The organism is Peribacillus sp. NPDC060253, from assembly GCF_042727425.1.
GTDB lineage: Bacteria > Bacillota > Bacilli > Bacillales > DSM-1321 > Peribacillus.
Genome location: NZ_JBHXAS010000003.1, coordinates 1 through 57,671 on the forward strand (window position 1 = coordinate 1; position 57,671 = coordinate 57,671).

The following is a 57,671-nucleotide window of genomic DNA, read 5'->3' on the forward strand; positions in this document are numbered from 1 at the left end:
TCCTTGTCTTGATTCAAAGGAAAGGCAAAAGGACAAAGCCATGGCCTTGTCCTTTTGCAAATAATTTAGTATTTTTTTAATATAATGAAAAACCGTTGGAGATTTCCCTATTATTCTACATAAACCAACATGAATTCATTTAGTGAAATCACTTGGATAAATTAGGATCCTACCATTTCATATCCTTGTCAACCTTATAAATGAATGCAAAAACCTCCGCTACAGCTCCATACAATTCTTCCGGAATCGTTTGATTAATATCCAATTGACCTAGCAGTGCAGCAAGCGATTCGTCCTTTTGGACCGGTATATCCAGTTTCATGGCCTTTTCCAGAATATTTTCAGACGTTTTTCCTTTCCCCTTGGCCAAGATTACGGGAGCATTGGATGTCTTTTGATCATACTTTAAGGCAATCGCTTCTTTTCGTTTGTCATTTTTCATATTCGAATATCCACTCCACTATATGAACCCGTTTCTGAAAATGGAATGGATTTCAACACTTTGTTCCCATCTTTTTCATTCTTCGGATTAACAAATGAAACCCCGGACAATCTGTAATCCATTTTTTCCAGATTCTCTCCCAACAGGTCAAGATAATGATCAGCCATCTCTTTAATCGCTGCACCATGCTCATTAATGACCGTCACTTTTATGATTCGATTTTGAACTTGCATATCGATGACCGTCTCTTTTATTCGTTCCAATTCTAAATAGAACAGGACCCGACAGTAATCCGGGTCTATTTTACCTTCTTTTGTTTTTCTTCCGCTCCATTGTAAAGTAAGATCCGTTTGGGAAGTCCCCAGATTGAGAGGTAGTGTTAGGAGCAAATTCTGAACCGGCCCATTTTCCTGTGAAAGGATCTGTTGAGCTGTAATCCGATTTAGAATGTGTTCTGCTATCTCCTTTACCGATGCAGGAGTTTGCTCATTCAGCAGTTTAAGAAGCAGAGGTTTAAGTGTTTCCAAATCTTTCGAGATATCCGTCGAATCAACTCCAGACTGATTAAGGATTGCATGTTCCAGCTGCAGGCCAAGTATCTTGGTCCACTCTTTAAGTTGATGTGCAGCTGATGCCCCATTTGTGAAATCGATCGTTTGAAACTCAGTTTCCAATACATATGCAAGGACCAGTTTCTCATTATTCTTAACGGACAAGGCCTCTGGATGCCGTTTAAGCGATTGAATGAGCAGTTCAGCCACCTTACCCTTCGCCTCAGCAACCTGCTCTGTATCCGTATTCAAATACCCTAGAATCTCATTCACTTCCTTATTGCTTTCCAGTCCTTTGCTTCTGGCACTTGCTTCGGTAAACGGACTCTCTATTAAACGAACGGCAAGAGGTGATATTTTTTCAGCAGATATGTTTTTTAGCTGATTCGGTTTGATATCGGTTGGCATTTTTGCCCCTTCATGTTCAAGACCATTCAATAAGCGATTTACATTCATTTCGACCTTTTCAACTTTTCCCCATGCTCCATTTTTTCCTTCTGAAAGTAAATGCAAACCTTGGTGTAATTTATCGATCACTGAATCCTCAGGAAATCCGGACCTTGCCTCCGCTCCATCAATTAAATTCTCAAAAAAGACAGCTTCAGTCGTTCCCTTCGGTATGAAACCCGTCTGTTGAAGCAGAGAAAATGCCCCTGATTTCATTTCGGGTGTTGAATCGGAGTCCAGCCAAGCGGTCACAAGTTTTTGCAAACCGTTTTGTTGAAGTTGGTTCTGTTTAGCAACATGTAATGAGTCCAATACGCTTATAAGCTTGTCGGCCGTATTCGTTTTCGTACTCCCATCCTGCAACTGTTGATGGAGGTCACTGAGCAATTTATGGAATGGTTCGCCTTTGGTCTGTTCAAATAATGCTTCAAATACATTTTTTACAAAAGGCAATTGCTGAACGAACATTGTTTTTATGATAGGCAGCCCAGATTCTGCCGTATCAACAGCTTTTAGCCATTGCAAAGCCGACTGAAAAGTTTCCTTTGTAATCGGGAGACGATTCTTAAGGAGGTATTCGGCAAGCTTAGCTGCTGCCGGTTCGGGCGTCATGCCGAGATGAGCGATCAATTGTGCAGCCATTCCCTTCACACTGGTATAGTTCACATTCGGAGACTCGAACGTTTTTAACACGACCTTCCCCTCATTTGGGTGCTGGACTTGAAACCAATACCTTTCACCTGCCCGAAGCGGGATATCGAGAGTGGCAATCATTTTTTGTTGGCCAATCTGAACTTCTGCCGCCTGGTTAGGAAAAACCTTATTCACCTTCCCAAAAAGGATTTGTCCGCTTTTCAAACTCACAGTTCCATGCATTTCAATGGGTGAAAGTACGGGGTGACCGCTCGTTATGGTTAGCATCACTCATCCTCCCTTATTCTTTCGTTCGTGCAGCGATTTCCTTAACTGGTGCAAAACTTCTTCTATGCCAAGGTGTAAGACCATGCTTGTCAAGTGCTTCTATATGTTGGCTTGTCCCGTATCCCATGTGCTTTTCGAACCCGTATTCCGGATATTTCACCCCATAATCCTTCATCATCCTGTCACGAGTCACTTTCGCTATAATGGAGGCCGCAGAAATGGAAATGCTTCTTGCGTCCCCCTTTATGAGCGAAAGCTGCGGCATGGGCACATCAAGTTCCATCGCATCAATCAGCAAATGATCCGGAAGTTCTGACAGATCGTTCACAGCCGCTATCATTGCCTTTTTCGTAGCCTGATATATATTAATGTCATCGATTACTTCGCTATGTACAATACCCACCCCGATGGATATGGCTTCCTTACAGATCCTCTCATAAAACTGTTCCCTTTTTAACTCTGGAATCTTTTTAGAATCATTCAGTCCTGGCAAATAGAAAGTTTCCGGCAAGATGACTGCACTCGTCACAACTGGTCCTGCCAGCGGTCCTCTCCCTACTTCATCGATACCAGCAAGAATGGAATACCCCTGTTTTCGCAGTTGCCGTTCAAACTCCGTCATCTCAATGAAAGTATTCTTTACTTGTTGCTCTTTATCATAGGCTCTTTGCCATTTGCTTACTAAATCGGCTACGCCCTTCCGCCCGTCCTCCCGGCATTCTAGTAAAAATAAATCATCAGGCTCTTTTATTGTCATTAACTTTGAAGAGATTTCTTTTATGCTCATTGCAGTTTTCATCATTTATCACCCATCATATTAATTATCGGCAGTCTTGCTTCTTTTCTACAGTTCAAACAAAAATACGGAGCGGAAAAGAGACATCAAAAAGGAAAAACATTTTTGATATCCAACTCCAGCTCCGTATCAATCCACTCACTGATTGTCTTCAAATAATCAGGTCAGTGTGCTCTTACATAAAGTTATTCGGGTAAATGATCCTCTTCATAGTCCTTAGGTATCTCAAACGTTAGCGGACCCATCTTTTCTGAACGGATTTCACGTACGACCAACTCTGCGGTTTTATCGTAATCAATGAACCCTCCAGATGCTAAACAGCCCCTGAACTTACCGACCCTATCGAAAAGTTCGAGCGTTTCTTGAGGAATTGTATCCAGGTTATAACGCGACTTCAATCTATCCGGATATTCTTTTTCCAAGAAGCGAAGTCCATATAAGGATACTTCGTGCAAATTTAAAATCGTATCCTTGATCGCTCCCGTCAATGCAAGCTTCAAGCCTACTTCCTGATCTTCGAATTTAGGCCAGAGAATTCCCGGCGTGTCAAGCAGCTCCAATTCCTTACCAACTTTTATCCATTGCTGCGCTTTCGTGACACCAGGGGTATTGCCTGTTTTAGCAATGTTCTTTTTAGCAAGCCGATTGATCAATGTTGATTTCCCTACGTTGGGAATACCGACTATCATGGCACGGATCGCTCGCGGCTTGATTCCTCTTGATTCCATCCGGTCATACTTCTCTTTTAAAAGTTTTTTTGAAGCCGCTGTGATCTGATTTAAACCGTTCCCTGCCTGAGAGTTAATCGCAATTGCCGTTTTCCCCTGTGATTTATAATACTCAAGCCACATATTCGTTTTTACCGGATCAGCCATATCTGCTTTATTCAAAAGGATGACCCTCGGTTTATGCTGTATGATTTCATCGATCATCGGATTTCGTGAAGATGCCGGAAGCCTGGCATCCACAAGTTCAAAGATGATGTCGATCAGTTTTAATTTCTCTGTTACTTCCCGTCTCGCTTTGGCCATATGGCCAGGGAACCACTGTATTGTCAATGGAATCCACCTTCCTACTATTCCGCCAATCGAAAGTCTTCAATTGGCCAATAAACTAATTTAGTTTTTCCTAACACTTTATCGTAAGGAACGACACCAACGCCAATATGGCGGCTGTCCTTACTAAAACGGCGATTATCCCCTAAGACAAATAGGTGGCCTTCGGGTACCGTTTCTTGTTCAATGACATCACTTAATGTAAAAGGCTCCGTCAATGCACCGCCATCAATCAATTGCTTTTTATATTTATCCAAGTATGGCTCAGCATATGCTTTCCCATTCACGTAAAGAGTATCATCTTTATATTCCACTTTCTCACCTGGCAATCCGATGACCCGCTTTATGTAATCCTTGCCTTCAGGAGCTTCAAAAACGATAATGTCGAATCTTTTCGGTTCACCAATGGAATAGGAGATTTTATTAACGATCATGCGGTCCGTATCCTTTAATGTCGGCATCATGGAATTACCGTCCACAACAATAGGAGCCAGGAGGAAATAACGAATCAATGTCGCAGCTATAACCGCGATTATGACCGCCTTTGTCCATTCCCACAATTCATTTTTCTTTTTCGCCATCCTTACCCACCCTTTTAGAAGCATATCAACAATTATTTTAACATGTTGCGGGCGCTATAGCGAGCAGGATTCTATATGGTTTTCACCCTATGGGTGCATTCATGGTTTATTCAAGTGCAAAAAGGGAGCCTGATAAACAAGCTCCCTTTTTTGCATGATACTGTTTGGTTATTCACCTTATGTGGATCATGGTAAATCCGCATGTAGATATTCGAAGAATTAACGACGAATTTCTTTAATACGAGCTTTTTTACCACGAAGTTCGCGTAGGTAATAAAGTTTCGCACGACGTACTTTACCGTGACGGATAACTTCTAGTTTCGCAATTTTTGGTGTGTGAACAGGGAAAGCACGTTCTACTCCAACGCCGTAAGAGATCTTACGTACTGTGAAAGTTTCACTAACTCCGCCGCCACGACGTTTGATTACAACGCCTTCAAACAACTGGATACGTTCGCGAGTTCCTTCAATAACCTTTACGTGTACACGTACTGTGTCACCAGGTCTGAATGATGGAAGATCTGAGCGAAGTTGTTCTTTTGTGATTTCGTTAATAAGATTTTGCATCGATTTCAACTCCTCCTGGACGCTCTTGCAAATACTAATTGTTTGCAGCGGAACATCGTTATAAGACTGAGCATTTTGCCCAAGTCACAAGGTATATCCTATCATACTATAAACGCCGATGCAATAGACATCAGTCTTCTTTTTTAATCTCGGACAATAATTTTTTTTCAATATCCGATAGTTCATAACTCTCAAGCAAATCAGGACGTCGCATCAACGTTCTGCGCAGGGATTCCTTCATCCGCCATTCATCGATTTTTTTATGATTCCCGGATATCAGCGGATCGGGAACTTTCATTCCCCGGAAATCTGCAGGTCTAGTATAATGGGGATGTTCTAACAAACCAGAAGAATAGGAATCAAGAATCGGGGAGTCAACATTTCCTAGAACGCCAGGAAGCAAGCGGACAACACTGTCAATAATGACCATTGCTCCCAATTCCCCGCCTGTAAGCACAAAGTCACCAATCGAAATTTCATCCGTTACGACATGCTGCCGGATGCGTTCATCATACCCTTCATAATGTCCGCAAATGAAAACAAGATGCTCTTCCTTTGCAAACTCTTCTGCTTTTTTCTGCGTATAACGCTCTCCCTGAGGACAAAGAAGGACTACCCTTGGGGTTTGCTCTGCTTGCCCTTTAAGAGCTTCTACAGCATCAAAAATCGGTTGAGCTTTCAACACCATTCCGGCACCGCCGCCATATGGATAATCGTCCACCGTCGAATGCTTATTATCTGCATAATCTCGAAAATTGGTCACCTTATAGCTGACAGCCTGCTTTTCTGCAGCCTTTTTTAAGATTGACGAGCCAAATACCCCTTCGAACATTTCTGGAAAAAGCGAAAGTACATCGATTTTCATCAATCTAAAAGTCCCTCCATAGGTGTTATGATGACCTTTTTAGCGGAAATATCGACTTCTTTTACAATTTGATCAATATATGGAATCAAAATATCCTTACTGCCAGCTTTCTTAATGACCCAAACATCATTTGCACCCGGTGTCAGAACCTCAATGATTTCCCCAACTTCCATACCTTCATCCGTAAATACCGAACAGCCGATGATTTCATGGAAGTAGAACTCACCTTCATCCAATTTACCAAGCTGTGCTCCTTTGATTTTCAGGACCCCATTTCTAAAAGCCTCGACCTGCCCGACATTATAATAGTTCTCGAACGTCAATAGATTAAAGTTTTTATGGGTACGATGCGACCTGATGATAAGCGGCAAAGGCATTTTCTCCGTATCCCTAAACAAATAAAGGGTATTTCCCACTTTGTACCGTTTTTCCGGAAAGTCTGTTGAAGAAATAACACGGACTTCTCCTAAAAGACCATGGGTGTTGACAATTTTACCTACATTAAACCATTTTTCCATTCTTTCACCTCTAACGAATTTCCGAGACGATTCCATCTTTAATGACAATTGTTTTCGTTGCCATAATTTCGTCCCAATCTGCCCCGATTTCCACATCAATGATACTTTGAACTTCCCGTTCCTTCAATTCACTTCCGGTGGGAAGGATCTCCAACTGCTCCATTTGAAATTCAAGCAGTTTAATCTTTTCTTGCCTCTGGTTTATTTCTTTTTCGAAATGAGCACGGAGACTGGCAGGCTGGAGATTTCTTGTTTTTTCAAGTTTTTTCAGTTCAAAACGGAGCTGTTCACTCTCTTTTTGAAGCTGAAGGCGTTTTGACTTGTACTTCTCGAGGAGCTGATTCTTGCTGGATTCCGTTAATACTTGGTTAACGATTACATTTTGGAGAATTTTCATTCCAGCACCTCCTATTATCTATGATTTCTTATTTCCTTCAAAAAATATGTATGATAGGGTAATCTTTTTGAAAAATGAGGGTCATTCTCTTAAGTATAACGTAAATCGGTAAAAGATGCGTCTTAAAAAGGCGTAAAGTTTAAACTCCAGGTCATATTGGATTAGGATCAGAGGAAGAATTTCACTTTCTTGAAGTGCAAAAAAAAGGAGGGGTATTAGCCCTCCTTATTCGGAAATCTCCAAATAGATTTTCTTCTGCTGTGAAGATCCTGCTGCATATACCACAGTCCGAATCGCCTTAGCAACACGCCCTTGCTTACCGATGACCTTGCCCATGTCCTCTTTATGAACGGAGAGGATATAAACAACTCGGTCGGACTCTTCCTTAGAGGTCACGATGACCTCTTCCGGATAATCCACAAGTGCTGAAACAATCGTTTCAATTAGTGCTTTCATCAACTACCGTCGATTACTTGCTGTTTTTTGCAACATGGAATTTTTCCATGATGCCTTGTGTTGAGAATAAGTTACGAACTGTATCAGATGGTTTAGCTCCATCTTGTAACCATTTAAGAGCAAGCTCTTCGTTGATTTCAACTTTAGCTGGTTGAGTCACCGGGTTATAAGTTCCTACCACTTCAATGTAACGTCCGTCACGTGGTGAACGAGAATCTGCAACTACAATACGATAGAAAGGAGATTTTTTAGCTCCCATACGTTTTAAGCGAATTTTTACTGCCATTTTAAATAAGCACCTCCGAATAGTTTCACACAAGATAGTATAATATCAAATGTCTTGTATGTTTGTAAAGGTTTTTTTCTTAACAGGGGGAAAAAGTGTTGAAATACATGGTTTCACCCTGCATTTCCGCCTCATTTCGACCTGAAATAAACCTTACATGAACGGGAATTTGAATCCCTTTTTCTTCCCTTTTTGCATGTTTGTAACCTGTTTCATCATCTTTTTCATTTCTTCGAATTGCTTAAGTAAACGGTTCACTTCTTGAATCGATCTGCCGCTTCCTTTGGCGATCCGTTTTTTGCGGGATGCATTCATGGTTTCTGGATGTTCCTTTTCCTGCGTTGTCATCGAACGGATGATAGCTTCAACATGACCGATCTGTTTCTCATCGATTTGAAGGTTATCCATCCCTTTCATTTTGTTCGCACCGGGAATCATTTTCAGAATATCATCAAGCGGCCCCATATTTCGCACCTGTCCAAGTTGCTCAAGGAAATCATCAAAGGTAAAAGTCGCTGTCCGCATCTTTTTCTCTAATTCTTTCGCTTTTTCTTCATCGACATTAGCCTGTGCTTTTTCGATAAGGGTCAATACATCACCCATACCAAGAATCCTTGACGCCATCCGTTCTGGATGGAAGGCTTCAAGTGCATCCAATTTTTCTCCCATACCGACGAATTTAATCGGCGTGTTGGTGACTGAGCGTATCGAAAGTGCCGCACCACCACGTGTATCCCCATCAAGTTTCGTTAATACGACCCCAGTCAGGCCAAGCTGCTCATTAAAGCTTTGGGCTACATTGACCGCATCTTGACCTGTCATCGCATCGACAACCAGGAAGATTTCATCCGGTTTTGTCAATTCTTTGATATCCTTGAGTTCGCCCATCAAGTTTTCATCAACATGAAGGCGTCCTGCGGTATCAATCAACACATAATCATGATGTTCTTCCTTTGCCTTTTCAATCGCCTGTTTGGCAATTTCAACAGGACTGACCTGGTCACCCAAGGAAAAAACAGGCATGCTTAATTGTTTGCCAAGTGTTTCAAGCTGCTTAATCGCCGCCGGACGGTAAATATCAGCCGCAACGAGCAATGGCTTGCGGTTGTATTTTTTTCTAAGAAGATTGGCGAGCTTTCCGGTGGTCGTCGTTTTACCTGCCCCTTGAAGTCCTACCATCATAATGACAGTCGGTGGTTTCGAGGCAACGGCAATCTTGCTCTGTTCGCCGCCCATCAGCTCCGTCAATTCTTCCTTAACTACTTTAATTACCTGTTGACCGGGGGTTAAGCTTTTCAGCACTTCCTGACCTACCGAACGTTCACTAACACGCTTTACAAATTCCTTCACGACTTTAAAGTTAACGTCCGCTTCAAGCAGGGCCAATCGAACTTCACGCATCATTTCTTTAACGTCAGCTTCGTTGACCTTCCCTTTTCCACGGATCTTTTGCATCGTGCTCTGCAGTCGGTCGGCCAATCCTTCAAATGCCATATTGCCGCCTCCTAATCCAACTTCTCAAGCGTCGTGATTGCGTCAAGCAGCTTCTCTTTCGAAAAGGAATCCTTTTCTATGAGTCCCTTCATATTCGCAATCCATTGGTTACGCTCTTGAAATTTTTGAAATAACAATAGCTTTGCTTCGTATTCCTCAAGCATCGCTTCTGTTCTTTTTATATTATCATAGACTGCCTGCCTACTCACTTCGTATTCATCGGCAATCTCCCCAAGAGAGTAATCATCCAGATAGTAGAGGGACATGTAGCTCTGCTGCTTCTCTGTTAACAACGATTGGTAAAAGTCATACAAATAGTTAATCCGCGTTGTCTTTTCAAGCATATTAGCAAGCCTCCCTGCTGTTAAGTGAAAACCCTTTACAAGTTTATATTGTATAGCCTAGTTTATTTGATGTCAAGTTAAACTCCTTACCACATCTTTATAAAACATATTTTTTTCTATTTCCCGCTTCAAGGAGGCGTTTCAACCGCTCATCCTCCTATGTTGCGGTATCTTAACGGATGGCGATTCAACATCATTCTTCTGTCCCAATTCGGTACCCCGCATGTCTTGTGTGCCGCTATTTACACAGATATATCGTTTCTTGATGGTTTTGGTGTACGACTCCTTTTTTAAGGATTCCAGCCAATTGTGTCTTAATCCCATGCAGTCAAATTGCCGGGTTGTGGAATCCTATATAAAAGCAGGAAGGCAGGTAAAGAGCCATTGGCTTTTGTTTTGTTTTTTGTCTGCCATGGTATGTAAATGTAAATCATTGAATGCCTGAGCTTCTTCTTCCCGCTCCATGACACATTCCTTTGATCTGATGATTAATTAGGTCTTTTGCGCCCTTATTCTTCGGAAAAGGGCGAAGTGAATCATAAACAAAAAAACCAGAAGAGAAAAACCTCTTCCGGCTTATAAAATGATCAATTAGAGCTGTTCTTTATCAATGATATCAGCAAAGAGGCCGTATACATATTTCTCAGCATCGAATTCCTGAAGATCGTCCATTTTTTCACCAAGTCCTACAAATTTCACGGGAATGGCCAGCTCATTGCGAATTGCCAAAACAATTCCACCTTTTGCCGTGCCATCAAGTTTTGTTAAAACAATACCAGACACATTGGTCGCTTCCTTGAATGTCTTGGCTTGAATAAGGGCATTTTGTCCGGTTGTTGCATCAAGAGCAAGCAACACTTCATGTGGTGCACCAGGTATTTCACGTTCAATTACACGTTTCACCTTTTCCAGTTCCTTCATTAAATTCACTTTATTTTGTAAACGGCCCGCTGTATCACAAATCAAGATATCCGCTTTACGTGCCTTAGCTGCCTGAATGGCATCAAACATGACCGCGGCAGGATCAGAACCTTCTCCTTGCTTGATTACACTGACACCAACACGTTCTCCCCATACCTCGAGCTGTTCAATTGCTCCTGCACGGAATGTATCACCTGCTGCTAATACAACCGACTTACCTTCAGCCTTAAATTTATGAGCAAGTTTACCAATTGTCGTTGTTTTACCTACCCCATTCACTCCGACAAACAGAATGACAGTTAAACCATCTTCTTGTATGTTAAGGCTTGATGTCTCTTTAGCATCACCTTGATAGATTTCGACAAGTTTTTCGGAAATGACGGATTGCACTTCTCTCGTATCAGAGATATTGCGAAGTTTGACTTCCATTTTTAATTGGTCGATCAATTCCATCACGGTATCAAAGCCAACGTCAGCCTGAATCAGTATTTCTTCAAGTTCTTCAAAGAAGTCCTCATCCACTTTCCGGTAACGGGCAACAAGTTCATTAACCCTTCCAGTAAAGGAATTCCTCGTCTTTGTCAAACCTTGCTTAAATTTTTCCCCTATGGTTACTTCCACTTCTACATCTTTTACCTTTTCTTCCTGGGTCGTAAATTTCTCTTTTAGCTTTTTGAAAAAACTCATTGTCCCACTTCCTCTAATTCATGAATTTAAACTTCCATAAAGTCTTCTGATTCTTCCATTCGGACGGAAACAAGTTTGGAGACGCCTGACTCCTGCATTGTAATGCCATATAGGACATCAGCCTCTTCCATCGTACCTTTACGGTGAGTAATCACGATAAACTGCGTTTCCTTGCTGAACTTCTTTAAAAATTGGCTGAACCGGACGACATTCGCCTCATCAAGTGCAGCCTCTACTTCATCAAGGATGCAAAAAGGCACAGGCCGCACTTTTAAAATGGAGAATAAAAGGGCAATCGCGGTCAATGCCCGTTCTCCCCCGGATAAGAGACTTAAATTCTGCAGTTTTTTCCCAGGAGGCTGTGCAATGATATCCACCCCTGTATTAAGTAAATCATCAGGATTCGTCAGTTTCAGCTCCGCTCTGCCTCCACCAAATAAAGCTTTGAAGACCTGTTCGAATTCTTCACGGATCGAATAGAAGGTATCCGCAAAGCGCCGCTTCATTTCATCATCCATTTCATCGATCACTTGGAATAATGTATCTTTCGCCTGTTGAAGGTCTTCCTTTTGACTTAGAAGGAAGTCATAACGTTCAGATACACGTGCGTATTCATCAATTGCACCTATATTTACCGTCCCTAATTCCTCGATGGCAAGCTTGATGAGCTTCACCCTTTTTTGTGCTTCTTCTACAGGCATCATCATTGGATACTGCTCCTTAGCTCCTTCAAATGATAGCGTGTATTCTTCTCGCAAGTGGTCGAGACGGTTTTCCAGTTCGACATCCAATCGAGTTACTTTCACTTCTTCATCCTTAATCACTTCAACAATGCCTTTATATAGCCGATTTTCTTCTTTTAAAGCCAGTTCTAGTGTTTCAACTTGTGTTTGAAGCTCGTTTTTTTCCTGTTTCTTTATGGCAATTCCTTCAATTGCTTCATTCTTATCGAGCAACTTCTGCTGAGCCATATCTTCAAGCGTCTCTTCCCCGCTTGAACTGTCTGTCATTTCATTAGTCAGTAGCCCCAAATCATCTTTATTCTCACGGAGCCTGCTTTTTTCCTTTGAAAGATCCGTTTCTATACGTTCCATCTTTTCTTTTTGGTTTTGTAGCTGCCCACGTTTTGAGGCCAGCGTTACCCTCAGTTCATTCGCTTCTTCAGCAAGGCTCTCTTTTGAGGATTGTTGGGATTGCTTTTGTTCCGTCATGTCGGAAATCAACTGGTCAAGCCCCTCAATTTCCGTTTTACATGATTCCAAAAGTTCTTCCAACTCTTTAAGTCTTGCCGTCTTTTGCTGTTGTTCTTCTAAATATGAATTTTTATCCAAATCATAAAGATGCAGCCTATCATTCACATTTCTTTCCTGGAGTTCCACTTCGCGAAGTTCACCCTTCAGGGTTTGTTCTTGCAATCGAAGGCTCTCCCCTGTTTTTCTCGTTTGTTCAAGCGTTTGCTCTTGAACACCGACATCCACTTTAAGCTGTTTGACCTGTTTTTCCAGCTGGTTCGTTTTCGCTTCCATGTCTTTAAGTTTTTGATTGAGTTCTTCCAATTCCGTTTTCCTCGAAAGCAGGGAGGTCGTTTTTTGCTTTAACGCTCCTCCAGTCATTGAACCACCCGGATTGACGATATCCCCTTCAAGTGTTACGAAACGAAAGCGGTGCTGCATCATTTTCGCCAGGTCATTTGCACCCTTTAAATCTGTGGTAATTATGACGGTTCCGAGCAGGTTTTCCGCAATCGCTGCATGTTTATCATCATATTGGATCAAGGATGAGCCGGTCCCGACAAAAGCGGAATGGCTTTTGAGCATCGATAATTGGCTCGCTGAAATCTCTCTTGCCTTAATGACTGATAAAGGCAAGAACGTCGCACGCCCATACCTATTTTTCTTCAAGAAGGAAATGGCTTCTCGAGCATGCTCTTCGCGTTCCACAACCACATGCTGCATCGCTCCGCCCAGAGCCGTTTCGATGGCCGTTTCATATTCCTTTGGAACCTTTATCAATTCTGCAACTGCCCCCTCAATGCCTCGAAGGGTTTCTTTCGCTTTTAAAACTTCTTTAACACCTTGAAAAAAGCCTGCATAATCCTCTTCCATTTCTTCAAGAAGTTCTTTACGTGATTTTGCCTGTTGAAGGAATTGATAGGCCTTATATAGGGTGGTTTCTTGTTTTTGATACGTATCTTTTGCCGCATTCAGTTTGTTCTGCTGATTTCTGAAAAAAGAAACATGCTCTTCCAGCTGCTTGGTCACATTGTCCATCTGAGCAGAGTATTCCATTTTTTTTGCGGTGATATCCATTCTTTCCGTTAGGAACTTTTCATTTTCCATATCGAGTTTAGCATTTTTATGCTCCTGCTGTGTAAGCTGCTGAAGCAGGTATTGTTTTTCGTTCTTTGCCGTTGCCTGCTTGTTCAACCACTCGATATAATCACTCTTTTTCACTTCTATCATGGCTTCGATATCGCTATTGAATAGGCCTAGGCTTTTTTGTTTTTCATGTAATACTTCCTGCAGCCCTTTTACTTCCGAGTGCAGCGCATTCAGGATTTCAGTTTCTTTTTCCTTTTGTAGAGACAAACGCTCGACCGCCGCCTCACCTTCCACAATCGCTTTTTCAAGCTGCGACTTGTTTTGGGCAGCATTTTTTTTCCGTTCTTTCAGTACTTCTTTACGACCTTCAAGCTTTTCAAGTTCTTCACTGGCATTCAGGAGAATTTCCTGCAGTCCATTGATTGAAGTCTCAAGTGTGACAAGATTATCCCGAAGCTTTTTGAGATGCGCTTCCTTCTCATGAAGCTTTCCTGCCATTTGCTGTTCCATTTCTTTATGTTTTTCAAGTTCCTGGGACAGATTTTCCCATTTTTCATAAAGTTCTTCGATCTCAAAAACGGTCAAAGCAACTTCTATTTGTTCAAGCTCTTCTTTCTTTTCCAAAAATTCCTTGGCGAGGGAAGACTGAATTTTTAACGGTTCCACCTGTCCCTCCAATTCATGGAGGATATCATGGACACGGTTTAAGTTATCCTGTGTTTCCGTCAGCTTTGATTCCGCTTTTCGTTTTCTTGTTTTATATTTTAAGACACCGGCTGCTTCTTCAAAGATCACACGTCTTTCTTCTGCCTTACTGCTTAGGATTTCTTCCACTTTCCCTTGGCTGATGATGGAAAACGCTTCACGTCCAAGACCAGAGTCCATGAACAGGTCTATGATGTCTTTCAGACGGCAACCTTGATTATTAATGAAAAATTCACTTTCTCCCGATCGATATACCCGTCTAGTCACACTAACTTCATGAAAATCTATCGGCAGGGAATTCGTTTCGTTGTCAAGGGTCAATGATACTTCTGCAAAATTCAACGCTTTCCTCGTGTCACTTCCCGAAAAGATGATATCTTCCATTTTTGATCCTCGCAGCGATTTCGCAGACTGCTCACCAAGTACCCATCGGACTGCATCGGTCACATTACTTTTACCGCTTCCGTTTGGTCCAACCACTGCCGTGACACCAGGTACAAAATCAATCGAAATTTTTTCTGCGAAAGATTTAAATCCTACAACGTCCAAGCGTTTGAGGAACATGACCTTTCCTCCTCTACTGTTCAACTATCTTGTTGATTTTTTTCTTTTAAAACGATTAATGCATGCTCGGCAGCATGCTGCTCCGCTTCTTTTTTCGATTTTCCTATACCAGAGCCCAGTTCTTCCCCATTCAATGAGACAGTCGAAACAAACTCTCGATTATGGGCTGGCCCTTTTTCCTGCAAGATTTTATATTGGAGAACACCGATAGCATCACGCTGAATCAGCTCTTGAAGCTGGCTCTTATAATCCATCACATGAGAAAAAGCACCCTCGTCTATCTTAGGAAATACAATATTCTTCAAAAACTGCACAACTGGCTCTAATCCTTGGTCAAGGTACAAAGCCCCAATATAGGCTTCAAATACATCGGCAAGCATGGCAGGCCGTTCTCTTCCGCCTGTCATTTCTTCCCCTTTTCCAAGTAATACGTATTCTCCGTAAGAAAGGCTATTGGCAAAAGCAACTAGTGAAGGCTCGCACACAATGGCGGCCCTTAGTTTAGTAAGTTCACCTTCGCTCATCATCGGATATTTTTGATACAAGTATTTAGAGATGGTCAGTTCAAGTACAGCGTCTCCCAAGAATTCAAGCCTTTCGTTATCTTCATAAGGCTTACGGCGATGCTCATTCACATAAGATGAATGTGTAAAAGCTTGTTTCAATAAATTTTCATCCTGAAAATGAAAACCCAGACTTTCTTGCAATTGTTTAAATTTATTTTCCTTGATTGATGGTTTACGATTATTTCCGTTCCTACGCATCACAAAAAACCCTCCACAACGGTTCAAAAAGCATATTTTTCCAAAATATAAAAAGAAACCTGGCAGGAATTCCTGTCAAGCTTTCCTATGTACCATCATACATTATTATCCGTTTAAAGAAAACTAACCGGCAAAAGACTGACAGCCAACGGAGCTTACCAGGGCGCATACTCATACCCTTATTTCTGCCGCTGCTTCAAACTTCTTCAAGTATAAGAGAAAGCCCCGTTTTAAAAACGGAGCTTTTAGTCAAATGACAAATTCATTACATAGTGCTTTGTATGTAATTCACAGCATCACCTACTGTGGCGATTTTTTCAGCGTCATCGTCCGAAATTTCCATATCAAACTCGTCTTCGAATTCCATGACTAGTTCGACTACATCTAGGGAATCGGCACCAAGATCTTCTTTGAAAGAAGCTTCAAGTTTCACTTCTGACTCTTCTACATTCAAACGATCTACAACGATTTTTGTAACTCTTTCTAATACATCTGCCAATTTGTTCACCTCCCCTCAAAACATTATAAATTAATTTTGAAAAAAATCAAAGAAAACTTACATAACCATGCCGCCATCTACATGAAGAGTTTGTCCAGTCATATATTTGCTAGCCTCTGAAGCTAGGAAAGAAGCCACTGCAGCGATATCCTCTGGGTCTCCGAATCGTGCCAGTGGAATTTGGTCCAGCATCGCTTTTTGGACATCTTCAGGTAATTCTCCAGTCATATCTGTCGAGATAAACCCAGGAGCAATCGCATTGACTGTTATCCCTCTTGAAGCAAGTTCCTTAGCGGTGGTTTTAGTCAGGCCGATCACACCAGCTTTGGCAGCTACATAATTAGCCTGCCCTGCATTTCCGCTGACGCCGACAATCGATGCCATATTGATGATCCTGCCGCTGCGTTGCTTCATCATTTGTCTTGTGACCGCTTTTGTGCAAAGGAACACGCCTTTAAGATTCGTATTGATCACCGAATCCCATTCGTCTTCTTTCATCCGCATCAATAGGTTATCACGTGTGATACCAGCATTATTAACCAGGATATCCACTCTGCCAAACTGTTCGACGACCTCTTTGATCATGCTTGTCACCGATTCACTATTTGCAACATCGCATTGGACGGCAAATGCTTTACGGCCCAAAGCCCTGATTTCATCCACCACTTCATTTGCTTTCGCCTCACTGCCGGAATAGTTGATGGCAACGTCTGCTCCCTGACGGGCAAATTCTAGAGCAACTTCCCTGCCAATACCTCGTGACGCTCCCGTTACAAGTGCTTTTTTGCCTTCGAGGATCATGCTTGTTCCCCCTTCAATGTTTCAATTGTTTTAGTTAGAGTATCTATATCAGATACCGAGTGAATTTGAACGGAACGATCAATTTTCTTGATCAGCCCACCCAATACTTTCCCGGGACCTACCTCGATGAACGTATCCACGCCCAATTCGAGCAGATTTTTCACACTATCCTCCCAAAGTACTGGGGAATACAACTGTTCGATTAATTTTTCTTTAATTTCAGCTGGAGCAGTTATCGGCTTGGCCGTTACATTTGATATGACAGGAATTTCTGCCTGTTTGAAGCTCACTTCATCAAGGACACCCTGTAACTTTTCTGCAGCTGGCTTCATCAATTCCGAATGGAACGGTCCACTCACTTCAAGAGGAAGTGCTCGTTTTGCCCCATTCTCCTTGGCTTTTTCACTTGCAAGTTTAACCCCTTCTGATGTGCCTGAAATGACGATTTGTCCTGGACAATTTATATTGGCTAGTTGAACGGATTCACCTGTTGCCGTTACCTCAGCTGTCACTTCAGAAAGAGCGTCACGATCCATTCCTAGTATCGCTGCCATTGAGCCTTGACCATTCGGCACGGCAGCTTCCATGAACTCACCACGCTTGCGCACAGTATACACGGCATCTTCAAAAGAAATTGCACCAGATGCCACTAAAGCCGTATATTCACCTAAACTATGCCCTGCAGTATAATCGGGTTTGATTCCGGCTTCTTCCAACGCTCTGACCATTGCATAACTGGTTGTCAATAACGCTGGTTGTGCATTATAGGTTACCGTTAATTCTTGTTGTGTGCCATTAAAGATAAGTTCGGAAAGTGGAAAATCAAGTTTTTCATCCGCAGTGCGAAAAATTTGCTGAGCACGCTCGCTTTGCTGAAACAAGCTATGGCCCATTCCTATTGACTGTGATCCTTGTCCTGGAAAGACAAAAGCAATTTTACCCATTTGTTACTCCCCTGCCTCTATGATTTATTATTGTTTTCTATCGTCTTTGCAATCACCGGTATGACATCATGGCCCACCATATCGCGAGTCTGGCGTATTGCATTATAGATTGCGTTATCATCTGAAGAACCATGCGCCTTAATGACAGGAGCTTTCAAACCGAATAGGCCTGCACCACCATACTCCGAATAATCCATGCGATTTTTAAGGCCCATTAATTCCGGTTTCACCATTGCTGCCGCCAACTTACTCTTCAAGTTGCTCATCAAGGCCGTTTTCACCATTTTAAAAACACCCATCGCTGTACCTTCAAGTGTCTTCAACACCATATTTCCCGTGAAACCATCCGTTACGACAACGTCTGCCGGCCCATTTAGGAGGTCCCTGGCCTCTACGTTACCTATAAAGGATATCTCCGATGATTGCTGCAGCAATGTAAAAGTATGCTTCGTCAGTTCATTACCTTTTTTCTCTTCTGTACCGATATTCAGAAGTCCTACACGGGGCTTTTCAATCCCACGCACTTTTTGGGCATAAACAGAACCCATTATGGCGAATTGAAGCAGATGCTCCGGTTTCGCATCGGAGTTCGCACCTACATCAAGTAGGACAAAACCTTTGCCATCGATTGTCGGAAGGGTTGGTGCCAATGCCGGACGTTCAATGCCGTCTATCCTTCCAACTACGAACAAGCCAGCAGCCATTAACGCACCCGTATTGCCGGAAGAAATGCATGCATCTGCTTCCCCGTCAGCCACTTGTTGTGCAGCCAATACCATTGAGGCACTTTTCTTGCGGCGAACCGCACGAACAGGCTCATCGGTACTTAATATTTTTTCATCTGTATGTACAACCTTTATTCGGTCATGTTTTGTTAAGTATTGGTTAATCTCGGTTTCATTGCCTACCAAGGTGATTACCACATCGGAAAAAGTCTCGACAGCTTTCATCGCTCCTAAAACCTGTGCCTTGGGAGCATTGTCGCCACCCATTGCATCTATTGTTATCTTCATGTTCTTTCATCCTTTACTAGAAAGTTAAGAGCGATACATATCGAACTCGCCTTTAAAAACCAGTTCATTGCCCACGTAGCTTCTGACTTCCACCACGGAACGATCGTTGGTGTGGTCCACGCTTTTAACTTTCGCTTTAGCTACCACTCTTTCATTTTCCTTCACAGAACGAGTAAATAAAATGGACGCTTTTGCAGTTAATGCCAGTTCATCATTCATGACCGCTACAGCCAATGAATTTGCTTGGGCAAAAAGATGATGTCCCCTTGCAATTCCATTCCGCTTAAAGACATGCTCTTTTTTTATATCCAAAATCGAAATTGCATTATCATCTAAATTAAGGTCAATTACTTCCCCGATGATTTCATCCAAAGGCAAAGCCCTGATTTCGTCACTGAATTTTTTTTCGGCCACGTTTTTAATACGCTCACGCAGCTCCGGTATCGATAATTCAAGACGGTCGAGCCTAATCGTCTGGACGCTCACCGAATATTTTTCAGCCAGCTCCTCATCCGTTACAAAAGGATTCTGTTTAATCGTTTCGATTAATAATTGCTGGCGTTCCTTCTTATTTATTCGCATTTGAAGGTCACCATCCGTAGTATTATGACTAGGTACTAATAGTAGTATATATATTTTAAAAACAGATTGCAAGATATTGTGCAATTTCTCGCAATCTGCTAATAGATTTTTTGGTTCAGTCCAGCTTTTCTCCCGTAAATACGCCCGTTTCCTCTAAATAGCTCCGTAACGGTGAATACTCTGGGGAATGCCAAAAGCTTTGGGAAGCTATCAATTTTGAAGCATCCATCCTTGCCACCTCCAACGTCCTGTAATCATGGACCATGTCGGCTACTTTAAACTCAGGAAGGCCGCTTTGTTTTTTGCCGAAGAAGTCACCAGGGCCTCGGAGTTCCAGATCTTTCTCCGAAAGGGCAAAGCCATCATTCGTCTCAGTCATGATTTTCATCCGTTCCTTGCCGACTTCCGTTTTTGGATCTGCCAAGAGAATGCAAAATGACTGGTCACTTCCCCGTCCAACTCTTCCCCGTAACTGATGCAACTGGGAAAGTCCAAATCGCTCCGCATCATAGATGACCATTACCGTTGCATTAGGAACATTCACTCCAACTTCCACAACCGTAGTAGAGACAAGGATTTGCGCTTCATTGGCACTAAACTGCTGCATGACTTCGTCTTTTTCATCCGCTGGCAGGCGCCCGTGCATGAGCCCCACTTTGTACCTGTTCGCAAAGTACTGCGTAAGCATAGCATGTACATCTAGAACATTTTGTAAAGAATCCAGTTTCTCGGACTCCTCAATCAGGGGACAGATGACGTAGGCCTGTCTCCCTTTTTTTAATTCCTTTTCGACAAAAGTTAATATCCTGTCAAGCATTTGGTGTTTCGCCCAATAGGTTTCTATCGCTTTACGCCCGGCAGGCATTTCGTCTATCGTGGAGACGTCCATTTCACCAAATACCGTTATTGCGAGCGTGCGCGGAATCGGTGTGGCCGTCATGAATAAAACATCCGGATTTGCACCTTTTTCACGAAGGATCCGACGCTGCTCCACTCCAAAACGATGTTGTTCATCCGTTATGACAAGACCGAGGTTCCGAAAATTCACTTCTTCCTGTATCAATGCATGCGTTCCTATCAAAAGGTCGAGCTCCCCGGATTCAAGCATTTGCAACAGTTCCTTGCGCTTTTTGCCTTTTACCGAACTGGTCAACAAGGCGACCTTTACTCCACTCGGTTCCAACATGCCCTTCAATGATTGCGTATGCTGCTCGGCCAAGATTTCCGTTGGCACCATAAGTGCGCCTTGAAAACCAGCTGTAATCGCCGCTTTCAGGCATATGGCGGCAACAACCGTTTTTCCTGATCCAACATCCCCTTGAAGGAGTCGATTCATCCGGTAAGGAGATTTCATATCAGTCAATATTTCCTCGACGACCCTATTTTGAGCGTTCGTCAAAGGGAAAGGTAGAGTTTCAACGAATGCTTCCACAAGCCCCTCATCAAATTTTTGACCTATTCCTTTTGACTGCTCTCGCTGTACTTTACGAAGCGCCTGCATTTTGAGTTGAAACAATAAAAATTCTTCATACACAAAACGGCGTCGAGCCTTCTTAATATCATTAGCCGATAGAGGGAAATGCATGGTACGAAGAGCATCATTACGTGGCATCAGTTTGTATGTCGCCAATAACTGCGGGGGCATATTTTCTTCTATCATGGTCCCATACTGAGAAAAAGCATTGGAGATAAAGCGGCGCAGCCCTTTAACCGTAATGCTGCCCTTCACTGAATACACAGGTTCGAACTCTTTCTCCCGGCTATGATTCCCAACGTGGCACTCCGAGCCTGTGATGGTTTGACGATGACGATCCCATTTTCCAGTTACTGTTACGTTTTCGCCTATCGCGAGCTTGGACTTTAGATATGGCTGGTTAAAAAAAATGACATTTATTAAATATCTCCCAGTCAATAATTTAATCGTAAGCCTGGATTTTTTCTTCCCAAAGTACCCTAACGTGGGCACCGTATGAATCTTTCCTTCTACGGTAACCCTCTCTTCATGCTCGACCGTTTCTAAATCTCTCAATCTGTAATCTTCATAGCGATAAGGAAGGTGTTCCAGGAGATCCTTGACGGTATGGATCTCCATTTCCTTCAAAGCTGAAGCCGTTTCATCCCCAATGCCTTTTACTGTTGTTATGGGGTCATGTAGACTGGATTTCACTTTTTATTCAGCGGTATGCCAAAGATTTTCGCTTCCAACTCCCGTCCAGTTGGTGTAGCCGCTAATCCTCCTTGTGCAGTTTCCCTAAGAGCAGATGGCATCGTTTGTCCGATTTTGTACATCGCATCAATCACTTCATCACATGGTATACGGCTTGTGATCCCCGCTAACGCCATATCAGCGGCAACCATAGCATTGGCTGCCCCCATGGCATTCCGCTTCACACAAGGGACTTCCACAAGCCCAGCAACAGGGTCACATACAAGACCAAGCATGTTCTTCAAAGTGATTGCCATTGCTTCTGCACTTTGCGCAGGTGTTCCTCCTGCCATTTCCACGATGGCTGCCGCTGCCATGCCTGAAGCCGAACCAACTTCCGCCTGACAGCCTCCCGCAGCACCTGAGATCGAGGCATTATTCGCTACGACAAAACCAAATGCTCCTGCTGTAAAGAGGAACTCAATCTTCTCTTCCCGGCTCGGTTTTAATTTATTTTGCAATGCAAAAAGGGTTCCAGGCACCACACCCGCTGATCCGGCAGTGGGTGTCGCACAAATGGTTCCCATCGCTGCGTTCACTTCGTTTGTTGCCACGGCTTTGCTGACCGCATCCAACAGCATTTCACCGGATAAGGAATTTCCGGATTTTATATAATTCTGAAGAAGGACTGCGTCCCCGCCCGTCAGGCCGGAAACGGACCTTACACCTTGAAGTCCCTTTTCAACAGCCTGCTCCATCACATCCAGGTTGACTCCCATCTGGTAAATGATTTGTTCGCGACTTTTTCCGGTAACTTCCATTTCCTGTTCTATCATCAGTGCTGATATTTTTTTCTGCTTTGAGTCAGCTAACTCTACTAATTCCGCTACATTACGAAACATGATATCTTCTCCTTCCTAAGTGGAAACGATTGCCCTTATCAATCAACAATCCTCGCTACTTGAGTAATGTTAGGGAGAGCTGTAATTTCATCAATGACTTGATTCTCCAAGTTTTGATCCACTTCAATGGTCATCAAGGCCATCTTCCCTTTCTCTTTACGGGAAACTTCCATCTGGCCAATATTGATTTGATGCTTGGCTAAAATGTTAGAAACATTGGCAATGGCACCAAATCGGTCATCATGAACGACGAGTATGGCTGGGTTGTGGCCGGACAGCCTCAATTTAAACCCATTCAGTTCGACAATTTCAATCTTTCCCCCGCCAATCGAAATTCCGACAAGTTCAAGTTCACCATCATCATCACCCACCGTTATTTTTGCTGTATTGGGATGTTCCGGGACAGCTTCCTCTTCCCTGAATGTAATTTTGATTTTCTTTTTGCGGGCTATTTCCAGTGATTCTTTAATTCTCTCGTCAAATGTATCAAAATCAAGCAAACCTCCTACAATGGCCACATCCGTTCCATGGCCTTTATAGGTTTTGGCAAACGAACCGTAAAAGGAAATGTGGGCCCATTTGGGTTCCCGGTCGAATAAATTCCTGGCAACCCTCCCTATTCTTGCAGCTCCTGCAGTATGGGAACTAGAGGGGCCGATCATAACAGGGCCAATTATATCGAATACACTTCTAAATTTCATGAGTTGCTCCTCCTTCTTTAGAACTGAACCCAAGGGAAACACTAGGAGATGGTTTAATAATAACGCCAAATATAACGTAATTCCAATCATGCTGTTTCTAATCTTTTATTTCAAAAAAAATAAAACTGCATAGCCTAATGACATATGCAGTTTATTGCCTTTTATTTTTTCAGAATCCTTCAAATCAAAGAGACGGATCAGTCTCCCTTATCTTCATGATGCTTCTCTTATTCAATTGAAAAAATGTAAGAATATAATGGTTGTTTTCCATTATGGACTTCCACTTCAACATCTTCGAAATTCTCATTACAAAACGCAACTAGACCTTGGACTTCTTCTGTAGGTGCATCTTCTCCATATAAGATGGTCAGGATTTCGGAATCTTCGTCAATCATCTCAGAAAGAAGATTTTTTGCCGCCTGCGTCATGTCTTTATCCTTCACTTTGATGGTTCCTTCAGCAATTCCCATGAAATCTCCGGTCTCAATTGAAAGGCCGTCAATGTTGGTATCCCGGACAGCATAAGTAATCTGGCCCGTTTTCACATGTGAAAGGGCTTCAATCATCACTTTTTTATTCTCGGCAGCATCCAGGGATGGGTTGAAAGCCAATAATGCAGCCATCCCCTGTGGTACTGTTTTCGATGGAATGACAATCACGTGATCACCAAGGACATCTGCAGCTTGATTGGCTGCCATAATGATATTTTTATTGTTAGGCAAGATGATGACATGTTCTGCATATGCCTCTTCGACTGCTTTTACAATGTCTTCGGTGCTAGGGTTCATCGTTTGTCCGCCTTCGATGACAGACTTAGCGCCGATGCTTTTGAATAGCTCACTGATGCCTGTACCCATTGCTACAGACACTACACCGAATTTATCTTTCGCTGCCGGTTTCGTTTGGAGCTGCGTATTCGTTTCACCTACAATCGCAGTATGCTGTTCGCGCATATTATCGATTTTGAGTTTGATCAAGCTACCGTATTGCTGTCCATAATTCAGACACGTTCCAGGCTGTTCTGAGTGAATATGTACTTTGACAACTTCATCATCTGAGATGACCAGCAACGAATCTCCGTATTCACTTAAATCATTACGGAATTTTTCTTCGTCAAACGGTTTATTGGCAAGTTTTTCACTTTCCAATCGGACCATGAATTCAGTGCAGTAGCCAAATACGATATCTTCCGTGTTCATATGTCCTTGTACATTCATGTGATGCTCGGCACTGACCAAGTCATCCATGCTTGGGCCATTCGCAGATCGTACTGGAAGGGCTTCACCTTTCAGCTCAGCAAGGAAGCCTTCATATACGAATACCAACCCTTGTCCGCCGCTATCAACTACTCCTACTTCTTTTAAAACGGGAAGAAGATCCGGTGTGCGTTTTAATGAAGCATTAGCCTCCGTGACGATTTCTTCCATTACCTGAATGAGGTCTTGGTGCTTGGCCGCTGATGAAACCGCTTGCTTGGCAGCATCTTTTGCAACCGTTAAAATCGTTCCTTCAACTGGTTTCATTACAGCTTTATAAGCTGTCTGAACTCCTGCTTCAAATGCTTCGGCGAATTCTTCACTATTGATTTCCGATTTATGTTCAATCGCTTTAGCAAAACCGCGGAAAAGTTGTGAAAGGATTACACCCGAATTACCGCGAGCGCCCATTAGCAGTCCTCTAGAAAGGGAGGTACCCACTTTTCCGATGTGTTCCTGGACGTTATTTTGCACTTCCTTCGCTCCGGAAGTCATCGATAAGTTCATATTCGTTCCAGTATCTCCATCTGGAACAGGGAAAACATTCAATGCATCAACCATTTGGGCATTAGCCGCTAAATGATTGGCACCTTGAATGATCATTTCTGCAAAGCGCTTTCCGTTTAAACTTGTAATTGACACAAAACTTTCCTCCTATACTTAAGGGTTCGTCACACGAACTCCCTGCACAAAAATGTTAACGGATTCAACCGATAATCCTACAGTTTTGTCCAGAGTGTATTTCACCTTTGATTGCACGTTATGTGCAACTTCCGAGATTTTTGTTCCATAACTTACGATAATATACATATCGATATGAACTTCTTCCTCTTCTTGACGGACTATTACACCCTTAGTAAAGTTTTCTTTTCTTAAAATTTCGGCTATGCCGTCTTTAAATTGTTTTTTGGAAGCCATTCCTATAATTCCGTAGCAATCCACAGCTGCGCCGCCTGCTACAGTAGCGATAACATCATTAGATATATCAATTTGTCCATATTTCGTTTGTAATTCGATAGACATTTTCTTTTCCCTCCCAAAAAATCAATCAACTAAAGACATTTTACTATAATGTCTATGGTTTTAAAAGTAAATGTCGTACGGTACTTAATATAATTCAATTTTAAAGTATGTATGTCAAGGTTTTTTTCTTGAAAGTAATTAACTGAAGTATTGCATTCTCCCGGTAGGTATGATAAATTATTAAAGTATTTTACAAAGACTTAAGACGACTGCGAAAACTTAAGCTTGTTGTAGTTAGGAGGGAATTTAACATGGCACGTAAATGTGTAATCACTGGAAGAAGAACTCGTTCTGGTAACAGCCGCTCTCACGCAATGAACGCTAGCAAGCGTACATGGGGCGCTAACCTTCAAAAAGTACGTATTTTAGTTGACGGTAAACCTAAACGTGTATACGTTTCTGCAAGAGCTCTTAAATCGGGCAAAGTAGAACGCGTATAATGTTACGGCATCCTCTAAGGATGCCTTTTTACTTGAAATGGCTGGCATTTTTAATGGGGATGGTTAATAATTTCATTGATCAGGTCTCTAGTTGCATCAAGAAAAGAAGTCATCACCCATTAATGGATGGCCACCCCTTTCATTATCCCCCAGAAATCCCGAAAAATAACACCTCCCTGAATTTGAGAGGTGTCATGGTGATAAGTATCAGCCTTTTTTAAACGCTCCGAGCATAGCCCTTACCAAACTGCCCAGAACTTTTGGCAATTTAATCGTATAAAATTTCATCATGCTCCTCCTCTTTGCATCCCACAAATTAAGATGAAGTGGAATTTTTCTATTACAACATAAGCTTTTAAGCGGATATAGGATGATCGTAATTATATCCGAATCTGCTCTAAGCATGAATTTTAATCACTGCTTCTTATCACCATTAATATGCCTTCCTCAAATGAAACATTCCCAGATTCGGAAATTAGTTCATTGCTGATACAGAGTGTCGAACCTATTTCAAGGCTTGCATCACTCAATGGGTATTTGAAGCCCGATAGTGTAATACCAGTGACTTTTGCCGTAACAGGGAGCAATGACAAGTACTTCTTATCTTTCAAAGCAGTGACCTGATATGAGCCTGCTGTCTTTACTGTGAATATATTTTGCTGATCGACTATGTATATATCAATATCGGCATGATTTGGGAGGACACTTTCTTTTTGGAGCAGCTGGATATTACCGAGAAAATGATCCATTCTCCCCCCTGTAGCGCCCAGAATATGAATTTCTCTTGGTTTTTGATTTATTGCCCATTTAAATGCGATTTCTAAATCCGTTTCATCCTTTTCGGAAGAATATAGATTGATGTGTTCGAGCCTTTGTTCAATTTTCCTGTATTCATCTTCCGAGACTGAATCAAAATCCCCAAAACCACACTTAGGTTCGATACCTTTTTCCAGCAAGGACCATACTCCCCTATCAACCCCAACCCAAAAATCAGTCATCTCTTTATATCTCGTCAAATCCGGCAACAAACATTCTGGACCTCCAGCCATTATACTAATAATCATGATCATCTTCCTTTTCTACGTATATTCATATCCGAGCTGCTTTTATAACATTGTTAAAAAAAGCCGATCACTATCATATGAATATGATAATGTCGACTTTATCTCACTTTCCCCGAATCTTTTGAATCGCTGCGTGGCGATCTTCTTGATTATATATTGCTGAACCGGCCACTAGAACTGTTGCCCCTTGTTCAATACAAAGTTTAGCCGTTTCTTCATTTACTCCACCATCAATCTCTATTTCCAGATTCTGATTATACATGTCTGCCATCGCCTTCACTTCAGCAATTTTTGGCAGTACGGATTTGATGAACTTTTGCCCGCCAAAACCTGGGTTAACTGTCATCAACAACACCATGTCAATTTCTTCGATTATAGGTTGGAGCAAGGAAGCTGGAGTGGCTGGGTTAAGCACAACGCCTGCCTTTACACCAAAAGATTTAATTAATTGTATCGTCCGATGCAAATGAGTGCATGCCTCTACATGTACAGTTATATAATCGGCTCCCGCTTTAGCAAACGCCTCGATATAAAGATCCGGTTTTTCAATCATTAAGTGAACATCAAGCGGAAGCTTTGTCACCGGTCTGATAGCATCGACAATGAGCGAGCCTATCGTAATGTTCGGCACGAAATGACCATCCATGACATCTACATGGATGAAATCCGCTCCGCCCCTTTCCACATCCAGAATCTCTTCTCCCAATTTTGCAAAGTTAGCTGATAAAATGGATGGCGCAATTTTAACCATTTCAATACCTCGGCTTTCTATCTCTAATTTCTTCTAGGAATTGCATATAATGCTCATATCGATAACGCGGAATTTCACCGGCATCAACCGCATCCTTTACGGCACACTTCGGTTCTTTATCATGCAAGCAAGCCCGGAATTTACAGTCTTCCCCATGCTTATGCATTTCCGGGAAGCAATAGGATAAACGTTCAGCTTCCATTTCCATGAATTCAAGTGAACTGAATCCCGGTGTATCCGCGACAAGTCCAGAACCAATGTGAATCAATTCAACGTGACGCGTTGTATGCTTTCCGCGTCCTAGATGTGATGAAATATCATCTGTCTTTAAAGCCAATTCAGGATTGATCGCATTCAGTAAAGATGATTTCCCAACTCCGGACTGACCGGCAAAAACACTCGTTTTTCCTTCTAAAAACGGAACTAGTTCTTCAATCCCTCCAGCGGTAACGGACGATGTCTCCAGTACCGTATATCCTAGTTTCTGATAGTCTTTGATATACTGAGACAATTTCTTTCGGTTTTCAGAAGTAACCAAGTCCAGTTTCGTCACGACAATAATGGGTTCGATTTCGTTATCTTCGATAAGCACGAGAAATCGATCAAGCAATGCTGTACTGAAATCAGGTTCAACTGCTGAAAAGACAAGGATGGCTTGGTCTACATTTGATATCTGCGGACGAATCAATTCATTCTTTCGCGGTTTTATTTCGGTTACGGTCCCGTCCGTTTTATTTTCCGCTTGGAAAACCACATAATCACCAACAAGTGGCGTAATCTTGTTTTTCCTGAATACTCCCCGTCCGCGGCATTGAAAGACCTCTTCTCCATCAAGGACATAATAAAATCCACTTAATGCTTTGATAATTTTTCCTTCGGGCATAACCACACTCCTAATTATTAAATTTAGTCGGGATAAGAGACGGCTTGATCAATGATGACCTGATTGTCCCGCATGACTTTATATCCGGCTTTCTTATCTGGGGAAACCGTTAATTCAATCGTTCGCTTGGCATCTTCCACAATAAAGAATGATTCTTTAGGCTCGGTCATGCTATTGTTGATATCCTCTATGAAAATTTGTACTTTTTGCGCTTTGCCTTGCTCAATCGGATCATACTCGATCTTGATTTCCTCCGTTACATTCTTAGGAGGGATCTCTTCTTTCCCTTTTGAAAGGACGACTTTCACCGTACTGCCTCTTTCCACCTTTGTAGCAGGTTCAGGTGACTGCGAGATGACAAGCCCCTCAGCGACGGAATCATCATAGACTTCTTCTTCCACATCGATCTTTATTCCACTTTCGTTGGAATAATCATTAAGCCCAGCTTCATTGAACCCTGTCAGGTCCTTTAAACTCAATAAATCTTCCCCTTTGCTCACCGTTAACTCAAGCTCCGTCTCGGATGGGACGATTTCAGCGGCACCCGAAGGCGTTTGATTTATGATTGTACCGGCTGCACTGTCATCATATTTTTCGGTCACGCTAATATTTTTGAAGCCCATTTTATCAAGGAGGGATTTAACATCAGAGTAATGTCTTCCTTCATAGCTGGATAATGATATCGTTTCTTTACCAATACTTTGATAAATATGGATTTCTGCACCTACCTTGACCGTCCTTCCTTCCTTAGGGTTGGTTTTGATCACCAGGCCCGATTCAACCTCTTCATCTTCAATCTCGATCGTATCTCCGATGACCAAATCCAATTCAAGCAATTCAGTAATGGCATCTTCCAACTCTTTCCCTTTAAGGTCAGGGATCGTCACTTCCTTCGAACCGAATAGGGAAGGTCCTACAGTGACAGATAAAACGGCAAGCAGCGCGAGAACCAAAAAGATGGTCACCAAAATGGCTGGCATTTTCTTTCGTTTTTTATCTTTTTGTTTAGACTTCGTTTTTTGTTTTTTCTGTTTCTTTTGTTTCTTCAGTTTCTTGTTCGTTTTAATGTCTTCTTCTGATTCACTTTCGCCATCGTCCGCATAGACTAGAGTGTTTTTTTCCGGCCCTCTTATGATTGTCTCATCAACACTTGAAAGCTGATCATCCGTAATGACCGGAATGGCTTTAGTTGCATCATGATCTTCAGGTATCGCAAACGGCAGCTCGTTTGAACGCTCAGGATTCAGCGACGTACGAATATCATCTTCCATTGAGTCTACGCTTTCATAGCGGTAATATGAATCTTTGGCTGTCGCTTTCAAGATAATATTTTCCACGCTCTGAGGTATTTCAGAGTTCCAGCGTTTTGGTGATGGAGTTTCCGATTGTAAATGTTTAAGTGCTATCGAAACGGCAGATTCACCCGAAAAAGGCAATCTCCCCGTCAGTAATTCAAACATGACGATGCCAAGTGAATAAATGTCCGATTTCTTATTGGCCATCCCGCCCCTAGCCTGTTCTGGAGACAAGTAATGAACGGAGCCTAAGACTGCATTCGTCTGAGTTATGTTTGTTGCACTTAAGGCCAATGCAATTCCAAAGTCCGTAATCTTGACGGTTCCTTCTTTATCAATCAAAATGTTCTGTGGCTTGATATCACGATGTATAATCCCATTGTGATGGGCATGCGAAATCGCTGCCGTGATTTGCTTCATGATATCCAACGCTTTTTCAACTGGTATGGGATAATACTTTTGTATGTATTGCTTAAGTGTAAAACCATCCACGTATTCCATTACAATATAGTAGATGGAATCTTCTTCACCAACATCATAAATACTTACGATATTGGGATGGGCCAAACTGGTTGCCGATTGCGCTTCCCGATTGAAGCGCTTGATGAACTCTTCGTCATTATTGAAATCCATGCGAAGGATTTTCAATGCAACATCCCTATCTAAAATCATATCCCTTGCAAGGTAAACATTCGCCATACCGCCGCCGCCGACCATTTTGATCAGTTTATAGCGGCCGTTGATTCTTCTACCAATCAACATTCAATTCACCTGCTTTCGCTTTCATCAGTAAATTGAACAAGCACAAGGGTGATATTATCTTCCCCACCGTAGTGATTGGCCTTATCTATTAATGAATTCGCCTTTTCTTCAAGAGGCTGTCCATTGGTAACGGTTTCTTCAAGTTCCTGTTCACTCACTTTATTCGTTAAACCGTCCGAACAAAGCAAAAGTAAATCACTTTCTTCGAAGATGACCGTCGTGATGTCCATCTCCACTTGCGTTTCAGTCCCCAAGGCTCGTAATAAAACATTTTTTCGTGGATGATTATCTGCATCTTCCTTCGTTATCTGCCCAGAACGAACCAATTCGTTAACAAGTGAATGATCTTCCGTGACCTGCTTAAAACCACTCTCATTATACAAATAACAACGGCTATCCCCGATGTTGGCAATCGTCGCAAACTTGTCAGTACAGATGGCTGCAACAATGGTGGTTCCCATGCCCTTACATTCTGTATTCGCTTCGGCATGTTCAAAAAGCAACTGATTGACCAAGAAGATTTGCTGTTTCAGCCAGTCCTCGGCATCATTTGCCGTTTCGATCCCACTGGATACCTCCCAGCCCTTTTTCAGAAGGTCAACCGTCATTGCACTTGCTACATCCCCGGCACGGTGGCCGCCCATGCCATCTGCAACGATGGCAAGGCGAACGCCTTCCGAGTTCTTAAAGATTCCGCCATTATCTTCATTATGCTGGCGGACTTTTCCACGGTCTGTTTTAAATATTGCCCTCATAGGGTCACCTCGTCTCTTCTTTGCGCTCCTTGGCCCGAAGCTGGCCGCAGGCTGCGTCAATATCACTGCCTTGTTCCCTTCGGATTGTTACATTAATGCCGCGCTTTTTCAATGTTTTTTCAAACTCAAAAATTTGGTCCCGAGGTGTACGAACATAGTTGCGCTCCGGTACATAGTTAACCGGAATTAAGTTGACATGACATTTTATCCCGCTTATTAAATCAGCTAATTCTTCGGCGTGTTCCACTGTATCATTTTCGCCACCGAATAGACCATATTCAAAACTTACACGGCGCCCTGTTTTTTCTGTATAGTATTTGATAGCCTCAATCAAGTCTGGTAGTTTGTAGGCTTTGTTGATCGGCATCAATTTACTTCTCAATTCCGTGTTCGGTGCATGCAGGGAAACAGCAAAGTTGATTTGCATGCTTTCTTCTGCAAATTTATAGATCTTAGGAATGATTCCACTTGTAGAAACGGTAATATGACGTGCTCCGATGTTCAAGCCTTTTTCATGGTTAATATTCTTCAAGAATGACATCATATTATCATAGTTATCGAATGGTTCACCGATACCCATGATAACCACAGAGCTAACACGTTCTTCCACTTCGTCAAGTGCCTGCTGTACTTTAACGACCTGAGCAACAATTTCCCCTGATTCTAGGTTTCGCTTTAAACCGCCAAGTGTAGATGCACAGAAGGTACAGCCAATTCTACAACCAACCTGTGTTGTCACACAAATGGAGTTTCCGTATTCATGGCGCATCAACACCGTTTCAATCGAATATCCATCTTGGAGTTCAAATAAAAACTTCATCGTTCCGTCATTGGACGTTTGTTGAATCAAAGTTTTCAATGTTGTGAATGTGAATTGGGATTCCAGCTTATCACGTAAAGATTTCGAAAGGTTGGACATATCTTCAAAACTAGAGACACGCTTTTTATAAAGCCAGTCATAAACTTGATCGGCCCTGAATGCCTTCTCGCCATTTTGAATGAGCCATTCCTTAATCTGATGTAGCTCTAATGAATAAATCGATGGTTTTTCTGGTGTTGTGTCTTTTCTTACTCTGGATGATTTAGTGATTTCTGCCATTACAGCACCTTCTTTCTGAAACTCGCAATAAAGAATCCGTCACTGCTAAAATATTGCGGAAAAACTTGCAACGTATGGCCCTCGATAAATGGCTGAACGCTTTTTGGCATTCTTGAGGACAAGGATGCATCGCTTTCAAAATCCGGATGGTTTTCCAAAAATGCTGCAGCAACTTTGTCATTTTCTTCTCTATCCACCGTACATGTACTATATACTAACCGTCCGCCTTGCTTTACAAGTGGGGCAGCAGCTTCCAATAATTGTTTTTGTATACTTGAGAGTTTCATTATATCATCTTTTGTTTTTGTGTACTTTACATCCGGCTTCCGGCGCATCACTCCCAATCCTGAGCATGGTGCATCGATCAAGACCCGGTCAAACCCTTCTTTATTAAAATGTTCCTGCACTTTTCTGCTATCAAGTGCCATTGTCTTAATATTGTTTCTCAGTTTTAGACGCTCTGCCTGCTCTTTGATGAGCTTTACCTTATGCTCATGAAGGTCAAGCGCATATACCTGTCCAGTGGTTAAGCCTTCTGCGATATGAGTCGTTTTCCCCCCAGGTGCAGCACAGCAATCGAGTACAGCATCATTTTCATTTGCACCCAACGCATGGGCAACAAGCATTGAACTTTCGTCCTGAATTGATAAATACCCCAATTTATAGCTTTCAGAATGTGCTAGATTACCTTTATAGCTGACGATGGCTTCGGGAACGACTTCACTCGCTTCAACGTCATATCCTTCTTCCGTTAATATGCTGATCAATTCACTGCGTGAAATCTTCTTTAAATTCACTCGTCCCGTCTGCAATGGTGCAGTAAGGTTGATTTCACACATTTCCCTGGTTTTTTCAAACCCAAATTGCTCTACCCAGCGGTTGACCAGCCAAGCTGGATGGCTTACTTCGATGGATAGCCGTTCAATATCGCCTTTGATATCATCAAGAGAAGGAACACCATTTCTTTGAATATTACGGAGCACGCCATTGACCATTGATGATGTACCCTTATGCCCACGCTTTTTAGAGATTTCGACAGCCTCGAAAATAATCGCATGATCTGGAACTTTATCTAAATAAACCATTTGATAAACGGAAAGCCTAAGTAAATTGATGACCCAGCTTTGCGTTTTTTTGGGTTGTTTAATATACGGATTCAAATAGTAATCCAAAGTCATCTTCCGCTGTATGGTCCCGTAGCTTATTTCTGTAAGCAAACCACTGTCCACAGCGGATAACTGGTGCTTTTTAATCAGGTTGTTTAATAGTAGGTTACTGTAGGATTGGTTTTTCTCTACAGATTCCAAAATATCGAGAGCGATTTCACGTACTCCCTTTTTAGTTTGCTTCATTTTGTTCTCCTAACTTCATGCCTGCTTTAATGAACGATCCGGCTCCACGCAAGTAATCTTTCGCCGGCATTTTTTTCTTCCCTGAAGGCTGCAGTTCAGTAACTAGTATCGCCGTCTCATTGCCAGTCGAAACAATGAAACCATCATTTCGTACATCAATAATCGTGCCCGGAACTGCCTGATTGCCATGTTCCAGTCTTTTCGCCTGCCAAATTTTTAAAATGGCCCCATTTAAGGTCGTATAGGCAACAGGCCAAGGATTCAAGCCACGTACATGGTTATAGATGTTTTCCCCTGTTTTCGACCAGTCGATTTTTTCCTCCGACCGTTTAATGTTAGGTGCGAAAGTCGCTTTATTCTCATCTTGCTTAATCGCGTGTAACTCTTCCTTTAAAAGTTTCGGCAGTGTCACAGCAAGTAAATCCGACCCTATCATGCTTAATTTATCATGTAATGTGCCGACGTTATCTTCTTCCTCTATGGTAACTTCCGCCTGAGTCAATATATCCCCGGCATCCAATTTCTCCGCCATATACATAATGGTAATTCCTGTCTTTTCTTTCCCCTGTAAAATCGAATAATGGATGGGCGCCCCTCCACGCAGTTCAGGGAGCAGGGAAGCATGTACGTTAATGCATCCGTATTTAGGGGCTTCCAGCAATTCATTCGGAAGGATTTGTCCGAAAGCTGCTGTCACCACTAAGTCAGGATTCAATGCAATGATCTTTTCAAGTTCTTCTTTTTCACGGATTTTTTCGGGCTGATAAACGGGAATCCCCTGCTTCTCGGCTTCGACCTTAACTGGCGGCGGCGTTAGTACCTTTTTTCGGCCAACTGGACGATCGGGCTGTGTGACGACAGCAATTACGTCATATCCTTCATCAATGATTCTTTTCAACACTGGAACTGAAAAGTCCGGTGTTCCCATAAATATAATTTTTGTCATTCTTCTTCAAACCTTTCTAACTCTTCTTCCGAAATATAGCGGGAAACCTTACTAGTGAATAAAACACCTTGCAAATGATCGATTTCGTGCAGAAGGGCCTTTGCGAGGAAATCCTCCGCTTCTATCTCGAAAAAAGTTCCTTTTCGGTCTTGTGCCCGAACCTTGACGCGGTATGGGCGCGATACCTCACCGTATAAACTCGGGAAGCTCAAGCAGCCTTCAACACCAGTCTGTTCGCCCTTCATTTCCAGCACTTCTGGATTAATCAGTTCGATTGCACCTGATCCTTCCTCTATTTCGACGACAGCAACTTGCTTTTTCACGCCAACCTGAGGTGCCGCAATACCAACACCATCCGCTTCTACCATCGTTTCGTACATGTTATTTAACAGCTTTGCCAATTTTTTATCAAAACTTGTTATTTTATCGCATTTTTGTTGTAAAATTTTATCAGGAAACAAGACAATCGGTAAAATAGCCAAAATTAAAGGTACCCTCCTAGATATGAAAAACAACACTTCATTATATAAAAACGCAAGCTTAAGAAAAGCTCGCGGCAATCATCCAACTCTTAAACAATTACATCATGATCTGTGGATTTAAATCTATAGAAATCTGCAGATGATTTTGAGCCGTTTCTTTTTGATAATGCTCTAAAAGTGTCCGTAAATGCTGAGTAAGCTCCGGCTCTCGTTTGTATTTTATCAGACATTGATAACGATATCTATTGTTGATTCGACTAATGGGCGAAGCAACCGGACCGAGAACGATAGAATCCCGATTCAATCGAGAACCTAAATAATTGGTAATTTTTTCAGTAACACTCACTGTTTTCATTAAATCTTCATGTGAAACGGTTATAAGGACAACATAATAATAGGGTGGGTAATGACTTTGCCTGCGGAGATGCATCTCCCGTTCATAGAAAGCATCATAATCCTGCAGGGCAGAAAGCTCGATGCTGTAGTGCTCAGGTGTATAGGTCTGGATGACTACTTCTCCCGGTAGTTGATGGCGTCCTGCCCTTCCGCTGACCTGTGTCAGGAGCTGGAAGGTCTTTTCCGAAGAACGAAAATCAGGTAAATGAAGCATCGTATCAGCTGAAAGGACTCCAACAAGAGTGATATTAGGAAAATCAAGGCCCTTTGCAATCATTTGGGTGCCTAGTAATATATCTGCCTTCCCTTCACCAAAGGCATTCAGCAACCGCTCATGCGAACCCTTTTTACTTGTTGTGTCGACATCCATCCTTATTACTCGTGCATCAGGGAGGATTTTCGCAAGCTCTTCCTCAACCTTTTGAGTGCCTGTACCAAAGAACCGTATATGTTCACTTTCACATTCTGGGCAAACGGAAGGCATCCCCTCTTCAAATCCACAATAATGGCATTTCATTATATCATTAAAGCGATGATAGGTGAGTGAAATGTCACAATTAGGGCAGTTGATGACCAATCCGCAGCTTCGGCACATTACAAAGGATGAATGCCCCCGTTTATTTAGCATCAGGACAGTTTGCTGACCCTTTTCAAGCCGGTCTTTCAGTTTGGTAAAGAGCAGCTCCGAAAACATGGAACGGTTTCCCGTTCTTAGTTCTTCCCTCATATCTACAATGTCCACAGCAGGCAATGCATTTTTATTCATCCTCTGACTAAGTGTCAGTAATTCATAGACGTTTTTCTTGGCTCGTGCAAAGGACTCTAGTGTAGGAGTGGCGCTACCAAGAATAACCGGACATTGATATGATTTTGCTCTTTCAATGGCAACATCCCTGGCATGATACCGAGGCGTTTCTTCTTGCTTATAACTGGATTCGTGCTCTTCATCAATGATGACCAGTCCTAGGTTTTCAAAAGGAGCAAACACGGCTGAACGGGCGCCCACCACCACTTTTACCTCTTTTCGGTGAATTTTCCGCCATTCATCATATTTTTCACCTACCGACAAACCACTATGCATGACTGCGACCTGCTCACCAAAGCGTTCCTTGAACCTCTTCACCGTTTGTGGAGTCAAGGAGATTTCAGGCACCAGCATGATGGCTTCCTTCCCTTTTTCAATGACAGAGGCAATGGCTTGCAAATACACTTCCGTCTTCCCGCTCCCGGTTACACCATATAAAAGGAAAACATCATGTTCATCATGATGTATTTTCTCTTGGATTGGTTTCAAGGCTGCTGCTTGCTCATCTGTTAATGTAAAGGGATTGGATTTTTCGAATACACGATTCTCATAAGGGTCACGGTATATTTCCTGATCCATTTCCGCCAATGCCCCTTTTGACACTAAGGATTTGACGGTACTGCTTGATGTGTTGGTCGATTCAAGTAATTCTTTTAAAGGAACGGGTTCTTGATGTTCAATAAAATATTGAAGTAGTTCTTGTTGTTTTTTTGCATGACCGGAAAGTGCTGACGCCATTTCTTTCAGTTCCGAAGTGGAAAGCAAAGATTTAATAACCCGTACCGTCTTCTTATTAAGACGGTTTTTCACATTATAGACTAGCTCTAGATTGCCATTTTGTATTTCTTTTTGAAAAAGGGAGGCATTCTCACCTTCAATAACTTCCTTCCAGGATAGTGAATCATTCTTTCCGAAAAGACTTTGCATGAATGGCGGGAGCTCGTTCCTTTTATCTTCAATGACATTGATCACTTTTTCATACTTCGCTTTCATCGCTGCCGGAAGCATGGCTTGTAGAGCTGATATTTTAAAACACATGGCCTCTTTGGTCAACCAGTCACCCAGCTGAAGCAATTCATCATTGAGGATGGGTTCCAAATCCATCGGTTCTTTTATAGAACGCAATTTTGCAAAATCGCTTGTAGCTTTTAAACCGGTGACGAATCCCTGCACCATTCTTGGACCAAATGGCACGATGACCCGCATTCCGGGTTTGATGACTTGTTTCCACTTTTCAGGTATGCGATAGTCAAATTCTCGATCCGTTTGTTTAGCAGGTACATCCACAATGACGGATGCAATATCCATAAGACATCATTCCTTTTGCATGCGAGATACTTCTGCCAAAATGCTTTTAGCTATATCCGCTTTACTCATTTTGGGAAGTTCGACTGCACTTCCATTCTTATCGTAAATGGTCACGATGTTCGTATCCGTTCCAAAGCCTGCCCCCGCTACGGTAACATTATTGGCAACGATCATATCTGCATTTTTTTTCACTAATTTCCCTCTTGCGTATTCTTCAACGTTGTTCGTTTCAGCCGCAAATCCCACTAAAAACTGATGGGTTTTATTCTCACCGAGTTCCATAAGAATATCCTTCGTCCGTTCAAATTCAATCACATTTTCCCCTGGCTGTTTTTTCATCTTTTGAACATGATAAAACTTCGGTTTATAGTCAGCCACTGCAGCCGTCATGATTACGACATCACTAGTCTCGAAATGATTGAAAACCGCATCATACATATCTGCGGCCGATTCCACAGGTATGACTTTAGCCTTGGAAGGCGGCGTCAAGTCCACAGGACCAGTAATCAATGTCACATCAGCACCCTGTTCTACTGCCTGCTCAGCCAGGGCATAGCCCATTTTCCCGCTGGAATGATTCGTCACGTAGCGCACCGGATCGATTGCTTCACGAGTCGGTCCTGCCGTTATCAAATATTTCTTCCCTTTAAGGGGCATGTGCTGTGAATTCAATTCACCGAAATAATGTTTGAGATGTTCTACGATCGTTTCCGGTTCCTCCAATCGCCCCTTCCCTACATATCCGCATGCCAAATATCCTTCACCAGGTTCAATGAATTGATATCCGAATGTACGAAGCGTCTCCATATTTTTCTGAACCGCTGGGTGGGCGTACATGTGCACGTTCATTGCCGGCGCTACCCAAACAGGTGCCTCCGTCGCCAGAAGTGTAGTTGTGATCATATCATCCGCGATTCCATTGGCCATCTTACCAATAACATTCGCAGTAGCTGGAGCCACAAGGTTGATATCCGCCCAGTCTGCCAAGTCGATGTGGGCAATGACCGAAGAATCCTTTTCATCAAATGTATCTGTGTACACATCATTTCTCGAAAGTGCTTGAAAGGTTAGCGGAGTCACGAACTGACGTGCCGATTCACTCATGATCACTTTTACATGCGCACCTTCCTGTGTTAATTTACTGGTCAGGGCAGCAGCCTTATATACAGCAATTCCGCCGGTGACACAAAGAAGTACTTTTTTATCGATAAGCATGCAAATTTCCCCTAACTATACATTCTATTTTTCTTAATTATGAAGGATAACAGAAGAAATTTCATTTGATATGCGCAATTACATATGGTTTCTTTATATATTCCATATCTTTGCTTCATGAATTGCCTTCCGTCAGCTTTACTTTGGAAAATCAAAACAAACAGGCCTGACACCTTGGCCGCAGGAAGGAAGCAACTTTCCAAATGTAACGCATCCTGTTTGCTTTAGGGTGTCAGACCCGATAGGTCAAGCTTATGTGTTCTCTTAGTTTTCTTCTTCGTAAGAATTATCGTAAGTCAATTTACCAGAATGAATTTCTTCTAGTGCACGGCCTACTGATTTATGAGAAACCGGTTTAGTCATCAGGCAGTTATCTTTAATTTGCATTTCCCTGGCACGTTTAGCTGCTACTGATACAAGTGAGTATTTAGAATCGATTTTTAATAATAGAGAATCAATTGATGGATATAACATAGTTTATTCCGCCTCCAACATTTTTTTATATAAAACAGCAACTCTTTCCCGACGGCAATGCTCGGCAATTACAATTGCATTAATTCTAGCACATGCGGCATCCACATGATCATTTTCAACAACATAATCATATAGATCCATAAGTTCTATCTCTTCCTTGGCCACTTTCATCCGGCCTTTTATAGCTTCCTCCGTCTCGGTGCCGCGTGTAACGATACGGCTCTCGAGTTCTGTCAGGCTTGGGGGAGCAAGGAAAATGAAAAGTCCTTCAGGGAATTTCTCCCGAACCTGTTTAGCTCCTTGAACTTCAATCTCCAGAAAAACATCTTTTCCGGAATCAATCGTCTCACGGACATAATCCACAGGTGTTCCATAATAATTACCGACGAACTCAGCATATTCAAGCAGTTTGCCTTCTTGGATCAGTGCTTCGAATTCCTCACGTTTTTTGAAGAAATAGTCCACTCCATCCACTTCACCATGGCGAGGCAGCCTTGTCGTCATCGAAATTGAATATTCAAATGCCGTTCCAGGCTGAGAAAAAATTGCCTTCCTTACTGTCCCTTTACCTACACCGGATGGACCGGACAAAACGATTAATAAACCTTTTTCTCTCATATTGTTTCAGTTACCCCTCTTCTACGCTGTCGTCTCTATCTTGAAGCCGTGCGGCAACCGTCTCCGGTTGAACGGCGGATAAGATGACATGGTCGCTGTCTGTAATTATAACGGCCCTGGTTCTTCTACCATATGTAGCATCTATTAAGGATCCGCGATCTCGGGCGTCTTGGATAATCCTTTTAATCGGAGCCGATTCAGGGCTCACGATGGATACGATCCGGTTTGCGGAAACGATATTCCCAAAACCAATATTAATGAGCTTAATTGACATTTTTGTCCCCCATTCATATCTATTGTCACCTTGTTACGTACATCATAAACCGACTACTCGATATTTTGAACCTGTTCTTTTAATTTTTCAAGCAGACTTTTCATTTCCACCACTTCTTTGGTAATGGCCGAATCATTAGCCTTTGATCCAATCGTATTAACTTCCCGATTCATTTCCTGGACTAGGAAGTCAAGTTTTCTACCAATTGGTTCACTATGGGTTAGCGTCCTTGAAAATTGCTGTATATGGCTTTCAAGTCTCGTCAGTTCTTCATTTATATCACATTTATCAGCAAAAATGGCCGCTTCAGTCACAATACGGCTTTCTTCAATCAATCCGTCTGCCAACTCAGCTAGTTTGACTTCCAACCGGGCTTTATATTTCTCGACGACAGAAGGTGCATAATTTTTGAGCCCAGCTACAATCTCACCAAACTTTTTAAGCTGATGGTTCATGTCCAGGACCAGTTCCTGACCTTCCTGAGTCCGCATTTTTTTCAGATTTTCCAAGGCCCCAGTGACAGCCTTCAATAACAGGGCTTCCAAATCGGCAGGAACCACCGGTACTTCTTCCGTGATGAAAATTGATTCAAGCTGCAGCATATCCTGTAATGTAATGGAACTTTCGAGATTGTATTTTCCCTTGACTTCATCCATCAAATTCACATACTGATTAGCTAGATCCCAATCGATCTTCACCTTTTTGGAAACCAGGCTCTCACCTTCCACTGTAATGAAGATTTCCACCCGTCCCCTTCTTATGTATTGATTCGCCTTTTTCTTCAGCTTTTCTTCCAAAACCAGAAGCTGGCGCGGCATTCGAATTGTATATTCACAAAAACGATGGTTCACCGTCTTAATTTCGGCTAGAACCTTGACCTGGTCGTTTTCAGCTTCGTCTCTTCCATAGCCCGTCATACTGGTAACCATGGTTCCACTTCCTATCAAACAAAATGTAGTAATTTGGCGTTTACATTCATTATATATCAGCTAACAGCTTAAACGCTTTAGCTTTCAAATAAAAGACTACAAAAATAAAAAGGCAATAGAGCAAAACTCTACCACCTTAAAGATTATAACATATTTCATTGCACTTTTCTTGCTAAAAAGGTACCAGCTAGTAAAAAAGTTGGGATGGACGCCATTCCTACTACTAATAGCCAATCCCTTCCTGATATCGGTACGGTATGAAAGATCGTTTGCATAGGTTGCACATACATGACTGCAAGCATCAATAAGAGAGAAGACAGTACCGCACCCACTAGATAGAGGTTACCGAATGGATTTCTCGAGAATATCGAACGTTCACTTCGGCAGTCGAAAACGTGTATTAGTTGAGCAAGAACAAGGGTAGCGAACGCGATTGTTTGTGCATAAGGAAGGTTATCCGGATTTGCACGGTATACCACATAAAATGCTATTAGTGTTGAAATTCCAATCAGAAAACCGCGTGAGATGATCTTCCACCCAAGGCCTCTGCCGAAAACACCTTCATTAGCATTTCTGGGATTTCTTTTCATCACATCCTCTTCTGCCGAATCCAATCCCAACGCCATCGCAGGAAGTCCGTCCGTAACAAGGTTCACGAATAAGATTTGGATTGGGATCAAAGGTAAGGGCAAGGCACATAGCATCGCAAAAAACATGACCAAAATCTCCCCAACATTGGAAGCAAGCAAGTATCGGATGAACTTCCTGATGTTTTCATAAATGTTCCTGCCTTCTTTAATGGCCGATTTAATGGTTGCAAAATTATCATCAACCAATATCAAGGAAGATGCCTCCTTAGCGACATCAGTCCCGGTGATACCCATGGAGATACCGATATCCGCTGATTTTATTGCAGGTGCATCATTGACACCGTCCCCTGTCATGGCAACGACATGTCCTTTATTTTGCAAGGCTTTTACGATTTTCAACTTATGTTCAGGGGAAACGCGGGCAAATACCGAAACACTTTCCACTAATTCCTCAAGTTCACCGACTTCCATGTCGGCCAATTGCCGTCCTTCAAGTACACGGTCTTTTCCTTTTAAAATACCAAGCTCTTTGGCTATTGCCTTTGCGGTTATTACATGATCGCCAGTAATCATGACTGTCTTGATTCCTGCATCCCGGCATTCCTTAACTGCCTGCTTAACTTCCGGTCGTGGAGGATCAATCATGCCCTGCAGTCCCATAAAGGTCAAATTGCGTTCTGCTTCTGTTTCATGAAGCAAAATCTGTCCTTTTGAAAGGGGTTTATAACCAACGGCAATCATTCGAAGTGCCTGTGAGGCAAGCTCATTCATGTCCTGTTGCACCCTTTCCTTACTATCGCGATTCAATATTTCCGACTTTCCTTCCCAAAGAATCGTATCGGACTGAGCGATCAATACGTCAGGGGCCCCTTTTACAATGACGAAATGGTTATCTTTATCATCCTTCACTATGACACTCATCATTTTGCGGCTCGAGTCGAATGGAAACTCCTTGACTATTGTAAACCTCTTTGATAGGTGTTCCCTCGTCAAACCTGCTTTCATTGCCGCGACCAACATCGCTCCTTCTGTTGGATCACCGTCTAATACATATTGTTTTCTATTCTCATTTAACTCAGCTTTGTTACAGAGCATTCCGAAGGTAATGATTTGAAGCAAGGCATTATGGTTTTTTGGAGCGACTGAAACTCCCCGTAAAGAAAACTCCCCTACAGGATTATACCCAGTCCCGCTGACATCCCAAGTTTTCCCCCCGCTCCAAACTTTCGTTACCGTCATTTTGTTTTGCGTCAGTGTACCAGTTTTATCTGAGCAAATAACCGTTGCACAACCAAGCGTTTCGACTGCAGGAAGCTTACGGACAATCGCTTTTTGTTTAATCATACGCTGAACGCCCAAAGACAAGGCTACAGTCACAATGGCTGGCAAACCTTCAGGAATCGCCGCAACAGCCAAAGATACCCCGGCTAAAAACATCGTATACAGATCATGCCCTTGAATGACGCCAGTCAGCACGACGATAACCGTTAATATCAAAGCCGTGACGATCAAAATTTTACCCAGCTGTTCCAACCGCCGTTGAAGTGGCGTTTCTTTTGTTTCTGCCGTTTGAAGCAGGTCGGCAATCTTGCCCATCGCCGTGTTCATTCCGGAAGCGATAACTATTCCGACCCCATTCCCTCTTGTAACCATCGTTCCCATAAAAGCCATATTTTCTTGATCACCGATACCATCGACCTTATTCATCACTGGATCGGAACATTTAACAGCCGGGAGTGACTCGCCGGTAAGTGCCGACTCTTCGATTTCAAGGCTTGAATGGTCGACAATCCGCAAATCGGCGCCAATTCGGTCACCGCTGGAAAACTTCAGGATATCCCCCACAACGACTTCTCTCGAAGGGATTTTCAGCCAGTGACCATCCCGAAGTACGTTGACTTGCGGTGCCGCCATTTCCTTTAGGGCATCCAGTGACTTTTCAGCCTTCCGTTCTTGAAAAAAACCGAGTAATCCATTCAAAAAAACAATCGCCATGATGGCAATCGCATCGATATATTCACCCAAAATCCCAGAGACCAAGGTCGCTGCAAGTAAAACTATAACCATGAAATCTTTGAATTGTGCGAAAAATAAAAGAATGGCTGACTGTTTTTCCCCTTCCTTCAATTCGTTATAACCATGCTTTCGCAGCCTGTCCTTTACTTCATCATCGTCCAAACCGTGTGTAACGTTTGTTTGAAGCGCTTTCTCCATTTCTTGATTATTCATTTCCTTGAACTCCATCAAGTATCACACATCCCTTTGAATAGAATGAAATAGGCCCCTGTATACATCTCAAAACAGGCGCTTCTTGGCTTGACTCATCCAACACCTGCCCGCTTACCGATACATAAAACAACCTGCTCTTCTTCCATGATTATTCAGACTCGTCCAAAATAATGCTATAATTAAACAGAATTGCGGAAAGAAGAAAGATCCAAAATTGAAATAGTGGACAAAAGTCATGAATGCATGATGAAATCGGCAAATTTTGCTCGTTATAACAGGAACTTTTTTAAAAAAACATCCATTCAATATATCTGAACTTGCCCACTCCAGCTTTTCACCTAGTTCCACTAAATTTGTGATTGCAGCATATATGGCTAGCCTCTTATATATTGATAAAAAAAGTAATGAGTATCTTAGAAAATCTTATGTAAAGGAAGTAAAAATAGAATGTCATTTGATGGATTATTTACGAAAGCGATGACGGAAGAAATCGCTGCTTTATTAAAAGGTGGACGAATCAATAAGGTACATCAGCCTTACAAAAATGAAGTAATATTGGTTGTTCGTGCTGGGGGTAAGAACCATAAACTCTTATTATCAGCCCATCCAAGTTATTCAAGGGTACAATTGACGGAAGAAAGTTATGAAAACCCAAAAGAGGCACCCATGTTCTGTATGCTTCTTAGGAAGCATCTCGAAGGCTACACAATAGAAGATATTTATCAGCATGAACTTGATCGGATGATCATTTTTGAGGTGAAGGGCCGCAACGAACTTGGTGATGTTTCTCAAAAGCAGTTAATCATTGAAATCATGGGCCGTCACAGCAACATTGTTTTAGTTGATAAGGAACGGAATATGATTTTGGACAGCATTAAGCATGTCTCTTATGCCGTGAACAGTTATCGTGCCATATTGCCAGGACAGGAATATAAGGTTCCTCCTGCGCAAGAAAAGGATAATCCCTTCCAGGCTACTGAGGACGATATCAGGAAGAATATTGACTTCAATGCAGGAAAACTTGATCGACAGCTCGTTGCCCACTTCTCGGGAATTTCACCTTTAGTTGCAAAGGAAGCCGTTTACCGGGCTGGATTGGCCAACAGCACAACCCTTCCTTCAGCTTTTTCAAGTCTGATCAAGGAAATCTCGGAACAAAAATATGCTGCAACCATCAAACAAGATGGCAATAAAGAAGTTTTTTATATGCTTTCACTCGAGCACCTGACAGGAAAACAGCGTACGTTTTCTTCATTAAGCGAGATGCTCGACAGATTTTACTTCGGAAAGGCAGAACGAGATCGAGTTAAGCAAAAAAGCCAGGATGTCGAACGTTTCATTTCTAATGAAATCGAAAAGAACTCAAAAAAAATCGGGAAGCTCGAACGGACGTTGAAAGATACGGAACGTGGGGAACAGTATCAGTTGTTCGGTGAGCTGCTTACAGCTAACCTATATCAAATGAAAAAAGGCATGAAGGCAATTGAAGTCGTCAATTATTATGATGAAGAACAAAGTACGGTCATCATCCCGCTTGACCCATTAAAAAATCCATCCGATAATGCACAAAAGTACTTCTCAAGATACCAAAAGTCCAAAAACGCTGTCGGAGTCGTCCAAGAACAAATCGAAAAAACAAAGTTGGAATTGAAATACTTCGAAGCTTTGCATCAGCAGCTCCAATCGGCATCACCTAGAGATATAGAGGAAATTCGCGAAGAACTTCAAGAAGAAGGATACATTCGGCAAAAAAAGAAAAAAGGCATGAAAAAACCTGCCAATGCAAAACCGCAGCTTGAAACCTATTATGCTACAGATGGTGATCTCATTTTTGTCGGGAAAAATAATAAACAAAATGATTACCTTACGAATAAGTTCGCACGCCGGGATGAAATTTGGCTTCATACCAAAGATATCCCTGGATCGCATGTGGTGATTCGAAATGAAACACCAAGTGAAGAAACGATAAAAGAGGCCGCCGTATTATCAGCTTTCTTCAGTAAAGCTAGACTATCAAGTTCAGTACCCGTTGACTTCACACAAGTTCGCCATGTGAAGAAACCGAATGGTTCAAAGCCTGGTTTCGTCATCTATGAACAGCAGCAAACCATATATATTACCCCAGACCCCGATATCGTCATTCGTTTAAAGGAAGCGGTAAAGGATTGATTCGTATATAAAAAAATAGAGGTGACGCAATCCCATATGATTGCGTCACCTCTATTTTTATGCTGAAATCCAAGCGGTATCTGCCGGATTCTCCCGCCACTTTTTAAGCTTTTCCAATTCATCTGCTGTGATATACCCTTTTTCATTAGCGACTTTGATCAAAGTCGAGTAGTCACTCAAGGAATGGTTTGTGATGCCTTCAGCTTCGAATTTCTCTTTTCCCTTTTCTAATTCGTACGTAAAGATCGAAACGACTCCAAGAACATCACAGCCAGCTTCTTTAAGCGCGTTAACAGCTGTAATTACGCTGCCACCGGTTGAAATCAAATCTTCTACAACCACCACTTTTTGTCCTGGAACAGCGCGGCCTTCGATTTGATTGCCCTTTCCGTGCTCCTTAGCTTTGGAGCGAACATAGCACATCGGTGCATTTAACTTTTCGCTCACCCAGGCTGCATGCGGAATGCCGGCAGTTGCTGTGCCTGCAATGAGTTCAGCCTCAGGGAAATGCTGTTCAATCAATCCTTTTAATCCTTCCGCAATTTCATTGCGAACCTCCGGATAAGAAAGGGTTAAGCGGTTGTCGCAATAAATGGGCGATTGAATACCCGATGCCCAAGTGAAGGGATCATTCGGCTGAAGGTACACTGCTTTTATTTCTAATAGATGTTCGGCTATCTTTTGATTTAACATGATATTCCCTCCCAAGCTGCTTTCATATCCAAATAGGACTTTAATGGATCTTTAGCCCCCGTTATCGCTCTCCCGACGACGATGGCATCCGCTCCAAAATCCCTTGCCTGTTTTGGCGTGGCAATTCTTTTTTGATCATGCGTAAGTCCACCTGCACTTCTTATTCCAGGCGTGACTGTTAAAAATTCTTGGCCGATGCGTTCATGTATGTTCTTTACCTCATGAGTGGAACAAACAACGCCATCCAATCCTGCCAATTGAGTAAGACTTGCATAATGGAGAACCGAATCCTCCAAAGATCCTGCAATGTTTTGCTCACTGTTCATTTGTTCCTGTGACGTGCTTGTCAGTTGGGTAACCCCTATGCATAACGGACGTTTTTTCCCTGCAGGCGTTCCCTTATCCAGGCCCTCTATAGCCGCCTCCATCATCCTTTGACCACCAGCTGCATGTACATTGACCATGTCCGCACCTAAAGTTGCTAAACCTGCCATGGCCATTTTGACCGTGTTCGGGATATCATGAAGCTTCAAGTCCAGAAACACATCATGGCCTCGTTCTTTTACGAAGGAAATAATGGATGGTCCATTTTGATAAAATAATTCCATGCCTACTTTTACAGCTAGTTTTTCCGAAGGAAACTGACTCAGGAACTGTTCTGTTTGAAGTAGGTCGGGAAAATCAAGGGCGATAATTAGTGACTGCTTCATTCTGCTTCCAGCTCCTTCCCGTACATTCTGAAATATGGTCAAATCCAAGCTCATCCAACAATTTCGGTAATTCCTCGATGATTGTCGGACATACAAAAGGATCGACGAAGTTGGCAGTTCCCACCGCAACAGCACTTGCACCTGCATAGAAAAATTCAATGACGTCTTCTGCTGTCGCGATTCCACCCATTCCGATTATGGGAATGGATACTTGCTGGCTTACTTCATAAATCATCCGGAGTGCGACCGGTTTTATTGCAGGACCCGATAGCCCACCCGTTCTGTTTGAAAGGATCGGCTTGCCGGTTTTTAAATCCAACCGCATGCCGACTAATGTGTTTATCATTGTCAATCCATCGGCCCCGCCTTCTTCAACTGCTTTGGCCATTTCGACAATATTACTGACATTCGGTGAAAGCTTCACATATACAGGTACCGAAGATACTTCCTTAACGGCTTTGGTTACCTCTTTGGCAACTTCCGGCACAGTACCGAAAGCAATGCCGCCTTCTTTTACATTAGGACAAGAGATATTCAATTCAAGTGCTTTTACGTTCGGCACCTTACTTATGTCACTGGCAACCTTTACATAGTCCGTTATTTGAGAACCGGCAACGTTAGCGATGATAGGAACATCATACCCACCTAGCCAAGCCAGTTCTTCACTGATTACCTTTTCTAACCCTGGATTCTGCAGGCCGATGGCATTCAGCATACCCGAAGAGGTTTCAGCAACACGCGGAGTCGGATTACCGAACCTCGGCTCAGGAGTTGTCGCTTTAATCATGATCGCCCCAAGAATATCCAAGTTGAAAAATTGACTGTATTCGCGGCCGAATCCAAAGCAGCCAGATGCTGGCATGACCGGATTTTTTAAGTGTAATCCTGGTAACTCAACTGAAAGTCTGCTCATAATATCACCTCTCCTGCCCGGAATACGGGTCCATCGCTGCATACCTTTTTGTAACTGAAACCAGTTGGATCATCTCCTGTATGACACACACAGGCAAAGCATGCACCGATGCCGCAACCCATCCTTTCTTCAAGGGAAAGGTAAAGCCTTTTCTCACCATAGCCTGCTTCCAACGCTTTTAACATCGGCGTCGGCCCACATGAAAAGATCGTTGCAAACTCCTGCTCCAGCTTGTCGATCACAGTCGTAACAAATCCTTTTGTCCCATATGACCCATCCACTGTGGCAATATGGGTATCACCTAATTCACTAAACTCTTTTTCATAAAAGATGGCTGATTTCGTCTGGAAGCCCAATACATGGATTACTCTTACGCCATTGGCAACCAACATCTGTGATAATTGATATAGGGGCGGGACACCAATCCCACCACCAACCAATAACGCCGTTTCTCCCTCTTTTGCTTCATGAACGGGAAATCCGTTACCAAGAGGGCCAAGGATATCGACCGCTTCAGCCTGCTTCCGCTGTGATAATAGCGTCGTTCCTTTCCCTTCAGCCCGGTATATCATCGTGAACTGTTTTTCACTGCTGTTATAAGAAGAAATTGAAATCGGGCGTCTTAACAATGGCTCTGCGCCTTCTGTTGTCTTGACCTGGACAAACTGGCCTGGTTGTTTCATCTCTGAAACCAGTTCACCTTGCAGCGTAAGCTCAAAGATGGATGGAGCCAGTTCTTTATGAGTTAACACCTTCATTCTTTCCTTCTTGATCATATATAGCTCACCTCACGACTTTTTTCCGTTTTCCCCATGGCTTCTGCCGAGAAGGTCATGGATTCTATCACCCTTAAAATGGCTTCTGCCGTATCGAGGGATGTTAGGCATGTCACGCCATTTTCAACCGATTCACGTCGGATTCTAAAACCATCACGCGCCGGCTGCTTTCCTTTGGTCAAAGTATTTATGACAAATTGCGCTTCCCCGTTTCGGATAACATCCAATAGGTTTCTGCCTTCTTCGCCAATTTTGCCGACAATCGCAGTCGGGATGCCGGATTGCTCCATTAGGGCAGCAGTTCCGCTGGTAGCTATCAGCTTGAAACCGGCATTATGGAAGCGTCTTGCTAAACCGAGTGCTTCTTGCTTATCTTTATCCGATATCGTCAATAAGACCGAGCCATGTCCCTTAATTTTGAAGCCGGAAGCGACGAGCCCTTTATATAAAGCCTTTTCAAGCGTGCTATCTTTCCCCATTACTTCACCAGTCGATTTCATTTCAGGTCCGAGTGAAATGTCCACACCTCTTAATTTCGCAAAAGAGAAGACTGGCACTTTCACATAAACCCCGGTTTGTTCTGCGACTAATCCGGATTGATAACCTTGGCTTTCAAGCGAATGGCCCAGGATGGCCTTCGTCGCTAAGTTAGCCATCGGCACATTCGTAATTTTACTTAAGAATGGAACCGTTCGGCTTGAACGTGGATTCACTTCAATAACATACACTTCTTCATTGCTTATGACATATTGAATATTCAGGAGACCAACTATATTCAAGCCTTTTGCCAATCTGGTCGTGTAGTCAATGATTACTTCTTTTTGTTTTTCCGTTAAATTTTGGGGCGGATAGACTGCAATTGAATCACCTGAATGGACGCCAGCCCGTTCAATATGCTCCATGATTCCTGGGATGACGACCGTTTCGCCATCGGAAATCCCGTCGACTTCAACTTCTTTCCCCGTCAAGTAACGGTCAATCAGAACCGGATGATCTGGATTTATTTTTACGGCATTTTTCATGTAATGCAGCAGTTCTTCTTGTTTATAGACGATTTCCATCGCTCTTCCTCCAAGAACATACGATGGCCTTACTAATACCGGGTAACCAATATCATCTGCAATGACGATTGCTTCATCAACCGATGTAGCGGTTTTACCCTTCGGCTGAGGAATGTCTAAATCCTTCAGGGCCTTTTCGAATTTATTGCGATTTTCCGCCCTATCCAGATCTTCTAGTGAAGTACCAAGGATTTTGACACCTCTTTCAACAAGTCCATCTGCAAGGTTTATCGCTGTCTGTCCGCCAAACTGGACGATGACCCCTTCCGGTTTTTCCAAATCGATGACATGCATGACATCTTCAAGTGTCAATGGTTCGAAATAAAGTTTGTCGGAGATACTGAAATCCGTCGAAACGGTTTCGGGATTGTTGTTGATGATGATCGCTTCATATCCGGCTTCTTTGATTGCCCAGACCGAATGTACGGTGGCATAATCAAACTCTACCCCTTGCCCTATCCGAATTGGGCCAGACCCCAGTACAATGACACTTTTCTTGTCAGTGACGATGGATTCATTTTCATCTTCGTATGTTCCATAAAAATATGGTGTTTCCGATTCGAATTCCGCCGCACATGTATCCACCATTTTATAAACAGGGATGATTCCTTGCTTTTTCCGATACTCATAAACGTCGATTTCGGGAACTTCCCATATTTCTGCAACTGTTTTGTCAGAAAAACCTAGTTCTTTAGCCTTTTGCAGAACTTCACAATTAAAGGAATGTTGTTTAAGCTCCTTTTCAAAGTCGATTATCTTTTTCAACTTATGCAAGAAGAATAAATCGATCTGGCTCCATTCGTGAATGGTTTCGATCGTTTTCCCCCTTCTTAATGCTTCACCGATATAGAACAACCGTTCATCTCCAGCTTTTCGGATCCGTTTCTCTATTTTTTCATCCTCAAACTCGTCATTCAATTCAAGATGGTATATACCCGCCTCAAGGGACCGCACAGCTTTTAAAATGGATTCTTCGAATGTACGGCCGATTGCCATGACCTCTCCGGTCGCTTTCATTTGTGTACCGAGCCTACGGTTCGCACTTTCGAATTTATCGAAAGGCCAGCGCGGGATTTTTGTAACGACATAGTCCAGTGCCGGTTCAAAGCTTGCATAGGTTTTGCCTGTAACGGGGTTCATCATTTCATCAAGCGTCAAACCAACCGCTATCTTGGCTGCAAGCTTTGCAATCGGATATCCAGTTGCCTTTGAAGCAAGTGCCGACGAACGGCTGACCCTTGGGTTCACTTCAATGACGTAATATTGATAGCTGTTTGGATCTAGTGCAAGCTGAACATTACATCCACCTTCAATTTTTAAGGCACGGATAATCTTCAAAGACGTATTTCTAAGCATTTGATACTCTCTGTCACTTAATGTTTGGCTTGGTGCCGCAACGATAGAATCTCCTGTATGGACGCCGACAGGGTCGAAGTTTTCCATATTACAAACCACAATTGCATTATCATTGGAATCACGCATCACTTCATATTCCACTTCTTTGAATCCGGCGATGCTCCTCTCAAGCAAACATTGGTGAACTGGACTGCTTTTCAGGCCACCTTCTACTATTTCAATCAGTTGCTCTTCGTTATCACAAATCCCACCGCCTGTTCCGCCAAGTGTGAAGGCAGGACGTACGATGACCGGATAGCCGATTCGTTCCACGAATGTATAAGCCTCTTCCAAGTTATGAATAATGTCACTGTCAGGAACTGGTTCACCAAGATCATTCATTAGGGTACGGAAAAGGTCACGGTCTTCCGCTTGTTGGATGGCGGAAAGTTTCGTCCCAAGAATCTGCACGTTGCATTCTTCGAGAATTCCTGACTCGGCCAATTCAACGGCCATGTTTAAGCCAGTCTGTCCGCCCAAGGTAGGTAACAGGGCATCTGGACGCTCTTTACGAATGATTTTGCTCACAAATTCCAAAGTGATCGGTTCGATATATACCGCATCAGCCATTTCACTGTCTGTCATGATTGTGGCAGGGTTAGAGTTAATCAGGATTACTCGATAGCCTTCTTCTTTTAAGGCGATACATGCTTGAGTTCCTGCGTAATCGAACTCGGCAGCCTGTCCGATTACGATCGGACCGGACCCAATTACTAGGATGCTTTTTATATCAGTGCGTTTTGGCATGTTTTTTCCCCCTTGGTAGTTGCAGTTTCGATCATTTGTAAAAATTCGTTGAATAAGTAGTTGGCGTCTTCCGGACCAGGTGATGCTTCCGGGTGATATTGTACGGTGAAAGCTGGGTATTCTTTATGGCTCAATCCCTCAATCGTACCGTCATTCAATGCTGTATGTGTCACAATAAGGTCAGTCTTTTCAATGGAAAGCTCTTCGACCGTATATCCATGATTTTGAGAAGTGATGGATACCTTCCCAGTACGAAGGTCTTTAACCGGATGATTTGAACCTCGATGGCCGAATTTTAATTTTTCCGTATCTCCACCGTTTGCAAGCGCGAATAATTGATGGCCTAAGCAGATGCCGAATAATGGCACTTTTGTTTGGACTGTACGGATCATTTCAAGCGTCTCAGGAACACTTTTCGGATCTCCAGGCCCGTTGGAAAGCATCACACCATCTGGATGGTATTGCATTACTTCCTCAGCCGTGACGTTATAAGGTACGACCACGACATCACAACCGCGCTTCGTCAACTCACGCAAAATCCCATGCTTCATGCCATAGTCAACAAGAACTACCCGCGGGCCTCTGCCCGGACTTGAATAAGGTGCTTTTGTTGAAACCTGTTTCACTTGATTAGTAGGAATCACCGTTGCTTTCAACTGGGAAACAACTTCTTCGGCATTTTTATTGATATTGCAGAGCGCTCCTTTAAGTGCACCTGATTTCCTGATGATTCTTGTAAGCTTCCTTGTATCGATTCCGCTTATTCCAGGTATGTCCTTCATTTTCAAATATTCATCAAGTGATGACTGGTTGCGCCAGTTGGAAGGAAGATCTGCTGTTTCCTTTACGACAAACCCAGATATCGCTGGATTGATGGATTCGAAGTCATCCCGGTTTATCCCGTAGTTTCCGATCAACGGATACGTTAGTGTAACGATTTGTCCGCAATAAGATGGATCGGATAGAATCTCCTGATATCCAGTCATCCCTGTGTTAAAAACGACTTCGCCGATTTTCTCTACATCCCCTCCGAATGCTTCCCCGAGGAAAACCGTTCCGTCTTCTAAAATAAGTTGTCTTTTCATCCTTGAACACGTCCTTTATCCCAAGCTGTTTTTCCTTCAGAAATCGTCATGACTGGCCAGCCATAGCATTTCTTTTCATTGAAAGGTGTATTTTTCCCTTTTGAAGCAAACTCTTCATTATCAATTTCTTTTTCCGTTTCCAAATCGATCAGCACGATATCTGCAATAGCGCCTTCCTTTAACTCTCCATATGGAAGGGAGAAACTTTCAGATGGTTTGATCGTCATGAAATCGACCAATTGCTTTAATGTTATGATGCCCTTTTTGACCAATTCGGTGTAAAGCAACGGGAAGGCCGTCTCCAATCCTACTATTCCAAAAGGAGCTAGCTGCATTCCCTGCGCTTTTTCCTCGTCCGTATGTGGTGCATGGTCCGTGGCTATAAAATCGATGGTCCCATCAAGCAGGCCTTCTATCAACGCGTCCCGATCTTCCCGTCCTCTTAATGGAGGGTTCATTTTATAATTCGAATCAAGACCCGGTATATCATCTTCACACAATAATAAGTGATGCGGTGTAACTTCGGCTGTGACCCGGATACCGGCACGTTTAGCATCCCTTACCGTCCTTACCGATTCCTTCGTGGATATGTGGCAAACATGATAATGGCAGTCCGCCGCTTCCGCTAAAAGGATATCCCGGGCAATATGTACAGCTTCGCATACTGACGGAATACCATTGATTCCCTGCTCTTTTGAGAATCTTCCTTCATGGACAGAGCCTTTATTGATTAAGCTATTATCTTCACAATGAGCAACTATCGCCATATCTTGCGCGGCTGCCCTTTTCATTGCTTCCAGCATCATCCCAGCTTCTTGAATCCCTACGCCATCGTCCGTAAAGGCGAAAGCACCCGTTTGTTTTAATGATGCAAAGTCGGTCAACTCTTTGCCTGCTTCCCTGATCGTGATGGATGCATAAGGTAGTACCCGGACATGAGCCGTTTCTTCAATTTTCCGGTTAAGCGCTTCAAGAGTTTCCACTGTATCAGGAACAGGCCTTGTATTAGGCATTGCGGCTACCGTAGTGAAACCGCCTCTCGCAGCTGCAAGCGTTCCACTTGCGATGGTTTCCTTATGCTCTCCGCCCGGCTCGCGCAAATGAACATGCAGGTCAACGAACCCTGATGTAACAAGTAACCCTTTTGCATCGACAACCTTACAATTTTCCGTTGGCAAGTTTTCGCCGATTTTCGTGATGATCTTTCCTTCTATTTCAATGTCCGCTTTTTTGAATGAGTTTTGATTATCTAGCAATACTCCATTTTTGATGACAGTTTTCATGGATAATTCCCCCTTCGGATTGTTCAAGCACATTTTTTAATACGGCCATTCTAATGAACACACCATTTTCCATTTGTTTAAAAATTCTTGAGCGGTTGCATTCGACTAAATCACTGTCAATTTCAACACCGCGGTTTATTGGAGCAGGATGCATGATGATTGCGTCCGGTTTCATAGTTTTTTCGCGCTGTTTGGTTAGCCCAAAACTTTCCAGATAATCTCGATTTGCCTGATCATATTTTTCATTATGTCTTTCATGCTGTATTCTGAGCAGCATGACCACATCAGATGTGGCTATCGCTTGATCGATGTTTTCATAACTTCCGAAGCTGTTCGTACTATCAAACCATTCAGGCGGACCTGAAAATACGACATTCGCTCCTAAACGAGTTAATGCTTCTGCATTCGATTTTGCAACCCGGCTATGCCTCACATCCCCGATTATCGAAATCTTCAGATCCTTGAAACCTTTAAACTCTTGTTTTATCGTCAATAAGTCCAGTAATGACTGAGTTGGATGATTCCCACAGCCATCCCCTGCATTGATTATTGGAATCGTGATCTTCTCTTTCAACTCGTCAAAATAATTATCCTGCTCATGACGGATGATCAAGGCATTGACACCTATTGCTTCAAGCGTTTTAACTGTGTCATATAAGGTTTCACCTTTTAACACGGATGATGTACCGGTATCAAAAGGAATGACCTCCAGTCCTAGTTTTCTTTCAGCCATTTCAAAGCTTGATTTTGTTCGTGTACTTGGTTCAAAGAACAGATTGGCAACAGTGGTAAGTTGTTTAGGATTCCAGCTTGATCCGTTTGCAAATCCCTCTGCCTCAAGTAGAATTCTTTCAATTTCAGTTATGGTCAATTCGTTCATGGTCAATAATTTTTTCATCGATCCTGCTCCTTTCACAACTGTGATGCGGGGCATAAAAAACACCCCGCCATTAAGGACAGGGTGTAGGTTATAAAGACTTGTGAGGACCGGGACCGGTTTTTACCTTTTTCCCGTTCTCCTCCATCTTTACAGCAACACCCTTTTAAGCCTCTCTGGACTTCTTTTAAAAGGTGATCTATTGTTTGATGCAGTTTTACTTATTTTTCAAAAATGTCTCCGGATATTTTTTCCCGGTCCGGTAAAATCAAGTTAAGCAGGATTCCTACTATGGCTGAAAGTGCCATTCCGGAAAGCGATACTGTATCCGATAGTTGGACGAAAGCTCCCCCAATCCCTAACACCAGGATCACTGAAGCTATCATCAGGTTCCTTTTTTTGTCAAAATCAACCTTATTATCAATCAGCATCCTTAATCCACTTGATGCGATAATACCGAAGAGTAAGATTGAAATGCCGCCCATCACCGCAGTAGGTATCGAGCTTATGACCGCTGAGATTTTACCGTTAAAGCCAAAGATGATTGCCGTTAACGCTGCCCCTCCGATGATATACACACTATATGCCTTTGTCATCGTCAAGACCCCAATATTTTCACCATATGATGTCAGCGGTGGCCCACCGATCAAGGAACCAATCATGATTCCCGCTCCATCTCCGAAAATCGAGCGATGCAAACCGGGCTTTTCCAAAAAGTTTCTGCCAACGACTTTACTCAGTATCATCTGGTGTCCGATATGTTCTGATAAAGTGACGATGGCGACCGGTACCATGATGGCAATGACTTCCCATGAGAAGGTCGGTGTATAGGTTACATAAGGAAACATGAATTCAGGCATTTCCCACCATTGTGCTGACTTGATCGGTCCATAATCTATTATTCCAGCAACGGCCGAACAGCCGTACCCCACTATGATACCCATTAAAATGGGAATCAAGTTAATGAATCCTTTAAAGAACACGTTGCAGATGATGGTTACCGCTAAAGTGATTAGCGCAATAATTATATATGTGACGCTATATTTATCTTGTGGATCATACATCGCCATGTCCACGGCCGTTCCGGCAAGGCTTAATCCGATTACGATAATGACCGGACCCACCACAACCGGAGGGAGTATATTCATTAACCAGCGCAATCCGACTTTTTGGATAATCAAAGCCACAATCCCATATATGAACCCTGCTGCGAAACAGCCAATCATGGCCGCCTCGGGTCCTCCTAAAGCCTTTGCCGCAATGATTGGCGTAATGAAGGCGAATGATGAACCGAGATAAGCCGGTATCTGACCTTTTGTGATCAACAAGTAGGATAGTGTACCCAAGCCGCTTGATACAAGTGCGACTGCTGGGCTTAACCCTACCAAGAATGGCACCAGTACTGTTGCACCGAACATGGCGAACAAGTGTTGGATGCTTAGCGTAATCCACTGACCAACCTTTGGCACGTCCTCGACATCAAGTACGATATCCCTTTTTGTTTCTTGCATTTCGGTATCCCCCTCATGAAAATTGCTTCAAAACCGCAAAAACCCTCTTTGCAGTATATACAAAGAGGGTTTCTCGGAAAGCGCATGCCTATACATAGGCATACATCTCCGGATTGACTCCCCTTTGCCAGCCTCTCTGGACTGTCTTTAAAAGGGTTTTATGAAATTTTCATGTTTATCATTTTTCTAATATAGTGACTTGATCTATTTCATCTACTTCTGTTAATGTAACGGT

Annotated in this window: 55 protein-coding genes (1 of these 55 running past the window's edge); 2 read left to right on the forward strand and 53 right to left on the reverse strand. The window is 42.8% G+C overall.

What is annotated here, in order from left to right; translation table 11 throughout:
* Positions 1–169 precede the first annotated feature (169 nt).
* From ACFWE9_RS01365 to ACFWE9_RS01490, 26 genes are all read right to left on the reverse strand, one after another.
* Positions 170–442, reverse strand: coding sequence for an EscU/YscU/HrcU family type III secretion system export apparatus switch protein (locus tag ACFWE9_RS01365; RefSeq protein ID WP_230158117.1), 273 nt, complete (start codon positions 440–442; stop codon positions 170–172).
* The gene (locus ACFWE9_RS01370; protein ID WP_377355334.1) at positions 439–2,361 is read right to left on the reverse strand and encodes a hypothetical protein; all 1,923 of its coding nucleotides are present in this window, start codon (positions 2,359–2,361) and stop codon (positions 439–441) included. The genes ACFWE9_RS01365 and ACFWE9_RS01370 overlap by 4 nt, the downstream gene beginning before the upstream one ends.
* A gap of 13 nt (positions 2,362–2,374) precedes the next feature.
* Positions 2,375–3,160: a ribonuclease HII gene (locus tag ACFWE9_RS01375; protein ID WP_377355335.1), complete on the reverse strand. Its 786-nt coding sequence runs from the start codon at positions 3,158–3,160 to the stop codon at positions 2,375–2,377.
* 182 nt (positions 3,161–3,342) lie between these two features.
* Positions 3,343–4,215 carry a ribosome biogenesis GTPase YlqF gene (gene ylqF, locus ACFWE9_RS01380; protein ID WP_377355336.1) on the reverse strand — a complete coding sequence of 291 codons (873 nt, stop codon included), beginning with the start codon at positions 4,213–4,215 and terminating at the stop codon, positions 3,343–3,345.
* 17 nt (positions 4,216–4,232) lie between these two features.
* Positions 4,233–4,793 carry a signal peptidase I gene (gene lepB / locus ACFWE9_RS01385; RefSeq protein ID WP_230158125.1) on the reverse strand — a complete coding sequence of 187 codons (561 nt, stop codon included), beginning with the start codon at positions 4,791–4,793 and terminating at the stop codon, positions 4,233–4,235.
* Positions 4,794–5,012: 219 nt separating this feature from the next.
* Positions 5,013–5,360, reverse strand: coding sequence for a 50S ribosomal protein L19 (gene rplS, locus ACFWE9_RS01390; protein WP_034313702.1), 348 nt, complete (start codon positions 5,358–5,360; stop codon positions 5,013–5,015).
* Between the two features lie 130 nt (positions 5,361–5,490).
* Entirely contained in the window at positions 5,491–6,225 is a 735-nt protein-coding gene (trmD, locus tag ACFWE9_RS01395) for a tRNA (guanosine(37)-N1)-methyltransferase TrmD (RefSeq protein ID WP_377355355.1), read from the reverse strand.
* A complete protein-coding gene (gene rimM, locus ACFWE9_RS01400) occupies positions 6,225–6,743 on the reverse strand; it encodes a ribosome maturation factor RimM (RefSeq protein ID WP_230158127.1) in 519 nt (172 codons plus the stop codon). The genes trmD and rimM overlap by 1 nt, the downstream gene beginning before the upstream one ends.
* A 10-nt stretch (positions 6,744–6,753) precedes the next feature.
* Positions 6,754–7,140: a YlqD family protein gene (locus ACFWE9_RS01405; RefSeq protein ID WP_230158129.1), complete on the reverse strand. Its 387-nt coding sequence runs from the start codon at positions 7,138–7,140 to the stop codon at positions 6,754–6,756.
* Positions 7,141–7,365: 225 nt separating this feature from the next.
* Positions 7,366–7,596 carry a KH domain-containing protein gene (locus ACFWE9_RS01410; RefSeq protein WP_230158131.1) on the reverse strand — a complete coding sequence of 77 codons (231 nt, stop codon included), beginning with the start codon at positions 7,594–7,596 and terminating at the stop codon, positions 7,366–7,368.
* A gap of 13 nt (positions 7,597–7,609) precedes the next feature.
* On the reverse strand, positions 7,610–7,882 hold the full coding sequence (gene rpsP / locus ACFWE9_RS01415) for a 30S ribosomal protein S16 (protein ID WP_034313715.1): 273 nt from the start codon (positions 7,880–7,882) through the stop codon (positions 7,610–7,612).
* Positions 7,883–8,035: 153 nt separating this feature from the next.
* On the reverse strand, positions 8,036–9,376 hold the full coding sequence (gene ffh, locus ACFWE9_RS01420) for a signal recognition particle protein (RefSeq protein WP_230158133.1): 1,341 nt from the start codon (positions 9,374–9,376) through the stop codon (positions 8,036–8,038).
* Positions 9,377–9,387: 11 nt separating this feature from the next.
* Positions 9,388–9,720: a putative DNA-binding protein gene (locus ACFWE9_RS01425; protein WP_061462382.1), complete on the reverse strand. Its 333-nt coding sequence runs from the start codon at positions 9,718–9,720 to the stop codon at positions 9,388–9,390.
* Positions 9,721–10,311: 591 nt separating this feature from the next.
* A complete protein-coding gene (gene ftsY / locus ACFWE9_RS01430) occupies positions 10,312–11,328 on the reverse strand; it encodes a signal recognition particle-docking protein FtsY (RefSeq protein ID WP_230158136.1) in 1,017 nt (338 codons plus the stop codon).
* Positions 11,329–11,354: 26 nt separating this feature from the next.
* Entirely contained in the window at positions 11,355–14,918 is a 3,564-nt protein-coding gene (gene smc, locus ACFWE9_RS01435) for a chromosome segregation protein SMC (protein WP_377355337.1), read from the reverse strand.
* Positions 14,919–14,938: 20 nt separating this feature from the next.
* Entirely contained in the window at positions 14,939–15,682 is a 744-nt protein-coding gene (rnc, locus tag ACFWE9_RS01440) for a ribonuclease III (protein WP_230158284.1), read from the reverse strand.
* A gap of 265 nt (positions 15,683–15,947) precedes the next feature.
* Entirely contained in the window at positions 15,948–16,181 is a 234-nt protein-coding gene (locus ACFWE9_RS01445) for an acyl carrier protein (protein ID WP_034313729.1), read from the reverse strand.
* 57 nt (positions 16,182–16,238) lie between these two features.
* The gene (gene fabG / locus ACFWE9_RS01450; RefSeq protein WP_230158141.1) at positions 16,239–16,982 is read right to left on the reverse strand and encodes a 3-oxoacyl-[acyl-carrier-protein] reductase; all 744 of its coding nucleotides are present in this window, start codon (positions 16,980–16,982) and stop codon (positions 16,239–16,241) included.
* Entirely contained in the window at positions 16,979–17,926 is a 948-nt protein-coding gene (fabD, locus tag ACFWE9_RS01455) for an ACP S-malonyltransferase (RefSeq protein ID WP_377355338.1), read from the reverse strand. Before fabD ends, fabG begins: the two co-directional genes overlap by 4 nt.
* Before the next feature lie 17 nt (positions 17,927–17,943).
* Complete coding sequence (gene plsX, locus ACFWE9_RS01460; protein WP_377355339.1) at positions 17,944–18,939, reverse strand: phosphate acyltransferase PlsX; 996 nt, start codon at positions 18,937–18,939, stop codon at positions 17,944–17,946.
* Positions 18,940–18,963: 24 nt separating this feature from the next.
* Positions 18,964–19,521: a transcription factor FapR gene (fapR, locus tag ACFWE9_RS01465; protein WP_230158145.1), complete on the reverse strand. Its 558-nt coding sequence runs from the start codon at positions 19,519–19,521 to the stop codon at positions 18,964–18,966.
* A 115-nt stretch (positions 19,522–19,636) separates the two neighbouring features.
* Positions 19,637–21,688, reverse strand: a complete 2,052-nt coding sequence (gene recG, locus ACFWE9_RS01470) for an ATP-dependent DNA helicase RecG (RefSeq protein WP_377355340.1) — start codon at positions 21,686–21,688, stop codon at positions 19,637–19,639.
* Positions 21,685–22,569, reverse strand: a complete 885-nt coding sequence (gene sdaAA, locus ACFWE9_RS01475) for an L-serine ammonia-lyase, iron-sulfur-dependent, subunit alpha (protein WP_230158147.1) — start codon at positions 22,567–22,569, stop codon at positions 21,685–21,687. The genes recG and sdaAA overlap by 4 nt, the downstream gene beginning before the upstream one ends.
* 38 nt (positions 22,570–22,607) lie before the next feature.
* A complete protein-coding gene (gene sdaAB / locus ACFWE9_RS01480; protein WP_377355341.1) occupies positions 22,608–23,270 on the reverse strand; it encodes an L-serine ammonia-lyase, iron-sulfur-dependent subunit beta in 663 nt (220 codons plus the stop codon).
* Between the two features lie 227 nt (positions 23,271–23,497).
* Complete coding sequence (locus ACFWE9_RS01485; RefSeq protein ID WP_377355342.1) at positions 23,498–25,168, reverse strand: DAK2 domain-containing protein; 1,671 nt, start codon at positions 25,166–25,168, stop codon at positions 23,498–23,500.
* An 18-nt stretch (positions 25,169–25,186) separates the two neighbouring features.
* Positions 25,187–25,549, reverse strand: coding sequence for an Asp23/Gls24 family envelope stress response protein (locus ACFWE9_RS01490; RefSeq protein WP_230158151.1), 363 nt, complete (start codon positions 25,547–25,549; stop codon positions 25,187–25,189).
* Positions 25,550–25,800: 251 nt separating this feature from the next.
* Between ACFWE9_RS01490 and rpmB the strand changes: the two genes are divergently transcribed.
* The gene (rpmB, locus tag ACFWE9_RS01495; RefSeq protein WP_034313767.1) at positions 25,801–25,989 is read left to right on the forward strand and encodes a 50S ribosomal protein L28; all 189 of its coding nucleotides are present in this window, start codon (positions 25,801–25,803) and stop codon (positions 25,987–25,989) included.
* Between the two features lie 207 nt (positions 25,990–26,196).
* Here the strand turns inward: rpmB and spoVM are convergent, their stop codons facing one another.
* The 17 genes from spoVM to ACFWE9_RS01580 all read right to left on the reverse strand — a co-directional run bounded on the left by spoVM (position 26,197) and on the right by ACFWE9_RS01580 (position 44,231).
* Complete coding sequence (gene spoVM / locus ACFWE9_RS01500; protein WP_034313769.1) at positions 26,197–26,277, reverse strand: stage V sporulation protein SpoVM; 81 nt, start codon at positions 26,275–26,277, stop codon at positions 26,197–26,199.
* A gap of 122 nt (positions 26,278–26,399) precedes the next feature.
* Complete coding sequence (locus ACFWE9_RS01505) at positions 26,400–27,053, reverse strand: thiamine diphosphokinase (protein ID WP_230158153.1); 654 nt, start codon at positions 27,051–27,053, stop codon at positions 26,400–26,402.
* 103 nt (positions 27,054–27,156) lie between these two features.
* On the reverse strand, positions 27,157–27,804 hold the full coding sequence (rpe, locus tag ACFWE9_RS01510; RefSeq protein WP_377355343.1) for a ribulose-phosphate 3-epimerase: 648 nt from the start codon (positions 27,802–27,804) through the stop codon (positions 27,157–27,159).
* A gap of 1 nt (position 27,805) precedes the next feature.
* Positions 27,806–28,687 (reverse strand): ribosome small subunit-dependent GTPase A, encoded by an 882-nt coding sequence (rsgA, locus tag ACFWE9_RS01515; RefSeq protein WP_230158157.1) that lies wholly within the window; start codon positions 28,685–28,687, stop codon positions 27,806–27,808.
* A 23-nt stretch (positions 28,688–28,710) separates the two neighbouring features.
* Positions 28,711–30,744 carry a Stk1 family PASTA domain-containing Ser/Thr kinase gene (pknB, locus tag ACFWE9_RS01520; protein ID WP_230158159.1) on the reverse strand — a complete coding sequence of 678 codons (2,034 nt, stop codon included), beginning with the start codon at positions 30,742–30,744 and terminating at the stop codon, positions 28,711–28,713.
* A gap of 5 nt (positions 30,745–30,749) precedes the next feature.
* Positions 30,750–31,499 carry a Stp1/IreP family PP2C-type Ser/Thr phosphatase gene (locus ACFWE9_RS01525; RefSeq protein WP_377355344.1) on the reverse strand — a complete coding sequence of 250 codons (750 nt, stop codon included), beginning with the start codon at positions 31,497–31,499 and terminating at the stop codon, positions 30,750–30,752.
* Between the two features lie 4 nt (positions 31,500–31,503).
* The gene (gene rlmN / locus ACFWE9_RS01530; protein WP_230158163.1) at positions 31,504–32,598 is read right to left on the reverse strand and encodes a dual-specificity RNA methyltransferase RlmN; all 1,095 of its coding nucleotides are present in this window, start codon (positions 32,596–32,598) and stop codon (positions 31,504–31,506) included.
* On the reverse strand, positions 32,598–33,950 hold the full coding sequence (gene rsmB, locus ACFWE9_RS01535) for a 16S rRNA (cytosine(967)-C(5))-methyltransferase RsmB (RefSeq protein ID WP_230158166.1): 1,353 nt from the start codon (positions 33,948–33,950) through the stop codon (positions 32,598–32,600). The genes rlmN and rsmB overlap by 1 nt, the downstream gene beginning before the upstream one ends.
* Positions 33,937–34,896, reverse strand: a complete 960-nt coding sequence (gene fmt / locus ACFWE9_RS01540; RefSeq protein WP_230158168.1) for a methionyl-tRNA formyltransferase — start codon at positions 34,894–34,896, stop codon at positions 33,937–33,939. Before fmt ends, rsmB begins: the two co-directional genes overlap by 14 nt.
* Complete coding sequence (def, locus tag ACFWE9_RS01545; protein WP_230158169.1) at positions 34,893–35,378, reverse strand: peptide deformylase; 486 nt, start codon at positions 35,376–35,378, stop codon at positions 34,893–34,895. Before def ends, fmt begins: the two co-directional genes overlap by 4 nt.
* A gap of 97 nt (positions 35,379–35,475) precedes the next feature.
* Positions 35,476–37,887 carry a primosomal protein N' gene (gene priA, locus ACFWE9_RS01550; protein ID WP_230158171.1) on the reverse strand — a complete coding sequence of 804 codons (2,412 nt, stop codon included), beginning with the start codon at positions 37,885–37,887 and terminating at the stop codon, positions 35,476–35,478.
* 6 nt (positions 37,888–37,893) lie between these two features.
* On the reverse strand, positions 37,894–39,102 hold the full coding sequence (gene coaBC, locus ACFWE9_RS01555; RefSeq protein WP_230158173.1) for a bifunctional phosphopantothenoylcysteine decarboxylase/phosphopantothenate--cysteine ligase CoaBC: 1,209 nt from the start codon (positions 39,100–39,102) through the stop codon (positions 37,894–37,896).
* Between the two features lie 264 nt (positions 39,103–39,366).
* On the reverse strand, positions 39,367–39,576 hold the full coding sequence (gene rpoZ, locus ACFWE9_RS01560) for a DNA-directed RNA polymerase subunit omega (protein WP_230158175.1): 210 nt from the start codon (positions 39,574–39,576) through the stop codon (positions 39,367–39,369).
* Between the two features lie 3 nt (positions 39,577–39,579).
* Positions 39,580–40,194: a guanylate kinase gene (gmk, locus tag ACFWE9_RS01565; RefSeq protein WP_230158177.1), complete on the reverse strand. Its 615-nt coding sequence runs from the start codon at positions 40,192–40,194 to the stop codon at positions 39,580–39,582.
* A gap of 10 nt (positions 40,195–40,204) precedes the next feature.
* Entirely contained in the window at positions 40,205–40,468 is a 264-nt protein-coding gene (remA, locus tag ACFWE9_RS01570) for an extracellular matrix/biofilm regulator RemA (protein ID WP_034313813.1), read from the reverse strand.
* Positions 40,469–40,521: 53 nt separating this feature from the next.
* Positions 40,522–41,397 carry a YicC/YloC family endoribonuclease gene (locus ACFWE9_RS01575; protein ID WP_230158178.1) on the reverse strand — a complete coding sequence of 292 codons (876 nt, stop codon included), beginning with the start codon at positions 41,395–41,397 and terminating at the stop codon, positions 40,522–40,524.
* Between the two features lie 155 nt (positions 41,398–41,552).
* A complete protein-coding gene (locus tag ACFWE9_RS01580) occupies positions 41,553–44,231 on the reverse strand; it encodes a calcium-translocating P-type ATPase, SERCA-type (protein ID WP_377355356.1) in 2,679 nt (892 codons plus the stop codon).
* A gap of 432 nt (positions 44,232–44,663) precedes the next feature.
* Between ACFWE9_RS01580 and ACFWE9_RS01585 the strand changes: the two genes are divergently transcribed.
* Positions 44,664–46,385 (forward strand): Rqc2 family fibronectin-binding protein, encoded by a 1,722-nt coding sequence (locus tag ACFWE9_RS01585; RefSeq protein WP_230158180.1) that lies wholly within the window; start codon positions 44,664–44,666, stop codon positions 46,383–46,385.
* Positions 46,386–46,442: 57 nt separating this feature from the next.
* Here ACFWE9_RS01585 and pyrE read toward each other — a convergent pair whose 3' ends face one another.
* From pyrE to pyrR, 10 genes are all read right to left on the reverse strand, one after another.
* Positions 46,443–47,078 (reverse strand): orotate phosphoribosyltransferase, encoded by a 636-nt coding sequence (pyrE, locus tag ACFWE9_RS01590; protein WP_230158182.1) that lies wholly within the window; start codon positions 47,076–47,078, stop codon positions 46,443–46,445.
* A complete protein-coding gene (gene pyrF / locus ACFWE9_RS01595) occupies positions 47,072–47,788 on the reverse strand; it encodes an orotidine-5'-phosphate decarboxylase (RefSeq protein ID WP_230158184.1) in 717 nt (238 codons plus the stop codon). Before pyrF ends, pyrE begins: the two co-directional genes overlap by 7 nt.
* Positions 47,760–48,701, reverse strand: a complete 942-nt coding sequence (locus tag ACFWE9_RS01600) for a dihydroorotate dehydrogenase (RefSeq protein WP_230158186.1) — start codon at positions 48,699–48,701, stop codon at positions 47,760–47,762. The genes pyrF and ACFWE9_RS01600 overlap by 29 nt, the downstream gene beginning before the upstream one ends.
* On the reverse strand, positions 48,698–49,474 hold the full coding sequence (locus tag ACFWE9_RS01605; RefSeq protein ID WP_290370576.1) for a dihydroorotate dehydrogenase electron transfer subunit: 777 nt from the start codon (positions 49,472–49,474) through the stop codon (positions 48,698–48,700). The genes ACFWE9_RS01600 and ACFWE9_RS01605 overlap by 4 nt, the downstream gene beginning before the upstream one ends.
* Positions 49,474–52,680: a carbamoyl-phosphate synthase large subunit gene (gene carB, locus ACFWE9_RS01610; protein WP_230158195.1), complete on the reverse strand. Its 3,207-nt coding sequence runs from the start codon at positions 52,678–52,680 to the stop codon at positions 49,474–49,476. The genes ACFWE9_RS01605 and carB overlap by 1 nt, the downstream gene beginning before the upstream one ends.
* Entirely contained in the window at positions 52,659–53,765 is a 1,107-nt protein-coding gene (locus tag ACFWE9_RS01615) for a carbamoyl phosphate synthase small subunit (protein WP_230158196.1), read from the reverse strand. Before ACFWE9_RS01615 ends, carB begins: the two co-directional genes overlap by 22 nt.
* On the reverse strand, positions 53,762–55,048 hold the full coding sequence (locus tag ACFWE9_RS01620) for a dihydroorotase (protein WP_377355345.1): 1,287 nt from the start codon (positions 55,046–55,048) through the stop codon (positions 53,762–53,764). The genes ACFWE9_RS01615 and ACFWE9_RS01620 overlap by 4 nt, the downstream gene beginning before the upstream one ends.
* Positions 55,011–55,946, reverse strand: a complete 936-nt coding sequence (locus ACFWE9_RS01625; RefSeq protein WP_230158198.1) for an aspartate carbamoyltransferase catalytic subunit — start codon at positions 55,944–55,946, stop codon at positions 55,011–55,013. Before ACFWE9_RS01625 ends, ACFWE9_RS01620 begins: the two co-directional genes overlap by 38 nt.
* Before the next feature lie 200 nt (positions 55,947–56,146).
* Positions 56,147–57,436, reverse strand: coding sequence for a solute carrier family 23 protein (locus ACFWE9_RS01630; protein WP_230158199.1), 1,290 nt, complete (start codon positions 57,434–57,436; stop codon positions 56,147–56,149).
* A gap of 178 nt (positions 57,437–57,614) precedes the next feature.
* Positions 57,615–57,671: the 3' end of a bifunctional pyr operon transcriptional regulator/uracil phosphoribosyltransferase PyrR gene (gene pyrR / locus ACFWE9_RS01635; protein WP_230158200.1), read on the reverse strand. Its footprint extends 489 nt past the window's final position; 57 of the gene's 546 nt are visible here — the last part of the coding sequence; its start codon lies off the right edge, out of view; it ends in the stop codon at positions 57,615–57,617.

Coding starts and splice junctions, on each gene's coding strand:
- ACFWE9_RS01365 (WP_230158117.1), bottom strand. CDS start 442: ATGAAAAATGACAAACGAAAAGAAGCGATTGCCTTAAAGTATGATCAA.
- ACFWE9_RS01370 (WP_377355334.1), bottom strand. CDS start 2,361: ATGCTAACCATAACGAGCGGTCACCCCGTACTTTCACCCATTGAAATG.
- ACFWE9_RS01375 (WP_377355335.1), bottom strand. CDS start 3,160: ATGAAAACTGCAATGAGCATAAAAGAAATCTCTTCAAAGTTAATGACA.
- lepB (WP_230158125.1), bottom strand. CDS start 4,793: ATGGCGAAAAAGAAAAATGAATTGTGGGAATGGACAAAGGCGGTCATA.
- rplS (WP_034313702.1), bottom strand. CDS start 5,360: ATGCAAAATCTTATTAACGAAATCACAAAAGAACAACTTCGCTCAGAT.
- trmD (WP_377355355.1), bottom strand. CDS start 6,225: ATGAAAATCGATGTACTTTCGCTTTTTCCAGAAATGTTCGAAGGGGTA.
- rimM (WP_230158127.1), bottom strand. CDS start 6,743: ATGGAAAAATGGTTTAATGTAGGTAAAATTGTCAACACCCATGGTCTT.
- ACFWE9_RS01405 (WP_230158129.1), bottom strand. CDS start 7,140: ATGAAAATTCTCCAAAATGTAATCGTTAACCAAGTATTAACGGAATCC.
- ACFWE9_RS01410 (WP_230158131.1), bottom strand. CDS start 7,596: ATGAAAGCACTAATTGAAACGATTGTTTCAGCACTTGTGGATTATCCG.
- rpsP (WP_034313715.1), bottom strand. CDS start 7,882: ATGGCAGTAAAAATTCGCTTAAAACGTATGGGAGCTAAAAAATCTCCT.
- ffh (WP_230158133.1), bottom strand. CDS start 9,376: ATGGCATTTGAAGGATTGGCCGACCGACTGCAGAGCACGATGCAAAAG.
- ACFWE9_RS01425 (WP_061462382.1), bottom strand. CDS start 9,720: ATGCTTGAAAAGACAACGCGGATTAACTATTTGTATGACTTTTACCAA.
- ftsY (WP_230158136.1), bottom strand. CDS start 11,328: ATGAGTTTTTTCAAAAAGCTAAAAGAGAAATTTACGACCCAGGAAGAA.
- smc (WP_377355337.1), bottom strand. CDS start 14,918: ATGTTCCTCAAACGCTTGGACGTTGTAGGATTTAAATCTTTCGCAGAA.
- rnc (WP_230158284.1), bottom strand. CDS start 15,682: ATGCGTAGGAACGGAAATAATCGTAAACCATCAATCAAGGAAAATAAA.
- fabG (WP_230158141.1), bottom strand. CDS start 16,982: ATGATCCTCGAAGGCAAAAAAGCACTTGTAACGGGAGCGTCACGAGGT.
- fabD (WP_377355338.1), bottom strand. CDS start 17,926: ATGGGTAAAATTGCTTTTGTCTTTCCAGGACAAGGATCACAGTCAATA.
- plsX (WP_377355339.1), bottom strand. CDS start 18,939: ATGAAGATAACAATAGATGCAATGGGTGGCGACAATGCTCCCAAGGCA.
- fapR (WP_230158145.1), bottom strand. CDS start 19,521: ATGCGAATAAATAAGAAGGAACGCCAGCAATTATTAATCGAAACGATT.
- sdaAA (WP_230158147.1), bottom strand. CDS start 22,569: ATGTTTCGTAATGTAGCGGAATTAGTAGAGTTAGCTGACTCAAAGCAG.
- sdaAB (WP_377355341.1), bottom strand. CDS start 23,270: ATGAAATTTAGAAGTGTATTCGATATAATTGGCCCTGTTATGATCGGC.
- ACFWE9_RS01490 (WP_230158151.1), bottom strand. CDS start 25,549: ATGTCTATCGAATTACAAACGAAATATGGACAAATTGATATATCTAAT.
- rpmB (WP_034313767.1), top strand. CDS start 25,801: ATGGCACGTAAATGTGTAATCACTGGAAGAAGAACTCGTTCTGGTAAC.
- spoVM (WP_034313769.1), bottom strand. CDS start 26,277: ATGAAATTTTATACGATTAAATTGCCAAAAGTTCTGGGCAGTTTGGTA.
- ACFWE9_RS01505 (WP_230158153.1), bottom strand. CDS start 27,053: ATGATTATTAGTATAATGGCTGGAGGTCCAGAATGTTTGTTGCCGGAT.
- rpe (WP_377355343.1), bottom strand. CDS start 27,804: ATGGTTAAAATTGCGCCATCCATTTTATCAGCTAACTTTGCAAAATTG.
- rsgA (WP_230158157.1), bottom strand. CDS start 28,687: ATGCCCGAAGGAAAAATTATCAAAGCATTAAGTGGATTTTATTATGTC.
- pknB (WP_230158159.1), bottom strand. CDS start 30,744: ATGTTGATTGGTAGAAGAATCAACGGCCGCTATAAACTGATCAAAATG.
- ACFWE9_RS01525 (WP_377355344.1), bottom strand. CDS start 31,499: ATGAGGGCAATATTTAAAACAGACCGTGGAAAAGTCCGCCAGCATAAT.
- rlmN (WP_230158163.1), bottom strand. CDS start 32,598: ATGGCAGAAATCACTAAATCATCCAGAGTAAGAAAAGACACAACACCA.
- rsmB (WP_230158166.1), bottom strand. CDS start 33,950: ATGAAGCAAACTAAAAAGGGAGTACGTGAAATCGCTCTCGATATTTTG.
- fmt (WP_230158168.1), bottom strand. CDS start 34,896: ATGACAAAAATTATATTTATGGGAACACCGGACTTTTCAGTTCCAGTG.
- priA (WP_230158171.1), bottom strand. CDS start 37,887: ATGGATATTGCATCCGTCATTGTGGATGTACCTGCTAAACAAACGGAT.
- coaBC (WP_230158173.1), bottom strand. CDS start 39,102: ATGCTTATCGATAAAAAAGTACTTCTTTGTGTCACCGGCGGAATTGCT.
- rpoZ (WP_230158175.1), bottom strand. CDS start 39,576: ATGTTATATCCATCAATTGATTCTCTATTATTAAAAATCGATTCTAAA.
- gmk (WP_230158177.1), bottom strand. CDS start 40,194: ATGAGAGAAAAAGGTTTATTAATCGTTTTGTCCGGTCCATCCGGTGTA.
- remA (WP_034313813.1), bottom strand. CDS start 40,468: ATGTCAATTAAGCTCATTAATATTGGTTTTGGGAATATCGTTTCCGCA.
- ACFWE9_RS01575 (WP_230158178.1), bottom strand. CDS start 41,397: ATGGTTACCAGTATGACGGGCTATGGAAGAGACGAAGCTGAAAACGAC.
- ACFWE9_RS01580 (WP_377355356.1), bottom strand. CDS start 44,231: ATGGAGTTCAAGGAAATGAATAATCAAGAAATGGAGAAAGCGCTTCAA.
- ACFWE9_RS01585 (WP_230158180.1), top strand. CDS start 44,664: ATGTCATTTGATGGATTATTTACGAAAGCGATGACGGAAGAAATCGCT.
- pyrE (WP_230158182.1), bottom strand. CDS start 47,078: ATGTTAAATCAAAAGATAGCCGAACATCTATTAGAAATAAAAGCAGTG.
- pyrF (WP_230158184.1), bottom strand. CDS start 47,788: ATGAAGCAGTCACTAATTATCGCCCTTGATTTTCCCGACCTACTTCAA.
- ACFWE9_RS01600 (WP_230158186.1), bottom strand. CDS start 48,701: ATGAGCAGACTTTCAGTTGAGTTACCAGGATTACACTTAAAAAATCCG.
- carB (WP_230158195.1), bottom strand. CDS start 52,680: ATGCCAAAACGCACTGATATAAAAAGCATCCTAGTAATTGGGTCCGGT.
- ACFWE9_RS01615 (WP_230158196.1), bottom strand. CDS start 53,765: ATGAAAAGACAACTTATTTTAGAAGACGGAACGGTTTTCCTCGGGGAA.
- ACFWE9_RS01620 (WP_377355345.1), bottom strand. CDS start 55,048: ATGAAAACTGTCATCAAAAATGGAGTATTGCTAGATAATCAAAACTCA.
- ACFWE9_RS01625 (WP_230158198.1), bottom strand. CDS start 55,946: ATGAAAAAATTATTGACCATGAACGAATTGACCATAACTGAAATTGAA.
- ACFWE9_RS01630 (WP_230158199.1), bottom strand. CDS start 57,436: ATGCAAGAAACAAAAAGGGATATCGTACTTGATGTCGAGGACGTGCCA.